This window comes from Streptomyces capillispiralis, assembly GCF_007829875.1.
In the GTDB taxonomy this organism is placed as follows: Bacteria; Actinomycetota; Actinomycetes; order Streptomycetales; family Streptomycetaceae; genus Streptomyces; species Streptomyces capillispiralis.
Window position 1 is genome coordinate 4,879,712 of record NZ_VIWV01000001.1, and the last position, 54,692, is coordinate 4,934,403.

A 54,692-nucleotide genomic window follows, 5' to 3' on the forward strand; every position below is an offset into this window, starting at 1 on the left:
GGACCGTGAGAAGGACAACTCCACGGCCTGGCAGGAGGACTACGACCAGCAGCACTTCGAGGACCTGTACTTCGGCTCCGGCAAGGGCGTCGACTCGGTCAAGACGTACTACGAGAAGCAGTCCTCCGGCCGTTACTCGGTCGAGGGCGAGGTCTCCGACTGGGTCAAGGTCCCCTACAACGAGGCCCGCTACGGCAACAACGCCTGCGGCGCGACCAACTGCCCCAGCGTGTGGAACGTGGTCAGCGACGGTCTGAACGCGTGGGTCGACCAGCAGAAGGCAGCTGGGAGGACCGACGCCCAGATCAAGGCGGACGCGGCCCGCTTCGACGAGTGGGACCGCTACGACTTCGACGGCGACGGCGACTTCAACGAGCCCGACGGCTACATCGACCACTTCCAGGTCGTGCACGCCGGCGAGGACGAGTCCGCGGGCGGCGGCGCCCAGGGCGAGGACGCGATCTGGGCCCACCGCTGGTACGCCTTCGGCACCGACGCCGGCGCCACCGGCCCCGAGCAGAACAAGCTCGGCGGCGCGCAGATCGGCTCCACCGGCATCTGGGTCGGCGACTACACCGTCCAGCCGGAGAACGGCGGACTCGGCGTCTACGCCCACGAGTACGGTCACGACCTCGGTCTGCCGGACCACTACGACACCGCGGGCGGCGAGAACTCCACCGGCTTCTGGACGCTGATGTCGTCCGGTTCCTGGCTGGGCACCGGCAAGAACGAGATCGGTGACCTGCCCGGCGACATGACCGCCTGGGACAAGCTCCAGCTCGGCTGGCTCAACTACGACACGGCCAAGGCGGGTGTCGACTCCTGGCACAAGCTGGGCGTCGCCGAGTACAACACCAAGCACAAGCAGGCGCTGGTCGTCGAGCTGCCGAAGAAGGCCGTCACCACCGAGATCGTCCAGCCGGCCGAGGGCGCCACCCAGTGGTGGAGCGGCAGCGGCGACAACCTCAAGAACACGCTGACGCGTTCGGTCGACCTCACCGGCGCGTCGAAGGCCGAGCTGACCTTCGACGGCTGGTACGACATCGAGGCCAACTACGACTACCTCTACACCGAGGTGTCCACCGACGGCGGCGCCAACTGGACCGCCGTGGACGGCACGGTCGACGGACAGCCGATCCCGCGCGACGCCGCCGACAAGCCGGCCCTGCACGGCACGGCCGACGGCCACAAGAAGCTCGCGTACTCCCTGGACGCCTACGCCGGCCAGAAGGTCGACCTGCGCTTCCGCTACCAGACCGACGGCGGCGTGGCCCAGAAGGGCTTCACGGCCGACGCGATCACGGTGACGGCGGACGGCGCGCCGGTCTTCTCCGACAACGCCGAGAGCGCCGACGCCGCCTGGACGGCGACCGGCTTCTCCCGCGTGGGCGCGTCCTTCACCAAGGACTACGCGCAGTACTACCTCGCCGAGAACCGGCAGTACGTGTCGTACGACAAGACGCTGAAGACCGGCCCGTACAACTTCGGCTTCGCCAACAGCCGTCCGGACTGGGTGGAGCACTACGCCTACCAGAACGGCCTGCTGATCTGGAAGTGGGACACCTCCCAGGCGGACAACAACACCAGCCAGCACCCGGGCACCGGTCTGGTCCTGCCGGTCGACTCCCACCCGACCGCGCTGAAGTGGTCCGACGGCACGCTGATGCGCAACCGCGTCCAGTCCTACGACTCGCCGTTCAGCCTCTACCGCACCGACGGCATGACGCTGCACAAGGCGGACGCGGCGACCTGGATCCCGTCGTCGAAGGGCGTGTCGGTCTTCAACGACCGCACCAGCACCTACTACGACCCGTCGAACCCGACCGCCGGTGTCAAGATCACTGACACCAACACGAAGATCAAGATCCTCAAGGAGGCCAAGGACGGCTCGACGATCGAGCTCGAGGTCGGCCCCGCGGGCAGGTAAATCGCATCTTCGCAGGTCAGCACATGATCGGCGGTGACCCCCTGGCGGGTCACCGCCGATCCGTGTTTAGGTGCCTCCTGTGGCTCTCTTATTGACACCTGTCACGACACCGGCTGACACGGGGGTATGACCGCATGGCCGCAGGAGGTTTCTGCAAGCTGCCGAACGGCACGGTGGTGGTGGCACTGAACCTGCCCAGCCCGGCCGCCGACCGGCCCGCCGGAGTGCGGGTGCTGGTCCACGCCCAGAACCGGGCGCGCGCCCTGACCAGGCTGCGCAACCTGGGGCTGCGGGCGGTCTACCTGCGGGGCAACGCGGCCCCGCCGACCCCCGACGAGATCACCGCGGTGCTGCACCACCCCGACGGCCTGATATGGCGCACGGCGCCCGGGACCGGTGTCCTGGGCACCGACCTGACGGTGGAGCTCTGGCACCCGATCCGGGCGCTCCTCAGACGCCCCACGCCGATGTGAGCGGTCACTGCACGACCGGCTTGCCCGACAGCTCCACCCCCGCCGCCCGCAGCTCCTCCAGCGCCCGCTCCGTGGTCTCCTGCGCCACCCCGGCCGTGAGGTCGAGCAGCACCTGCGTGCGGAAGCCCTCGCGGGCGGCGTCCAGGGCGGTGGCCCGTACGCAGTGGTCGGTGGCGATGCCCACCACGTCCACCTCGTCGATCTCCCGGGTCCGCAGCCAGTCGGCCAGACCCGTGCCGTTCTCGTCGGCCCCCTCGAACCCGCTGTACGCGGCCGCGTAGGCGCCCTTGTCGAAGACGGCGTCTACGGCGCCGGAGGTGACGGCGGGCGCGAAGTTCGGGTGGAAGCCGACGCCCTCGGTCCCGGCGACGCAGTGCGCGGGCCAGGAGCGGACGTAGTCGGGGTTGTCGGCGAAGTGTCCGCCGGGGGCGATGTGGTGGTCCCGGGTGGCCACCACATGGCGGTAGCCGGCCGGGGCCTGGCCGATCAGCTCGGTGATGGCGGCGGCCACGTCGGCACCGCCGGCCACGGCGAGGCTGCCCCCCTCGCAGAAGTCGTTCTGTACGTCGACGACGATCAGTGCGCGGCGCATGGTGGGTGTCCTTCGACTATGGGGTCGGGGTCGGGGTGGGGGCGGGCCCGGCCGGGTGAACCTCCGAGCCTATGGAACGGCGGGCGGTACGGACAGGGGCACGGCACGGCGGGCGGGAGCCCCGGCCCGCGTACGGGGAGCCCGGACCGTCGTACGGGGAGCCCCGGCCCGCGTACGACAGGGGCACACCCCCGAGGGGGCACGCACCGCACCGGGGCCACGCCTTCTCAGCTGCCCGCCGGCCCGTGCGCGTACTCCGTCGGAAGGACGGGTTCCCCGCGGGAGAGCTGTGTAGCCGACAGCGGCAGACCCGCGCGGGCCGCCGCGTGCCGGTCGCGGACCACGTCCAGCGGCTCGCGGGCGATCACCTCGCCGCCCTCGACCAGCGGCACCAGCAGCTGCCGCCCGGCCAGCTCGGCCGGGACCGGCCCGGTGCCGACCACCTCGGCCTCGGCGACGCCGTACTCGTCCAGCCGCCGCGCCGCCCACTTGCGGCCGCCGACGGAGGTCTTGCCGCCGGACGACTTCTTCGCCACCGGCACCAGCGGCGCCTTCGGGTCGTCGGAGGCGGCCCGGGCGACCAGCTTGTAGACCATGGAGGCCGTCGGGTGCCCGGAGCCGGTCACCAGCTGCGTCCCCACCCCGTACGCGTCCACGGGCGCCGCGGCCAGCGAGGCGATCGCGTACTCGTCCAGGTCCGAGGTCACGATGATCCTCGTGCCGGTGGCGCCCAGCTCGTCCAGCTGCTGCCGCACCCGGTGCGCCACCAGCAGCAGGTCACCGGAGTCGATGCGCACGGCGCCCAGTTCCGGCCCGGCGATCTCGACCGCCGTACGGACCGCCTCGGACACGTCGTAGGTGTCCACCAGCAGGGTCGTGCCGCCGCCGAGGGAGTCCACCTGGGCCCGGAAGGCGTCCCGCTCGCTGTCGTGGAGCAGGGTGAAGGCGTGGGCGGAGGTGCCCACGGTCGGGATGTTGTAGCGGAAGCCGGCCGCGAGGTCGGAGGTGGAGGTGAAGCCGCCGACGTAGGCGGCCCGTGAGGCGGCCACCGCGGCCAGCTCGTGGGTGCGCCGGGCACCCATCTCGATCAGCGGCCGGTCGCCGGCGGCGGACGACATCCGCGAGGCCGCGGCGGCGATGGCCGAGTCGTGGTTGAGGATCGACAGGATCACCGTCTCCAGCAGCACGCACTCCGCGAAGGTGCCCTCGACCCGCATGATCGGCGAGCCCGGGAAGTACACCTCGCCCTCGGGGTAGCCCCAGATGTCGCCGGAGAAGCGGTAGCCGGCCAGCCAGTCCAGGGTCTCGCCGTCCACGATGTTCTTCTCCCGCAGGAAGCCCAGGACGCCCGGGTCGAAACGGAAGTTCTCCACCGCGTCCAGCACCCGCCCGGTGCCGGCCACCACGCCGTAGCGGCGGCCGTCCGGCAGCCGCCGGGTGAAGACCTCGAACACGCTGCGCCGCCCGGCCGTACCGGCCTTCAGCGCGGCGCGCAGCATCGTCAGCTCGTACTGGTCCGTGAAGAGCGCCGTCGAGGGGACGTCCACCGGCAGCCCAAGGTCCGCTGTGTTCATGCGAGGATGCTACCCCCATTTCGTCACAGTGACGAAATGGGGTCCGCATGCCGGACGGCGGGCCGTCCCAGCGGGCCGGTTTGTGCCAACACCCCCCTGCGGTGGCAGCATGGGCTGTGTGACGTCACCCGCACCCCTGGAGATCGAACGCACCGAGTCGGCGGAGGAGGTCTTCGCCGTACCCGAGCCCGACGTCCCGTGGGTCACGATCGTCCACAACGACCCGGTCAACCTCATGAGCTACGTGACGTACGTCTTCCAGACGTACTTCGGCTACTCCAAGGACAAGGCCACCAAGCTCATGCTCGACGTCCACCACAAGGGCCGGGCGGTCGTCTCCAGCGGCAGCCGCGAGGAGATGGAACGCGACGTCCAGGCCATGCACGGCTACGGACTGTGGGCCACCCTCCAGCAGGACCGGAAGTGACCGAGCCGGACATGACCCGCCCCCGCCCGCAGGACCGGAAGTAGCGAATCGCCTCCATGCCAGGACACTTCGAACCGCTCCCCGGCGGCGGCGCGGCCGTCGCCCTCGACGACGTCGAGATCTCCATCATCCGGTCCCTGGCCGTGCAGCTGCTGGAGCTCATCGGCCCCGGCCCCGCCGAGGACGCCTCCGCCGACCCGCTCGCCGAGCTCTTCGCCGAGGGTCCGAGCGAACCGCCCTCCGACCCCGTGCTGCGCCGGCTCTTCCCGGACGCCTACGGCGACCCCGGGGCGGCCCCGCAGGCCAAGGAGGCCGAGGAGCAGCGGGCGTACTCCGCCGAGTTCCGCCGCTACACCGAGAACGACCTGCGGGCCGGCAAGCGCGACAACGCCCTCGCGGTCATCCGCTCCCTGGACGCGCTCACCTCGGCCGGCGAGGGCGGGGCGGTGCTCAAGCTGTCCGCCGACGAGTCCCGGCGGTGGCTCGGTGCCCTGAACGACCTGCGGCTGGCGATCGGCTCCCGGCTGGAGATCAGCGACGAGGACGACAGCGACCTCCTCTTCCACCTCCCCGACGAGGACCCGCGCAAGCCGATGGTGATGGCGTACCTCTGGCTCGGCGGACTCCAGGAGACGCTCGTCTCGACACTCATGCCGTGAATCCGAGCAGGATGTCCGGAAAAGTCCGCTGATCGGTTCGCTCAGAGGAACCTCAAGTCCGCATAACGATCCCGTCACCGCCCCTGCGCCTTGTGTCGCGGGGGCGGTTTTTTGTGACCTGCGTCACTCAACGGGACGTAAACAGCATGGTAAGAATCGGCAACTCGCTTGCGGTCGACCGGTCGGCCTGAGCAAGTCGACCGGTCACCCACCGGTGTGCAGGACCCGTACGACACGAGGGTCGCGGTCCCGGTTCCCGGGGCCTCGCCCCACCGCCGTCGCCGAACGGGACATGGCGCCCGCCGTGCCGTCCCCGCTCCGCTGCGCCCCAGCCAGCATGTCCCCGCATCACCGAGGAAGTTCGATGTCACTCGACTCCATCACCCAGTCCATCGACGACGCCGTCAGCGATTTCTTCGATCCCGTCGCCACCACGGTCGGCGACATCGTCTTCTACACCGTCCCCGTCGGCGGCACCGACCTGCCGCTCATCGTCGCCTGGCTCGTGATAGCGGGTCTCGTCTTCACCACGTGGTTCGGCTTCCTACAGGCCCGCAAGCTCAAACTCGCCCTCGACGTCGTACGCGGCAAGTACGACGAGGACGGCTCGCCCGGCGAGGTCAACCACTTCCAGGCGCTGACCGCCGCCGTCTCGGGCACCGTGGGCCTCGGCAACATCGCCGGTGTCGCCGTCGCCGTGTCCATCGGCGGCCCGGGCGCCACCTTCTGGATGATCCTCTGCGGTCTGCTCGGCATGGCCACCAAGTTCGTCGAGGTCACCCTCGGTGTGAAGTACCGCGAGGAGCACCCGGACGGCACCGTCTCCGGCGGACCCATGCACTACCTGCCCAAGGGGCTGGCCGAGCGCTTCGGCAGCGGCGGCGCCAAGTTCGGCAAGGTGCTGGCCGTGCTGGCCTCGGTCATGATCCTCTTCTTCGGTCTGTTCGGCGGCAACCTGTTCCAGACCAACCAGAGCTACGCGCAGATCTCCTCGACCTTCGGCGGCGAGGACGGCTTCCTGGCCTCCTCGGCCGGTGCCGTGCTGTTCGGCCTGGTCGTCGCCGCGCTGGTGGGCCTGGTCCTGCTCGGCGGCATCCGGTCCATCGCCTCGGTGACCAGCCGGCTGGTCCCGGCCATGGCGGTCATGTACATCGTGGCCTGCCTGATCGTCATCCTGACCAACGTCACCGCCGTGCCCGACGCCATCGGCGCCGTGTTCGAGGGCGCCTTCGAGGCCGACGGCGTCGCGGGCGGTGTGATCGGCGCCCTGATCGTCGGCTTCCAGCGCGCGGCCTTCTCCAACGAGGCCGGCCTCGGCTCCGCGCCCATCGCCCACTCCGCGGTGAAGACCAAGCACCCCGCCAGCGAGGGCCTGGTCGCGCTGCTGGAGCCGTTCATCGACACCGTCGTCATCTGCACCATGACCGCGCTGACCATCGTCATCGCCGCCCCCGCGAGCTGGGACGAGGCCCGCGCCGGCGAGAGCATCGGCGGCGTCACCATCACCTCCGACGCCTTCGCCACCGTGCTGCCCTGGTTCCCGAACCTGCTGACCGTCGCGGTGCTGCTGTTCGCCTTCTCCACGATCCTGACCTGGGGCTACTACGGCCTCAAGGCGTGGACGTACCTCTTCGGCCGCAGCCGGGCCAGCGAGACGGCGTTCAAGGTGATCTGGAGCGTGTTCGTCGTCGCGGGCTCGCTGCTCTCCCTCGACTCGCTGATCAGCCTCGCCGACTCGGCCCTGTTCCTGCTCTCGGTCTTCAACATCATCGGCCTCTACCTGCTGGCCCCGGTGGTGAAGCGGGAGCTGGACTCCTTCCTGGAGTTCGTCCGCCGCCGCCGGTCGGGCGGGGACGCCGGGACCGAGGCGAGCGCCGCGGAGGCCGCCAAGAGCCTGTGAGCCTCCCCAGGGGGCCGTTCCGCGCAGCCAGGGGCCTGCCCGTACCATCACCGGTGCGGGCAGGCCCCGCGCGTTCCCCGGGCGCCGCCCCCGAGAGGTAAGTGTTCGCTCAACGGACGCTCAAATCCGGATAACGATCCTGTCACCGCGTGTGCCATCTATGGCAGCCCAGGTGTGTTTTGTCCGCTTCTTCGTGTGGCGTGCGCCACAATCGGGCCGTTCGATCAGTGTGGCCGCCGTGATAAATCTTCACGACCGCCCGGCGAACACCACCCGTATGTTCCGCCGGGTGCGCCACCGAGCCGGTGACCGCCGGCCAGGCACGAGCGGCCTCCACGAGTCCGCTCAACTCCATCAGTCCGGGGGGATCGAGACCCGGTCCGGGGCCGACAGCGGCCCGGGTCGGCATGGAGAAAGGCGCACGACACATGGCCTCACCGCAGGTCGACACGGAGTCCGTACCCGAGGAGGGGTACGAGCGCGGCCTCAACAGCCGCCAGGTCCAGATGATCGCGATCGGCGGCGCCATCGGCGTCGGACTGTTCCTGGGAGCCGGCGCGAACATCGCCAAGGCCGGGCCCAGCCTGATCGTCATGTACGCCCTCGCCGGCGTCATCATCTTCTTCATCATGCGGGCCCTCGGTGAGCTCCTGCTCTACCGCCCCGTCTCGGGCTCCTTCGCCGAGTACTCGCGCGAGTTCCTCGGCCCGTTCTTCGGCTACTTCACCGGCTGGACGTACTGGCTGATGTGGGTGGTCACCGGCATGGCGGAACTCACCGCCGCCGCCATCTACATCAACTACTGGTTCCCGGCCATCCCGCAGTGGACCTCGGCGCTGGTCTTCCTGATCATCCTGTTCGGCGCCAACCTGATCTCGGTGAAGCTGTTCGGCGAGATCGAGTTCTGGTTCTCCATGGTCAAGGTCACCGCCATCATCGGCATGATCGTGATCGGCCTCGGCGTGCTCACCCTCGGCTTCAGCCAGGCCGGTGACACCGCCGCCGTCTCCAACCTGTGGGCCTTCGACGGCTTCTTCCCCAAGGGCATCGGCTCCTCCCTGATGACCCTCCAGGGCGTCATGTTCGCCTACCTCGCCGTCGAGCTCGTCGGCGTCACCGCGGGCGAGTCCGAGAACCCCGAGAAGACCCTGCCCAAGGCGATCAACACCCTGCCCTGGCGCATCGCCCTCTTCTACGTCGGTGCCCTCACCGTCATCCTGTGCGTGGTCAAGTGGACCGAGTTCTCCGAGGGGGTCAGCCCCTTCGTGAAGGCGTTCGCGGTCATCGGCATCCCGGCCGGCGCCGGCATCGTCAACTTCGTCGTCCTCACCGCCGCCCTGTCGTCCTGCAACTCCGGCATGTACTCCACCGGCCGCATGCTGCGCAATCTGGCCGACAACGGCGAGGCCCCGCAGGTCTTCAAGAAGCTGTCCTCCACCAAGACCCCGGCGCTCGGCATCTTCACCTCGGTGATCTTCATGGGCATCGGCGTCGTCCTGAACTACACCGTCCCGGAGAAGGCCTTCGGCTACGTCACCTCCGTCGCCACCGCGGCCGGCATCTGGACCTGGCTGATGATCCTGATCAGCCACGTCCTCTACCGCCGCCAGGTCGTCGCCGGCCGGCTGCCCGCCTCCTCCTTCCCGGCGCCGGGCGGCTCCGTCTGCTCCTACATCGCCATCGCGTTCCTGCTCTTCGTCACCGGCCTGATCGCCTACGACGCCGACTCCAGGATCTGCCTCTACGTGATGGCCGGCTGGGCCGTCGCCCTCGGCATCGGCTGGGCGGTCCTGAAGAACCGCAACCCGCAGGTCACCGGACGCGGCGAGGACGAGTTCGAGAAGGTCGGCGGCTAGTCCCCGACCTCACCGCGGACGCCGTGCCGCGGGGGAGCGCTCGTGGCGCCCCACCGCGGCCACCGCTCACGGCGTCCGGCATACGGGCTGTTCCGTACCACTCCTCGGTACGGAACAGCCCGTCTGCTTATCCTGAGCCCCATGCTGACCATCACCCAGGCCCTGTACGACCAGATCGTCGCCCACGCGCGCGAGGACCACCCCGACGAGGCGTGCGGCGTGGTGGCGGGCCCCGTGGGAGCCGGCCGTCCCGAGCGCTTCATCCCCATGCTCAACGCGGCCCGCTCGCCCACCTTCTACGAGTTCGACTCCCAGGACCTGCTGAAGCTCTACCGCGAGATGGACGACAACGACGAGGAGCCGGTGGTCATCTACCACTCCCACACCGCCACCGAGGCCTACCCCTCGCGCACCGACATCTCCTACGCCAACGAGCCCGGCGCCCACTACGTCCTGGTCTCCACCGCCGACACCGACGGCGCCGGCGACTTCCAGTTCCGCTCCTTCCGCATCCTCGACGGCGAGGTCACCGAGGAGGAGGTCAAGGTCGTCGAGGCGTACTGACCCCTCGATCCGGCGGGTCATCTCGCATGGCGGAAGAAAGGTGTCCGTAGGGTGAGATCACACTCCGAGGGCCGATCCGGGAATCGATACGATGACCCCATGGTTCTTCTCGACGTGTGCGACAAGGCGCCGGGCATGCTGCTCGTGGCGCGCCTGCACGTCGACCTGTGCAGGCTGAACAGCGCCATCTGTTGATCTTCCGCTGACGCCGTGGGCCGTGAGCCGCGGCGAACTGCCGCGTGCCCGAGCACGCCCACCGAACCCACGACAGACTCTTCCGACAGGAGCCCTCAGCCATGGCCATCGAGGTCCGCATCCCGACCATCCTCCGCCAGTACACCGACGGTCAGAAGGCGGTGGAGGGCACCGGGGACACCCTCGCCGAGCTCTTCGCCGACCTCGAGACCCGGCACGCGGGCATCCACGCCCGCATCGTGGACGGCGAGCAGCTGCGCCGCTTCGTCAACGTCTACCTCAACGACGAGGACGTCCGCTTCCTGGACGGCATCAACACCAAGCTGTCCGACGGCGACAGCATCACGATCCTGCCGGCCGTCGCCGGCGGTATGGCCTGATCGGCGATGCGTTACGACTCCCCGCTGGCCGCGGTGGGCAACACCCCCCTGGTGCGCCTGCCGCGGCTGTCGCCGTCCGCCGACGTCCGCATCTGGGCCAAGCTGGAGGACCGCAACCCCACCGGCTCGATCAAGGACCGCCCCGCCCTGTTCATGATCGAGCAGGCGGAGAAGGACGGCCGCCTCACCCCGGGCTGCACCATCCTGGAGCCGACCTCCGGCAACACCGGCATCTCCCTCGCCATGGCCGCCAAGCTCAAGGGCTACCGCATGGTCTGCGTGATGCCCGAGAACACCTCCCAGGAACGCCGGGACCTGCTCGGCATGTGGGGCGCGGAGATCATCAGCTCCCCGGCCGCCGGCGGCTCCAACACCGCCGTACGCGTCGCCAAGGAACTCTCCGCCGAACACCCCGACTGGGTGATGCTCTACCAGTACGGCAACCCCGACAACGCCGGCGCGCACTACGCCGGCACCGGCCCCGAGATCCTCGCCGACCTCCCCTCGATCACCCACTTCGTGGCCGGACTCGGCACCACCGGCACGCTCATGGGCGTCGGCCGCTACCTGCGCGAACACAAGCCCGACGTGAAGATCGTCGCCGCCGAACCCCGCTACGACGACCTCGTCTACGGCCTGCGCAACCTCGACGAGGGCTTCGTGCCCGAGCTGTACGACGCCTCCGTGCTGACGACCCGGTTCTCCGTCGGCTCCGCGGACGCCGTCACCCGCACCCGTGAACTCCTCCAGCAGGAGGGCATCTTCGCCGGCGTCTCCACCGGCGCCGCCCTCCACGCGGCGATCGGCGTCGCGAAGAAGGCCCAGAAGGCGGGCGAGACCGCCGACGTCGTCTTCGTCGTCGCCGACGGCGGCTGGAAGTACCTCTCCACCGGCGTCTACACCGCCGCGACGACCGAAGAGGCCATCGACACCCTCCAGGGCCAGCTCTGGGCGTAGTACCGCACGCACCGCACGCGAGAAGAGGGGCCGGAGCACGTCTCCGGCCCCTTTCGCGTTCCCGGTGCCGCCCCGGGCCGCGGGATCACTCCCGCCCGCGGTCCCCGCCGGACCCCCGCCGTCCCCGTCCGCGGTGCCCGCGCCCCCATCCGTCGACGAGCGCGGCGACCAGCGCGAGCAGCACCACCGCGACGAGCACGAGCCACCAGGACGTGGTCATGCCCCGACCGTACCGGCGCGGGCCACCCCCACGCGCCCCCTCCCGGCCCCGGCACGCGCCCCTTCCAGCCGAACCGGTGACAGCACAGGTGAGTTCGCCCACAACGGCCCCTGGTGGAGGAGCGACCACAGGTTTTGCGCCTTACGCTCGACAAACCGCACGACCCCCGTCTCTCCACACCCGCCAGCGGAGGTTTCTGCTTCATGAAGCTCACCGTCGTCGGCTGCTCGGGGTCGTTCCCGTCCGCGGAATCGGCCTGCTCGAGCTACCTCGTCGAGGCCGACGGCTTCCGGCTGCTCCTCGACATGGGCAACGGCGCCCTGGGCGAGCTGCAGCGCCACTGCGGTCTCTACGACCTCGACGCGATCTTCCTCAGCCACCTGCACGCCGACCACTGCATCGACATGTGCGCCTACTTCGTCGCGCGCTACTACCGGCACGACGGCGGCCGCTGCGACCCCCTGCCCGTCTACGGACCCGAGGGCACCGAACACCGGCTGACCACCGCCTACGCCGACACCCCCACGGCCTCCTCCATGAGCGAGGTCTTCGACTTCCACACGGTCAAGCCGTCCACCTTCGAGATCGGCCCGTTCCTCGTCCACACCGAGCGCGTCGCGCACCCGGTCGAGGCGTACGGCATCCGCATCGAACACGGCGGGAAGACACTGACCTACTCCGGCGACACGGGCGTCAGCCCCGCGCTCGACGACCTCGCCCGTGACGCCGACCTCTTCCTGTGCGAGGCCGCCTTCACGCACGGCAAGGAGAACATCCCCGACCTGCACCTCAACGGCCGCGAGGCGGGTGAGACCGCGGCCCGCGCCCACGCCCGCCGCCTCGTCCTCACCCACATCCCCCCGTGGACGGACCCGCAGATCAACCTCACCGACGCCCGCGCGGTGTACGACGGCCCGGTGGGGCTGGCGGCGCCCCGGGCGACGTACCAGATCTGACGCGAAACGACCGGGGTCCCCGGAAGCCGTCACGGCTCCCGGGGACCCCGGCGTCATGTCGTACGAGGGCTCGTACGGGGACTCGTACGAGGGCGGCTCACGCCTTCGTGGTGTCCTCGACCTCGTCCTCCGGCTCGCGGCCCGGGGTCGGCAGGTTGAACTTGCTGATCGCGAAGCGGAAGAGCCCGTAGTAGACCGCCGCGAAGACCAGACCGATCGGGATGATCAGCCACGGCTTGGTCGACAGGCTCCAGTTGAGCCCGTAGTCGATGGCACCCGCCGAGAAGGTGAAGCCCGCGTGCACCCCGAGCGCCCAGGTGATCGCCATGGACAGGGCGGTCAGCACCGCGTGGATCGCGTACAGCACCGGGGCGATGAACATGAACGAGAACTCGATCGGCTCGGTCACACCGGTCACGAAGGACGTCAGCGCGAGCGAGACCATCATGCCCATCACGGCCTTGCGGCGCTCCGGACGGGCGGCGTGCGCGATGGCGATGGCGGCGGCCGGCAGACCGAACATCATGATCGGGAAGAAGCCCGACATGAACTGGCCCGCGTCCGGGTCACCGGCGAAGAAGCGGTTCAGGTCGCCGTGGACGATCTCGCCCGCCGCGTTGGTGAAGTCACCGATCTGGAACCAGGAGACGGTGTTGACGAACTGGTGCATGCCGATCGGGATCAGCGCGCGGTTGATCAGACCGAACAGACCGGCACCCGCGGCGCCCAGACCCGTGATCCACTCACCGGCGTCGGAGATGACCTCGCCGATCGGCTCCCAGACCAGACCGAAGAAGACGCCCATGGCGGTGCCGACGAAGGCCATGATGATCGGCACGAGCCGGCGGCCGTTGAAGAAGCCCAGCCAGTCCACCAGCTTCTTGCGGTGGTAGCGCTGCCACAGGACCGCGGCCAGCAGACCCATCAGGATGCCGCCGAGGACACCGGGGTTGTTGTAGGTCGCGGCTATGTCCGCGCCGTCCTGCACCTTCGCCTCGGTGACCGGGAAGGCCTTCAGGACGTTGCTGTAGACCAGGAAACCGACGAGGGCGGCGAGGGCGGTGGAGCCGTCGGCCTTCTTGGCGAAGCCGATCGCCACACCGATGCAGAACAGCATCGGCAGGTTGTCGAAGATCGCGCCGCCCGCCGTGGCGAACACCGCGGTGACCTTGTCGGGCAGGTTCAGCTTGTCCTGGACGTCCGCCTGGCCGAGCCGGAGCAGGATGCCCGCCGCCGGCAGGACGGCGATCGGGAGCTGAAGGCTGCGGCCGACCTTCTGCAGGCCCTGGAACAGGCCGGATCCCCGCTTCTTCGCGGGGGCCGCCGAGTCGGTGGCGGTGCTCATACTTCCTCCATCGGTGGTGGTCTACACCACTACTGGTGTAGACCTGTTGTAGCACGATGAAGGCCGCGTAAGGAACCCGCGATTCCGCGACCGCCGGGCTACGCACCGTGCCCGCTCGACACCCCGAAACGGAACCTCCGCCGGGCACGCCGAAGAGCCCCCGGACCACCGGATCCGAGGGCTCGAACAGCCACCCCCACCTTAAGAGATCACGCCTTCGTCGCGTCCTCCACCTCCTCCTCCGGCTCCCGCCCCGGAGTCCTCAGATCGAACCGCGTGATCGCGAACCGGAACAGTACGTAGTACACCGCCGCGAAGCACAGCCCGATCGGCACGATCGCCCAGGGCCGCGTCGCCAGGTTCCAGTTGATGACGTAGTCGATCAGCCCCGCCGAGAAACTGAACCCGTCGCGCACCCCCAGCCCCCACGTCACCGCCATCGACACCCCCGTCAGCACCGCGTGCACCACGTACAGCAACGGCGCGACGAACAGGAACGAGTACTCGATCGGCTCCGTGATCCCCGTGACGAACGACGTCAGCGCCACCGACAGCATCAGCCCGCCGACCTCCTTGCGCCGGGCCGGCCGCGCACAGTGCGTGATCGCCAGCGCCGCCGCCGGCAGCGCGAACATCATGATCGGGAAGAACCCCGACAGGAACTGCCCGGCCTCCGGATCACCCGCGAGGAACATGTTGATGTCACCGTGCACCACCGAACCGTCCGGCCTCGTGTAGCTGCCGAACTGGAACCAGATGGGCACGTTCAGGAACTGGTGCAGCCCCACCACCAGCAACGCCCGGTTCGCGATCCCGAACACACCCGCGCCCCACGCGCCCAGACCGCTCATCCAGTCACTGAAACTCTCCAGCCCGTCACCGACCGGCGGCCACACCCACAGACACAGCGCCGCGAACACGATCGCCGCGAACGCCATGATGATCGGCACCAGCCGGCGGCCGTTGAAGAAACCCAGCCAGTCCACCAGCCGCGTCCGGTGGAACCGCTGCCAGAGGTACGCCGCCATCAGCCCGATCACGATCCCGCCGAACACCCCCGGGTTCTGATACGTGAAAGCCGTCACCGTCCCGTCCGCCACCCGGCAGCCGACGTTCGGCACCGCCCGCGCCCCCTCCGGACAGTCCTCCGGGAACTGGCGCAGCACGGTGAAGTAGACGAGGAACCCCGCCACCGCCGCCAGCGCCGTCGAACCGTCCGACTTCCTCGCCATCCCGATGGCCACCCCCACACAGAACAGCAGCGGCAGCCCCAGCGAACCGTCCAGCAGCGCCCCGCCCGCGCCCACCATCACCTTGGAGACGTTCGTCCAGCCCAGACCCTCGTCCCCGAACACATCCGGCTGCCCCAGCCGGTTCAGGATGCCCGCCGCCGGCAGCACCGCGATCGGCAGCTGCAGACCGCGCCCCATCTTCTGCATCCCCTGGAACAACCGGTTCCAGCGCTCACGCGCCGGACCCACCGCACCCCCGGCGCCGACGGGACTCTCGGTACTCATCCGGTCCCCTTCGCAGAAGGCGGTCGCCAGCGGTTTTGCCACCACCCACCCGGTGGTGTAGACCAGTCACGCAGGACGGTTCCGCTGTCGTGACGCCATCATTCGGCACCCACGACACGACCGCTCGCAAAGATGGGCCAACTGTGGGTTACTGCGACAAAGCGGTTCGGATCAGGGAGAGCGAACATGGCCACGAAGGCTGAGAAGATCGTTGCCGGGCTCGGCGGCATCGACAACATCGAAGAGGTCGAGGGCTGCATCACCCGCCTCCGCACCGAGGTCGTGGACCCCTCCAAGGTCGACGAAGCCGTCCTCAAGGCCGCCGGCGCCCACGGCGTCGTCAAGATGGGCAGCGCCATCCAGGTCGTCATCGGCACCGACGCCGACCCCGTCGCCGCCGAAATCGAAGACATGATGTGAACCGCGGCCACACCTTCGGGGCCCCTCCCGCACCTGCGGAAGGGGCCCCTTCCCCTGTACGGCTAGGCTCGACACCATGTCTCGAATCGACGGCCGCACCCCCGAACAACTCCGCCCGGTCACCATCGAACGCGGCTGGAGCAAGCACGCCGAAGGCTCCGTCCTCGTCTCCTTCGGCGACACCAAGGTCCTCTGCACCGCCTCCGTCACCGAAGGCGTCCCCCGCTGGCGCAAGGGCAGCGGCGAGGGCTGGGTCACCGCCGAATACGCCATGCTCCCCCGCGCCACCAACACCCGCGGCGACCGCGAGTCCGTCCGCGGCCGCATCGGCGGCCGCACCCACGAGATCAGCCGGCTCATCGGCCGCTCCCTGCGCGCCGTCATCGACTACAAGGCCCTCGGCGAGAACACCGTCGTCCTCGACTGCGACGTCCTCCAGGCCGACGGCGGCACCCGCACCGCCGCCATCACCGGCTCCTACGTCGCCCTCGCCGACGCCATCACCTGGGCCCAGGGCAAGAAGCTCATCCGCCCCGGCCGCCAACCCCTCACCGGCACCGTCAGCGCCGTCTCCGTCGGCATCGTCGGCGGAGTCCCCCTCCTCGACCTCTGCTACGAGGAGGACGTCAAGGCCGACACCGACATGAACGTCGTCTGCACCGGCGACGGCCGCTTCGTCGAGGTCCAGGGCACCGCCGAAGCCGAACCCTTCGCCCGCGACGAACTCGACGCCCTCCTCGACCTCGCCGTCAGCGGCTGCACCGAACTCGCCGCCGCACAGCGCGCGGCACTTGATACCGTCCTCGAAAGGTAAAGGACGCACCAAGACAGGTGGCCGACGCGGAGCAACCGCGCCGGCCGCCCCCGCGTCTGAACAAGTACGGGCGCACGGCTCACCCCCGGGCGCCCGGCCAGCTGACCGGGCCGAACGGCCCGATGAGGGAGGGACCGTTCCATGGCCGCGAGCCGCCGACGCCGCACCACAGCCGTCGCCGCCACCCTGGCGGCCGTCGCGCTGACCGCCGGACTCACCACCGGCTGCGCCGCCGTCGACAAGGCACTGGACTGCGTCCAGACCGCCGACGCCATCGCCGACAGCGTCACGGACATGCAGCAGGCCGTCGAAAACGCCGGCAACGACGTCACCCAGCTCGAGGAATCCCTCGACTCGATAGACAAGAACCTCGGCGAGATCGGCGACAAGACCGACAACGCCGACGTCGGCAACGCCGTCGACAACCTCGAGAAGGCCGTCGAGAACGTCCGCACCTCCATCGAGAACGGCGACCGGACCCCCGACATCAGCCCCGTCACCGACGCGGCCGGCGAACTCACCAAGGTCTGCACCCCGTGACACACGAGTGAGCCATGGGCCCGGGATACTGGGCCCATGACCCGCCTGATCCTCGCCACCCGCAACGCCGGAAAGATCACCGAACTCCGGTCGATCCTCGCCGACGCGGGACTCCCGCACGAACTCGTCGGCGCCGACGCCTACCCCGACGTCCCCGACGTCAAGGAAACCGGTGTCACCTTCGCCGAGAACGCGCTGCTCAAGGCCCACGCCCTCGCCCGGGCCACCGGCCTGCCCGCCGTCGCCGACGACTCCGGCCTCTGCGTCGACGTCCTGGGCGGCGCCCCCGGCATCTTCTCCGCCCGCTGGGCCGGCCGCCACGGCGACGACAAGGCCAACCTGGACCTGCTCCTGGCCCAGCTCGCGGACATCGCCGACGAACACAGGGACGCCCACTTCGCCTGCGCGGCGGCCCTCGCCCTCCCCGACGGCACGGAGCGAGTCGTCGAGGGCCGGCTGAGGGGCACCCTGCGCAGGGAACCGTCCGGCACGAACGGCTTCGGCTACGACCCGATCCTCCAGCCGGAGCACGAAACCCGCACCTGCGCCGAACTCACCCCGGCCGAGAAGAACGCCATCAGCCACCGCGGAAAGGCGTTCCGAGCCCTCGTACCAGTGGTCCGGGACCTGCTGGGCTGACTCATGAAGACGCCCCCCGCCCTTGCTTCAAAGGTGGGGGGCGGTGCGGCCGGTGGGATTCGAACCCACACGGGCTTTCGCCCACTGCGATCTAAACGCAGCTCGGCTGCCAATTACGACACGGCCGCTCAAAAACGGTCATCACGCCTGACCGGCGACGCTCAGTGTACGGGGGAATGGGTCACCCTGCGAAGGTCACCCTCCCCTTCTGGCGACACCACGTCTCTGTCAGCGCGTGGCAGTTGGGGCACAAGTACCGCAGATTATCCCGGCGGTTGTCGCGCCAGTCTCCGTTGACGTGGTCGATCTGCAAGGTGATCGGTCGTCCCAGCCACTCTCCGGTGTTGCCGCAGCTCTCGCACGCGTAGGTCACTCCGAGCTCGGTCAGTGCCCGGTGGAGCTGATTCCTGTTGGTTCGTCCCGCGTGGTCGGGTAGGACGACCAGCACCCGGTGGGCTACGGGCGCGGGTGCCGGTCGCTCCGGCCGTCCCCAGCTCCGGCGTCTGAAGTGGCTCGTGTCGAGGCCGAGGCGGGCTGTCGTACGTCGGACGCGTCGATGGTTGGTGTCGTTCACATCCAGGCCGAGACCACGCATCACATCGGCGTAGCTCGCAGAGGTCCCTACCAGCTCCCGGAGTTTGTCCTCGGGGATGGGCGGACGGCGGTAAGTGAAATGGCTTACGTCAATCTGCCGAGCCTGAAGCATGCGGCTCAGCGTTGCTCGCGAACGGCTGTCGTCCGGCACGCCGAGGGTGCGCGCTACCCCGCGCGTGCTGGTCGCTGACGCTGCGGCTTCTCTCAGCTCCTCGGTTGTGAAGGGCAGCTCCAACTCGGCGCGATCCATGCCGGGGAAGTGGCTGATGTCGATGTGTGCCGCGTCAATCCGGCGTCGGATGTGGGACAGGGTTCCGGTGGCGGGGGTCGCCCCCAGCTTCAGGGCCACTTCGCGCAGCGACGACGATGACGCAGCGGCCTTGGCGATGGCGGCATCCGGGTACTTGCGCCACGGGCTGCGTTTCGCGAAGTGGCTCGTATCCAATCCGTGTACGGCGACTTTCTCCTGAAGCACGCGCCGCTGCCCCCCACTTGTGGTGAGCCCGAGACGTCGCATCAGGTCAGCCCAGTTGCGGGCTTCGGCGACGGCCGACGTCAGTCGTTCCTTGCCGTACGGGTCAGACGCGTGCTGAGCAGTCATGCACCTCTCCATCTCCCGGCCACCCGTTCGTGGCCTCGTACGGAGTAACGATCCGGATATCGGACGGTTGCGCACGGAAAGCGGAACGGCCCGTACCGGGGATCCGGTACGGGCCGTTCCGTGGGCTCGCTGGCTCAGACGCCCAGGTCCTTGATGATCTTGGCTACGTGGCCCGTCGCGCGGACGTTGTAGAGGGCGCGTTCGACCTTGCCCTGTTCGTCGACGACGATCGTGGAGCGGATGACGCCCATGTAGGTCTTGCCGTAGTTCTTCTTCTCGCCGAAGGCGCCGTAGGCGTCCAGGACCTTCTTGTCGGGGTCGGCGAGGAGGGTGACCTTCAGGGACTCCGCCTCGCGGAACTTGGCGAGCTTCTCGGGCTTGTCGGGGGAGATGCCGATCACGTCGTACCCGGCGCCTGCGAGGAGGTCGAGGTTGTCGGTGAAGTCGCAGGCCTGCTTGGTGCAGCCGGGGGTGAGGGCGGCCGGGTAGAAGTAGACGATGACCTTGCGGCCCTTGTGGTCGGCCAGGGACACCTCGTTGCCGTCGGCGTCGGGCAGGGTGAAGGCGGGGGCCTCGTCCCCGGGCTGGAGGCGTTCGCTCATCGGTCTGGTCTCCTCGTACGTACGCGCTGCGTGGATCGGGTGCCGGGATCGAGGGTAACCGGGGGTCCTGACAGTGCGTGGCGGTGTGAAGCTGACAGACTGTGCGGCACAGGTATCAGCGGATTTCGGAGGCGGCACGGTGGCGGACACGGCGGACACCAGGACCCCGGCGGAGATCGAGGCGGACATCAGGCGCCGTCGCGCGGTGCTGGCCGAGACCCTGGACGAGATCGGTGTGCGGGTGCACCCGAAGACGATCGTGGGGGACGCGAAGGCCCGGGTGGCGTCGCATGTGGACCACACGCTCGGGCGGGCGTACGTCGGCGTCAATCGTGTGGTGAGCGACGTCAAGGCGCAGTTCGTGGACGAGGAGGGTTCGCCCCGGCTGGAGCGGGTCGTGCCGGTGGCGGTGCTGGTGGTGGGGGTCGTGGGGCTGGTGGCCCTGGGGTCCCGTCGGCGCCGGCGCTGACCCGCGCGTCCACGGTCGTGGCGATTGCGGGTAGGTTTCAGGGCGTGAGCGCGAAGAGACACGAGCAGGGTTCCCAGGACGACAAGCTGCCCATTCGGATGCTGCACGATCGTGTGCTGGTGCGGCAGGACACGAGTGAGGGTGAGCGGCGTTCCGGGGGCGGGATCCTGATTCCCGCGACGGCGGCGGTGGGCCGTCGGCTGGCCTGGGCCGAGGTGGTCGCGGTGGGGCAGAACGTGCGGACCGTGGAGCCGGGTGACCGGGTGCTGTTCGACCCGGAGGACCGGGCGGAGGTCGAGGTGCGGGGCACGGCGTACGTGCTGATGCGGGAGCGGGATCTGCACGCGGTGGCCGCGGACCGGTTCGAGGGTTCCGAGGATTCGACCGGCTTGTACCTGTAGGTGGACGGGGGAAGGGGCCGGTGACCATGGTCACCGGCCCCTTCTCGTGTGTGCGGGCTAGGGTGGGAGGACCCTGTAGGGGTCCCGACGAGACGCGCCGTACCGGGATGAAGGCAAAGACGACGCACCCCCGTTTCCGTTCGTGTCCCGGAGGTGCCTGTCATGGCGTGGGTTCTGCTTGTCGTCGCCGGTCTGCTCGAGGTGGGGTGGGCGGTCGGTATGAAGTACACCGATGGTTTCACCCGTCTCGTGCCCAGTGTCCTCACGGGCGCGGGCATCGTGGCCAGCATGGTGTTGCTGTCGTACGCGGCTCGTACGCTGCCGATCGGTACGGCGTACGGCGTGTGGGTGGGGATCGGTGCGGCCGGGGCGGCGGTGCTGGGGATGGTGGTGCTGGGGGAGCCGGTGACGGCCGCCCGGATCTTCTTCATCTGTCTGCTGCTGGTGGCCGTGGTGGGGCTGAAGGCGACGGCCGGCGGGCACTGACGGGGGTCACCACCAGTCCCGGCGCTGGTTCTGGGTGAGAGTGCCGGTCAGGCCGTCGGGGTCGGCGGGGTCGTCGCCGTTGGCGTCGCCCTCGCCGGTGTCGTCGCCGGTGGTCTGTTCGTCGGTGGTGCCGTCCTCGGTGGTGGTGCCGTCGTCCTGGCCGTCTTCGCCGGTGGTGTCGCCGGTGATGCCGCCGCCCGTCTGTTCCTCGGTGTCGTCGGGGGTCCGGTCGCCGGTGCCGGTGTCCTCGGGTGTTCCGCTGCCGGTGTCGTCGGCGGGGGTGTCGGGGGTGCCGCTGCCGGTCTCGTCGGCGGGTGGCTGGGTGCGCCAGGCGCCGGGCTGGAGGCGGAGGTCGAAGGCCTGGACGGGCTGTCCTCGGAGGGCGTCGCGGGTGTACTGGCCCCAGATCTCGGCGGGGGCGCCGCCGCCGTTGACGCGGGGCAGGCCCATGGCGCCGTAGAGGGACTTGTGTCCGGCGGTGACGGGGTCCTGGCCCATGACGGCGACGACGGTGGCGAGGTCGGGGGTGTAGCCGGCGAACCAGGCGGCGGTGTCCTCCTCGGCGGTGCCGGTCTTGCCGGCGGCGGGGCGGCCTGCGGTCTGGGCGGCGGTGGCGGTGCCCTTGTCGACGACGCCGCGCAGGACGGAGGTGGTGGTGTCGGCGGCCTGGCGGCTGACGGCCTGGCGGGTGTGGCGGGCGGGCAGTTCGACGGTGCGGGTGCCGTGGGTGATCTTCTCGATCATGGTGTAGGCGCCGTGCCGGCCGTGGTTGGCGAGGGTGGCGTAGGCCTCGGCCATGTCGAGGACGCTGGCGGTGGCGACGCCGAGGGCGATGGAGGGGCCGGCGTCGTCGAGGCTGGGGGTGTTCTTGGACAGGCCCAGGTCGATGGCGGTGCGGCGGACCTCGTCGGGGCCGACGTCGACGGCCATCTGCGCGTAGACGGCGTTGACGGATTTGTCGGTGGCCTCGCGGACGGTGATCCTGCCGTAGTCGCGGTGGTCCTCGTTCTCGGGTGCGTAGTGGCCGCTCCAGCCCTGGACGGGGCGTTCGCTGGTGCCGTCGTAGACGGTGTTGGGGGTGATGGGGCGGCCGTCCTGGGTGCGGGAGCCGTTCTCGACGGCGGCGGTGAAGACGAACGGCTTGAAGGAGGAGCCGACCTGGAAGTCGCGGCGGGTGGCGTTGGGTGTGTACTGCTTGACGTAGTCGATGCCGTTGTACATGGCGACGACCTTGCCGGTCTTCGGGTCGATGGAGGCGCCGCCGGCGCGGACGTAGGTGTCGACCTTGCGGGCGTCGTGGTCGAGGCGGTCCATCAGGTTGTCGTTGACGGCGTCGACGAAGGCGTCCTGTTTGTCCTTGTGGAGGGTGGTGGTGATGCGGTAGCCGCCGGCGTCGAGGGCGGTCTCGTCGACGATGTCGTTCTCGGTGAGGTGGTTCTTGACGATGTCGACGATGTAGCCGCGCTGTCCGGAGAGGCCGGTGGGCAGGGTGGTCTTCTTCGGGACGGGGAATTCCATCGCGGCGCGGCGGGACCGGTCGAGCCAGCCTTCGTCGACCATGCCGTCGAGGACGTAGTTCCAGCGGCGTTCGACGGCGTCGCGGTTCTCGGGGTGGGTGATGACGTCGTACTGGCTGGGGGCGTTGACGAGGGCGGCGAGGTAGGCGGCGCGGCCGGCGTCGAGCCGGGAGGCGTCGATGCCGTAGTAGGCGTGGGCGGCGGCCTGGATGCCGTAGGCGCCGCGGCCGAAGAAGCTGGTGTTGAGGTAGCCCTCGAGGATCTGGTCCTTGCTCTGTTCGCGGTCGAGCTTGATGGAGATGAAGAACTCCTTCACCTTGCGGGTGATGGTCTGTTCCTGGCGCAGGTAGTAGTTCTTCACGTACTGCTGGGTGATGGTGGATCCGGACTGTTTGCCCTTGCCGGTGGCGGTGTTCCAGGCGGCGCGGATCATGGCCTGCGGGTCGATGGCGGACTCGGTGTAGAAGTCGCGGTCCTCGGCGGCGAGGACGGCGTGCTGGGCGTCCTTCGAGATCTGGGCGAGGGTGACGTTCTCCCGGTTGACCTCGCCGTCGCGGGCGATGACGGAGCCGTCGGCGTAGAGGTAGACGTTGGCCTGCTGGGTGGCGAGGGCGTTGGCGGCGGGGATCCGTACGAGGTGGTAGCCGAGGAAGAAGCCGCCGATGACGAGCAGGGAGGCGATGAGGAGGCTGCCGAGTGCGGTCCGCCAGGTGGGGACGAGGCGGCGCCATCCGGTGCGCCGGGGGGTGCGTCCCGTGGTGCCCCGGCGGGGGGCGGCCGCTCGGGGCTGTCTGGGTGCCCAGCCCCGGTGGGGCTGCTGCGGCTGCGGCTCGTCGCTCATGTCGTGCACGGACTCCTGTTCCGCCTCGTTCGCCTGGTTCGTGGCGTTCGTCGTTGTACGCGTGGTCTGTTCCCCTTATTCAAGACTGTCCCATCCGGTGGTGCGTTCTTCGGTGACGGCGCGCGTCGCGCACCCGTCCGGCTTCTCACACGCATGGCCCCGCGGGGCTGCTCGCGCGGCGGGGGCGGGGAGGTAATTGCGTGGCAGTGGGTGCGGGGGACGCACTAGGCTCCTGCGCTTCGGTGCCGGTGCGGAGGAGGGTGGTGGGCGTGGGCTCGGCGCGGCTGTATCTGGCCGTCGCGGTGGGGGGTTTCCGGCGGTACGCGTCGTACCGGGCGGCCACCGCGGCCGGGGTGTTCACCAACACGGTGTTCGGGCTGATCCTCGTGTACACGTATCTGGCGCTGTGGGAGGAGCGGCCGGGGCTCGGCGGGTACGACCAGGCGCAGGCGGTGACGTACGTGTGGCTGGGGCAGTGCCTGTACGCGACGCTGGCCATTCAGGGGGGCGGTGCGGAGAAGGATCTGATGGGGCGGATCCGCACCGGTGAGATCGCGGTCGACCTGTACCGGCCGGTCGATCTGCAACTGTGGTGGCTGGCCGGTGATCTGGGGCGGGCGCTGTTCCAGATGCTGGGGCGGGGGGTGGTCCCGTTCCTGTTCGGCTGGCTGTTCTTCCCGATGGCGTTGCCGTCGGAGGTGTCCGTGTGGGGGGCGTTCACGGTCGCGCTGCTGCTGGCGGCGGTGGTGAGCTTCGCGATCCGTTATCTGGCGGCCCTGTGTGCGTTCTGGCTGATGGACGGCATGGGCATCAGTCAGGTGGTGATGATCACGGGGGTGTTCTTCTCGGGGATGGTGCTGCCGCTGAACGCGTTCCCGGGGGTGTACGGCGATGTGGTGCGGGTGCTGCCGTGGGCGGCGCAGATCCAGGTGCCGGCGGATGTGCTGATGGGGGAGACGGAGCCGTGGGGGGCGTTCGCGTTCCAGGCGGCGTGGGCGGTGGCGCTGCTGGCGCTGGGGCGGTTGGTGCAGTCGGCGGCGACGCGTCGGGTGGTGGTGCAGGGTGGGTGAGCGGAGCGCCGTCGTCGAGGGGGTGCGGGCGTACGGGCTGATCGCGGGGATGTGGGTGCGGGCGGGGATGACCTACCGTGCGTCGTTCGTCGCGACGCTGGTCGGCAACCTGGTGATGACCGGCATGGACTTCGTGGGGATCCTGCTGATGTTCTCGCAGGTCGATTCGCTGGGCGGCTGGTCGTTGCCCGAGGTCGCCCTGTTGTACGGGTTGTCGGTGACGTCGTTCGGGATCGCCGATCTGCTGCTGGGGTCGATGGACGTGCTGGGGGCCCGGATGCGGGACGGCTCGTTCGACACGCTGCTGGTGCGTCCGGTGCCGGTGCTCGCGCAGGTCGGCGCGGACCGTTTCGCGCTGCGCCGGCTGGGCCGGGTGGTGCAGGGGTCGGTGGTGCTGGGCTGGGCGCTGGTGGCGGTGGAGGCCGACTGGAGCGTGTCGAAGGTGCTGCTGGTGCCGGTGATGGTGCTCAGCGGTGCGGCCATCTTCTCGGCGGTCTTCGTGGCGGGGGCGGCCTTCCAGATCTTCGCGCAGGACGCGGCCGAGGTGCAGAACGCGTTCACGTACGGCGGGACGACGCTGTTGCAGTATCCGCCGAGCGTGTTCGGGAAGGACCTGGTGCGCGGGGCGACGTTCGTGCTGCCGCTGGCGTTCGTGAACTGGGTGCCGGCCGCCCACATCCTGGGGCGGCCGTATCCGGTCGGTCTGCCGTCGTGGGCGGCGTTCGTGTCGCCGCTGGTGGCGGTGGTGTGCTGTGCGCTGGCGGCTCTGGCGTGGCGGGTGGGGCTCAGGTCGTACCGGAGTACGGGGAGTTAGTGGGCGGATGATGGATCCTGGGCGGACGATGGACCCCTTCATTGAACTGGACGGCGTCGAGAAGGTCTTCGACGTGCGCAGGAAGACCGGCTTCCTGAAGCGGGAGCGGCACCGGGTGCGGGCGGTGGACTCGATCTCGTTCTCGGTGGCGCGGGGTGAGATGGTCGGCTACATCGGGCCGAACGGTGCCGGGAAGTCGACGACGATCAAGATGCTGACCGGGATCCTGACGCCGAGCGGTGGCCGGCTGCGGGTCGCCGGGATCGATCCCTCGCGTGAGCGGACGCGGCTGGCGCACCGGATCGGGGTGGTGTTCGGGCAGCGGACGACGCTGTGGTGGGACCTGCCGCTGATCGACTCGTACCGGCTGGTGCACCGCATGTACCGCATTCCGGCCGCGCGCTACCGCGAGAACCTGGACCGGATGGTGGAACTCCTGGATCTGGGCGAGCTGTTGGACGTGCCGGTGCGTCAGCTGTCGCTGGGTCAGCGGATGCGCGGGGACATCGCGGCGGCGCTGCTGCACGATCCGGAGGTGCTGTACCTGGACGAGCCGACGATCGGCCTGGACGTCATCTCCAAGACCAGGGTGCGGGAGTTCCTGCGGGGGTTGAACGCCGAGCGGGCCACGACGGTGCTGCTGACCACGCACGACCTTCAGGACATCGAGCAGTTGTGTTCGCGGGTGATGGTCATCGACCACGGCCGGCTGGTGTACGACGGTGCGCTCGCCGGGCTGCACGAGGCGGGGGAGAGCGAGCGGATCCTGGTGGTGGACCTGGAGCGGGAGCTTCCGCCGATTGCGGCGCCGTCGCCGGCGCGGGTGGTGCGGGTGGAGGGGCCGCGGCAGTGGCTGGCGTTCCCGGCGTCGGCGTCGGCGGCGGGCCTCGTGGCGCGGATCGCGGCGGAGTATCCGCTGGTCGACCTGTCGGTGCGGGAGCCGGACATCGAGGCGGTCATCGCGAAGATGTACGCGGAGCGGCGGGCGGGGCGGCCCGTCGCGTAGGCGTCGTTGTGCGTAGCCGGGCGGCGGGGGCAACTCGTAGGCTGCTGGGTATGACCGACGACGCTGCCGCCCGGGACCTCCGCGCCTCCGACGCCGACCGTGAACGGGTCGCCGAGATCCTGCGGGACGCCCTCGCGGAGGGCCGTCTCGACATGGAGGAGTTCGAGGAGCGGCTGGACGCGACGTACAGGGCGCGGACGTACGGGGAGCTGACGCCGATCACGCGCGATCTGCCGGGTCACGGCACGGCGGCGGTGCCCGCGGTGTCCCTGACGAAGGACCCGCAGGGGGGCGGTGACTGGGGGGAGCGGATCGTCGGCGGTGACGAGGGCACGTCGACGTGGGCCGTGGCCGTGATGTCGGGCTTCCAGCGCAAGGGGCGGTGGACGGCGCCGCGGCGGTTCAACTGCTTCGCGTTCTGGGGCGGCGGGGAGATCGATCTGCGCGAGGCGTACTTCGCGGACCGGGAGATCGTCGTCAACGCCGTCGCGATCATGGGCGGGGTGGATGTCGTGGTGCCGCCGGGGGTCGAGGTCGTGGTGCGCGGCGTGGGCATCATGGGCGGCTTCGACCACCGTGAGGAGGGGGTGCCGGGCGAGCCCGGCGCGCCCCGGGTGATCGTGACGGGCCTGGCCTTCTGGGGCGGCGTCGGCGTGCAGCGCAAGCTGCCGCGCTCGGAGAAGCAGCGGCTGCGCGAGGAGCGCCGGCGGGAGAAGCTGGAGCGCAAGGAGAACCGGCGCCGGGAGCTGGAGGGTTCCCGCCGCGACGGGCACGGCCTCCACGACCCGCTGGGCCTGGACCTGCACGGCCGGCCCGAGCGGCAGCCGGAGGAACGAGGGGAACGCGGCCGGGACGGGGACCGCTGAGCGACGGCTCGCGCCGGGGCGGCCCCGGCACGTGCTCCGGCCGCACGGGCCGCATGGGCCGCATGGGCCGCACGGGCTGTACGGGCCGCACGGGCCGCACGGGCTGTACGGGCTGTACGGGCCGCACGGGCCGCACGGGCTGTACGGCCCTGCTCGGCCGGTGAGCCGACGTGGGCGCGGCGCGCGTGCCGCCGTGGCCGGGGCCGCCCGGCGCGGGTCGAGGACCGACGCGCGGCACGCCGACCGTTCACGCGGTCGTCGCGGTCGTCGCGGTCGTCGCGGTGGTCGGGCCGGAGTCCGTGGGGGGCGTCGCGCGCTTGCTGCCGGTGCGGGACCCGCCCGGCGCGGGTGGGGACCGGCGTGCGTGGGGCCCGCCGCCACGGAGGGGCATGGCGCCGATGCCGGGCCCGCCCCCCCGGGACCCGGCGGGCCCCGGGGCCGCTACAGCCGGGCCGGTGCGCTGCCCTTGAGGGTGTCCAGGTCGAAGGTCTCCGCCATCCGTGTGTAGCCCTTGTCGCTCGGGTGGAGGTGGTCGCCGGAGTCGTAGTCCGCGCGGAAGCGGCGCGGGTCGTACGGGTCGCGCAGTGCCTTGTCGAAGTCGGCGACCGCGTCGAACACGTGCCCCGCGCGGATCTCCTCGTTGATCCGCTGCCGTACCGCCTCGCGCGCGTCGGTGTAGCCGCGGTGGCCGCCGAACGGCATCAGGGTCGCGCCGACGACCTTCAGGCCCCGGGCGTGGGCCCGTTCGACCAGGGTGGTCAGGCCCGCCAGGATCCGGTCCGGGTCGGCGGTGCCGGGGTGGCGCAGGATGTCGTTGATGCCGAGGACGACGACGACGGCCTTGACGTTGGTGCGGCCCAGGACGTCGCGGTCGAAGCGGTTCAGGCCACTGGGGTTCTCGGCCGGGCGGCCCAGGCCGTCGGCGAGGACCTGGTTGCCGCTGATGCCCTCGTTGACGACGCTGTGGCGCGGCACGTCCCGCCCGGCCGCGAGCGCGGCGCGCAGCCGGTCGGACAGCACGTCCGGCCAGCGGTTGTTCGCGCCGGTCGTGGAGGTGATCCCGTCGGTCAGCGAGTCGCCGAGGACGACGACGGTGCCGTCCGACTCGTTGCTCAGCACGTCCAGCGCGGTCAGGTACCGCCAGAACGTGCTCTGCCCGGTGTACGCGGCCCCGGTCGTGTCCCGGGTGTGCTCGCCCTCCGCGACGTAGGAGATCTGGCGGGCGTGCGGGTGGTAGGTGACCGGCCCGGACGGGGTGGGGGAGTACGTGGTGACCAGGACGTCGCCGTCGTGCGGCACGGTGATGCGCACGACGTCGCTGATCACCTGCCCGCCGGCCGGGACGACGACCGTCGGACTGCCGGTGAAGGTGAGCTGCCGCATGGTCCGCGCGAGGGCCGCCGCCGTGCCCGGGGACGCGGAGACGGCGATCGAGGCGTGGGTGATGGTCAGCGCGGACTGGCCGTAGAGGTTGGACAGCGTGACGCGGGCAGCGGTGCCGCCGGCGCTCGTGTGGACGACGTTGCGCACCGAGCGGCCCGCGAGGCCGGCCAGCTCCGTGCCGGGCTCGCCGCCGACCGGGGAGGTCGCCCAGGAGGCGACCCAGGTGCCGGTGGAGGCGGGTGCGGCCGGGCCGGGCCGCTCGCCGCGGCCACCGGCGAGGGCGTTGCGGTACGTCGTACCGTCGTCGGCCGCCACACCGACGTAGATGGCGGCGGAAACCGCCACGATCGCGGCGACGATCGCGGCGAGCAGGGCGCGCTGCCTGGCGGGAGGCGCTCCCGCGCCCCCGTCACGACCCCGGGTCATGCTGTTCTGTTCTCCTCGAAAGATGGGAGCCCGAGGCTCCGATCCGGTGATCCCATGATGGGTCATGGGTGGTGGGGAGACCGACCGGACCCCCTGGGTGGCCCCCGGCCCCTAGGTGATGTCCCCGGACATTCCCCCTCCGGACAGACGCCGGGAACTCCTGTGCCGTTCCGGGAGTCGGTCAGGAAGGGACAATGTGTGAGGGATCACCGAGCGGGTGGAGCGGATGGAACAGACCAAAACGGCTGAAACCGGAGACCGGGGCGCCGAAGGGCAGCATGCCCGCACCGGCGCGTTCTCGAACCGCGCCATGACGGCCTTCAGTCCCGCGGACGAGGAGAAGCAGCGCGGGGTGCGCCGGATGAAGCTCACCGCCACCGGACTGCTGCTGTTCGTCGCCCTGGTCTACGTCCTCACCAAGTGGGCCTCCCACCAGGGCGCGGGCCCCTGGGCGGGCTACGTGGCCGCCGCGGCCGAGGCCGGCATGGTCGGCGCGCTCGCCGACTGGTTCGCCGTCACCGCCCTCTTCCGCCGCCCCCTCGGCCTGCCCATCCCGCACACCGCGATCATCCCCACCAAGAAGGACCAGCTCGGCGTCTCCCTCGGCGAGTTCGTCGGTGAGAACTTCCTCTCCGAGGACGTCGTCCGGCTCAGGCTGCGCGCCGTCGGCATCGGCAGCCGGCTCGGCGCCTGGCTCGCCGTCCCGGAACACGCCGACCGGGTCACCGCCGAGCTGTCGGCGGCCCTGCGCGGCGCGCTGACCGTGCTGCGCGACTCCGACGTGCAGGCGGTGGTCGGCGAGGCCATCACCCGTCGCGCCGACGCCCAGGAGATCGCGCCCGGCATGGGCAAGATGCTGGAGAAGATCGTCGCCGACGGCGGGCACAAACGCGCCGTCGACCTCATCGTCACCCGGGCCCACGACTGGCTGGTGCTGCACGGCGACTCCGTGATGGACGCCGTGCAGGGCGGCGCGCCCGGCTGGACCCCCCGGTTCGTGGACCGCAAGGTCGGCGAGCGCGTCTACCGCGAACTGCTGCGCTTCGTCACCGAGATGCGCGACATGCCCGCCCACCCCGCGCGCGGCGCCCTCGACCGCTTCCTCACCGACTTCGCCTCCGACCTGCAGTCCGACACCGACACCCGGGCCCGGATAGAGCGTCTCAAGGGCGAGGTCCTCGGCCGCGACGAGGTGCAGGACCTGATCGCCTCCGCCTGGACCGCCGTACGCTCCATGATCGTCTCCGCGGCGGAGGACGAGCGCAGCGAGCTGCGGCTGCGCGTGCGGGCCTCGCTGCTCTCGCTGGGCGCCCGCATGGCCGCCGACCCCAAGGTGCAGGGCAAGGTCGACGGCTGGGTGGAGGGCGCCGCGGTGTACGTGGTGACCACTTACCGCAAGGAGATCACCTCGCTGATCACGGACACGGTGGCGAGCTGGGACGCCGAGCACACCACGAAGAAGATCGAGGCGAACATCGGCCGCGACCTTCAGTTCATCCGGATCAACGGCACAGTGGTCGGCTCCCTGGCCGGCCTGCTCATCTACACGGTGTCGCGGGCGCTGGGGGCATAGCGCGCGGCGGGACCAGCGGGACCAGCGGGGCGAGCGGGGCGACGGGCCGCTCCGCGCGGCGGAGCGGGACGCCGGCGCGGGGCATGGCACGCCCGGTGTGAGGGGGCGGGCGGCGCGCCCGAAGGGACGGGGCGGGCGGGCGTCGGGGAGGCGGGCGGCCGGGCGGGCGTGAAAGCGCCGGCCCGGGGCATCCGACGGAGGTCGCTTCGCCAGGGAGGGAGCCCATGACCACCGCGCAGTCCGGGACCGGACGCACCATCACCACCAGCATCCCCGCCCGTCTGGACCGCCTGCCGTGGTCCCGCTGGCACTGGACCGTCGTCATCGGTCTCGGCACCGTGTGGATCCTCGACGGCCTGGAGGTCACGGTCGTCGGCAACATCGCCGGCCGCCTGTCCGAGCCGGGCAGCGGACTGCCCATCACCTCGGGCGAGGTCACCGGCATCGCCGCCGCCCTCTACGTGGCCGGTGCCTGCGCGGGCGCCCTGTTCTGGGGCCGCCTGACCGACATCTGGGGCCGCAAGAAGCTCTTCATGATCACCCTCGCGGTCTACCTCGGCGCCACCGCCCTCACCGCGATTGCCTTCGACACCTGGTGGTTCTTCCTCTTCCGCTTCCTCACCGGCTTCGGCATCGGCGGCGAGTACGCGGCCATCAACTCCGCGGTCGACGAGCTGATCCCGGCCCGGTACCGGGGCCGCGTCGACCTGATGATCAACGGCAGCTTCTGGCTGGGCGCGGTGGGCGGTTCCCTGCTGTCGATCCTCGCGCTGGACACGTCGATCTTCCCGGCGGACGTCGGCTGGCGCCTGACCTTCGCCCTCGGCGCCGTCCTCTCCCTGGTCATCCTCCTCGTACGGCGCCACGTCCCGGAAAGCCCCCGCTGGCTGCTGATCCACGGCCGTGACGAGGAAGCGGAACGCATCGTCGGCGAGATCGAGCAGCGGGTCGAGGCCGAGCGGAAGGAGCCGCTGCCCCGCGCGGAGGGCGAACTGACCATCCACCAGCGCAAGAACGTCACGTTCACCGAGATCGCCCGCACCGTCTTCGCCAAGTACCGCAGGCGCTCCGTCCTCGGCTTCTCCCTCTTCATCGGTCAGGCGTTCCTCTACAACGCCATCACCTTCGGCTTCGGCGCGATCCTGACCACGTTCTACGACGTGCCGTCAGGCAGCACCGGCTACTACTTCGCCGTGATCGCGGTCGGCAACTTCCTGGGCCCGCTGCTGCTCGGCAAGCTCTTCGACACGGTCGGCCGCCGGGTGATGATCTCCGGCACGTACCTGCTCTCGGGCATCCTGCTGTTCGGCACGGCCTGGCTCTTCGACCGGGGCTCGCTCGGCGCGACGACCCTCACCGCCTGCTGGTGCGCGGTCCTGTTCTTCGCCTCCGCCGGTGCGAGCAGCGCGTACCTGACGGTCTCCGAGGTCTTCCCCATGGAGACCCGCGCGATGTCCATCGCCTTCTTCTACGCCCTCGGCACCGCCGCGGGCGGCATCAGCGGCCCCCTGCTCTTCGCCGACCTCACCGGCACGGGCAAGGTCGGCGACACGGTCCTCGCCTTCCAGATCGGCGCCGGCCTGATGTGCGCGGCGGGCCTGGTGGCCGCGTTCCTCGCGGTGAAGGCGGAGCGCCGCTCCCTGGAGGACATCGCCACGCCGCTCACGGCGGCGGCGTCCCAGGCGAAGGCGGGGACCCGCCCGGACCTGGACGCGGACGCGGGCCCGGGCTCGCAGCCGGTGACGCCGTGAGCCGGGCGCGACACTTGGCCCCCTCCGTGAGCGGGGTACGGCACCTCGCCCTCTCCGTGAGCCGGGCGCGGCACCTCGCCCCCTCCGTGAGCGGGGTACGGCACCTCGCCCCCTCCGTGAGCCGGGCGCGGCACATCGGTCCCGCCGTCCAGCCGGGCCGGCTCAGCCGTGCCGGTTCAGCCCCGCCGGTCCGCCACCGCCCACGAAGCGAGCGCCACGGCCCCCGCGGCGCCGAACACGGCGGGCCAGGCGCCCACCTTCCTGGCCAGCGGATGCGACCCGGCGAACGCGGCGACGTAGGCCACGGACAGCGCGCCCGCCGCCCTGCCCCCGGCCCGCTCCCGCCACTGCTGCGCCGCAGCGGCCCCGGCGACGGCGAGGACGACCCCGCCCAGCTGCCGCTTCCGGGTCCAGCGGGCCACGCCGTACCCCCCGACGAGTCCGCTCGCGGCCACCACCGAGCTGGGAACCTTCGCCATGCCTGCCTGCCTTCTGCCACGACGCCCGAGGGGGGCGGTCTCTCACCGGCTTCCGAGGCTAACGCCCGGACGGCGTACGGACCGCACGGGGGCGGCCCGGCTCGACTTGAGTCGGAGGTTGTCAAGTTTCCTCCTCCGAGCTATATAAGAAGACGTAGACGAGGGCATCGCACAGATGACACCGCAGAAGGGAGTGGACTGTGATGCTCATGCGTACCGACCCGTTCCGCGAGTTCGACCGGCTCGCGCAGCAGGTCCTCGGTTCGGCCGCCCGTCCCTCGGTGATGCCGATGGACGCCTACCGGGCGGGGGACGACTTCATCGTCCACTTCGACCTCCCCGGCATCGACCCGGAGAGCATCGAACTGGACGTCGAGCGCAACGTCCTCAACGTGCGCGCCGAACGCCGCTCCCCGGCCCCCGAGGACGCGGAGCCGGTGGTCGCCGAACGCCCCACCGGCACCTTCACCCGTCAGCTCTTCCTCGGTGAAACCCTGGACACGGAACGCATCGACGCCTCCTACGACGCCGGCGTGCTGACCCTGCGCATCCCGGTGGCGGAGCAGGCCAAGCCGCGCCGCATCCAGATCACCGGCGGCGGCGGCCGCAGGCAGATCAGCAGCTGACGCAGCACCACGCACCGCGTCCCGCGGACCCCGGCCGTCCACCGGCCGCCCGCGGGGCGCGCCCCCATGCCCGCCCGTCCCGGTGCAGCGGGGCGGACGGCCGAGGCCCCGGAAGAAGGAGAGGAGCCGCACATGACCACGCTGACCACCCCGCGCACGCCCGCACCCGCGAGCCCGCGGCCGGTGATCCCGGCCCCGGAGCGCAGCGACGGCTGGCGCCAACTGATCGACACGGTGAAGGAGTCGGGCCAGTACCCGACGCGGGCGGAGGCGGAAAGCGTCACCCGTGTCGTCCTCTCCGCCCTCGGCGGCCACGTCGTCGGTGACGAACGCGTCGAACTCGCCCGCGCCCTGCCCGAGGAGGCGGCGAGAGTCGTCGCCTCGCAGATCCCGGCGACCCGCAGCCTTACGGCGGCGGAGTTCGTCGACTCGGTCGCGGCCCGCATCGAGGGCGCGACCCCGGCCACGGCCCGCTGGGACGTCAGCTCCGTCCTGAGCGTCCTGCCGGCCCTGGTGGGCGACGCCCTGGTGACCCGCGTGCTGGCCCACCTGCCCCCGGGCTACGCCCTCCTCTTCGGCCGGGCGGAGCTGGCCCCGGCGCAGTGACCACCCGGGGACCTGACCGCCGGACCCCCGGCCGGTCCGTCGTTCAGGTCCCCGGAAAACCGCTCGCCCCGCACCCTCCCCGCGCGGGAAGCTGCCGCACCGACCCCCGACCGCCGGGGGCCGGAACAGGACCCCGCCCCGGGAGGGCAGTTGACCCACCACCCCGTCATTCGCCACATCACCTTCGACTGCACCGGCGACCCCTACGACCTCGCCCTGTTCTGGAGCGGGATGCTCGGCAACCCGCTCGCCGACGACGACAAGCCGGGCGACCCCGAGGCCCTGATCGAGGACCCGTCCGGCGGCCCGGGCCTGCTGTTCGTCCGGGTGGAGGAGGGCAAGACCGCGAAGAACCGCCTCCACTTCGACCTGCGGCCCCGGGGCCGCACCCGCGCCGACGAGGTGGCCCGCGCCCTCGCGCTCGGCGCCCGCCTGCTCGCCGACCACACCCGCCCCGACGGCGGCGGCTGGGTCACCCTGGCCGACCCGGAAGGCAACGAGTTCTGTATGGAACGGGGCGAACTGGACTGACCGTGTCGTCCTGTTCCGGTGGGTGCCCCGGCGCTCCGCCGAGCGTACGATCGTACGCATGCCGACGGACCACTTCGCGGGTGACCCGCGCACCAACCTCGAACGGATGCTCGCGGGCGACCTCTACATCGCCGACGACCCGGAGATCGCCCGCCGGCTGCGGCACGCGATGCGGCTGACGGCCCGCTACCAGAGCGCGTACCTGGAGGACCCCGCCGAGGCGAGGAAGATCCTCACCGAGCTCCTCGCCTCCGCCGGGGAGGACGTCGACGTACGCCCGCCCCTGTACGTCGACTACGGCAGCAACATCACCATCGGCGCCCGCACCTTCGTCAACTACCACCTGACCGCGCTGGACGTCGCCCCCATCACCATCGGCGAGGACTGCCAGATCGGACCCAACGTCCAGCTCCTCACGCCCACCCACCCGGTGGAACCGGGGCCCCGCCGCGACAAGCTGGAGGCCGCGCTGCCCATCACCATCGGGGACAACGTCTGGCTCGGCGGCGGGGTCGTCGTGTGTCCCGGAGTGACCATCGGGGACAACTCCGTCATCGGCGCCGGCGCGGTGGTCACCAAGGACGTCCCCGCCGATGTCGTCGCCGTCGGCAACCCGGCCCGCCCGGTCCGCACGATCTGACCCCCAGCACCGAGCACCCCGCCATGGCCACCGGACACACGGACCCGCACCGCCGCGCCCGCATCCTCGCCGCCACGCTCGACCTGATCGTCGAGGAGGGCGTGGCCGGCGTCTCCCACCGCAAGATCGCCGCGCGCGCCCAGGTCCCCCTGGGCTCGATGACGTACCACTTCACCGGCATCGACGACCTGCTGCGCGAGGCCTTCACCGGCCACGCCGACCACTACGTGACCCTCTTCGAACAGCACCTCGGCGGAGCCACCACCCCCGACGAGGCCCGGGAGGCGGTCACCGACCTCATCCACACCCTCTCCGAGGGCCCCAACCGCGATCTGGTCCTCACCCAGGAGCTCTACACCCTGGCCGCCCGCCACGAGCAGTACCGGGTCCTCTGCCGCACGTGGATGCGCCGCAGCCGCGACCTCCTGGAACAGCACTTCTCCCCGCCCACGGCCCGTCAGCTGGACGCCCTCATCGAGGGCCTGACCCTGCACCGGGCCATGGACGACCACCCGCCCGACCGCGCACTGACCCGCGAGGCGGTGGCCCGCATCACCCGCGCGGTCCCGTGAGCGAGCGGCAGAACCCCTTGGCAGGGTGCGCCGATGCCGTCGATCAGGCAGTCCCAGGTCACCTTCGACTGCGCGGAACCCGGTGAAGAGCGCCTCGCCGCACCCGAGGCCGGGTGCTGAGGTCGGACACCCGTACCCGGGACCGACTCCCGGAGCGTCATGGCGCGGCGGGTGATACGGGATCACGCAGCGAGCGGGCGAAGAACGCGGCCAGGTGGTCGCGCTGGGTGACGACGGCCCGGGCGGGGCTGATCGTTCCGATGACGGCGGTGACCACGCCGCGCGGAAGGTCCAGGGCGCGGGCGATCCGGGGGAGCACCGCCACAGCGTCGGAGTACGTGCCGTGCGCGGAGCCGGGCAGCGTCACGCAGCGGTGCCACGCGCCGCTGTTGCGGGCGAGTGCGCCCCAGGAGGGCACGGTGGCGAGGTCGTTGCCGTCCTTGCCCATCAGGAGGAACGGGCGGTCCAGGCCGTTTCGCGCCACGGTCGAGTAGTGGCCGGGGTCGCCGGGCTCCTGGACGTACGCGAGCACACCGTCGAGGTCGGCGGCTGCCCGGAGCCGGCGGTCGTCGTGCATCGTCTGCAGGGCGGCGAACCCGCCGGCCGAGTGGCCGAACATCCCCGTACGGGACAGGTCCGCCACACGGCGAAGCTCCTTCGGCAGGGCGGAGGGCAGCGCGTCGAGCACGAAGCGGAGATCCGCCACCCGCGCCTGCACGGTCTGTTCGAGCAGCGCCCTGATCCGTTCCTCGTCCCCGCCCGTCGCCTCCAAGCGCGCCGGGAGAACGGTGTGCTCCACGCGGTCACCGGGGAACTCCACGGCTGTCGCGTCGTACGTGTGGTCCACGGTGACGACCATGTGTCCGCGCGAGGCGAGATCGTCGGTCAGGGTGGTGCCGAAGGTGCGCGGGTCGAGGACGCCGGGCGAGTACAGCACGACCGGGTACGGCCCCCCGCGCAGGTCCGCGGGGGCGCCCTCGTGGGCGTGGGTCAGGGTGGCGGCCCAGTCGACCCGGTCCGCCGGCACCTCGCCGAGGTTGTTCAGCGCGGCGAACGCCGCTGCCGCGCCGGACCGCATGTGCGGGGCGCGCGGGTGTGCGCGGGTGACGCCGGGCCGTGCCGGGTAGCGCACGTCGACCATCAGCTCCCGGTACGGGCGGCCGGGCACCCATGGATCAGGGCGTGACGTGTCGACCAGCCGCAGCGACACCGTGCCCAGGACATGGGGTCCGCCCGGGGCGGGGAGCGTCAGCCGGACGGATGGTGCGCCCGCCTCCCGTGAGCCCGGCGTTGCCGACCGGGACGCGGCGGAGCCGGTGCCCCGCCCCGCGGCGTGCGCCGGCGTGGCGGCGGCCAGGGCGGCGGCGACCGCGGCGAGCAGGGTGGCGCGACGGGTGGGCACGATGATTACCCCGTTTCCGATGCTGGTTCGGGCGCGATGCGGGCGCATGCGGGCGCTGTCGGCAGCAGGATCTCGGACGAGGATGCCGGTCGCCATCCGCGTGGCCCGTGGGGCGCGGGGGGATACCCCGTCGAGGTGACGTACCGCCCGATCAGTCTCCCTGTCCCGCGGAATGTCCCATGGAATGTCCCATGGAATGTCCCATGGAATGTCCCACGAAAGGTCCCACGAAAGGGTCCGGACCGGGGCCTCGGGGTCCCGCCACCACGTTCTCCGCCCGTCCGCTCAGGAACGCCTCGACGTTGCCGACGCAGATGTCGCCCTTCCGGGCCAGCGCGGTGTCCGTGTAGAAGCCGATGTGGGGCGTGGCCACCACGTTGTCCAGAGCCGTGATGTCGCCGCGCTCGGGGTCCAGGTCGTCGAGGCCCGCGCCCGCCAGCCGGCCGTTCGTCAGCGCGTCGTGGAGAGCGTCCTGGTCGACGAGGGCGGCGCGGGCGGTGTTGATCAGGAACGCTCCCGGCTTCATCATCGACAGCTCCTTCTCGCCGAGCAGCCCGTGGGTCCCCGGGGTGAGCGGCAGGTGCAGGGAGACGAAGTCGGCCTCGCGCAGCAGGTCGGGCATCGGCCGGAACTCGACTCCGAGCCGCCCCGCCCGCTCGTCCGACATGTTCCTGGCGTACGCGAGCACGCGCATGCCCAGCGCGGCGCCGAGCCCGGCGAGACGGCTGCCGATGTCCCCGACACCGATGATCCCCAGCGTGCGGCCGCCGAGTTCGGTGCCGCCGAGGCCCTGCCAGGACAGGGTGCCGCCGCGCACTCTCCGACTGCCGCGGGCGATGTTGCGGCAGAGCGCCAGCATCAGGCCGAGGGCGAGCTCGGACACCGCCGACCCGGCGTAGGCGGGGACGTTCGTCACGGTGATGCCGAGCCGGGCGGCGGCGCGCACGTCCACGTAGTCGTGCCCGGTGGCCCAGACCGAGATCATCCGCAGCTCCGGGAGCTGCCGCAGGAGCGCGGCGTCCAGGGAGGTCCAGCCGAGCACGGCGACCTCGGCACCGCTCAGGCGACGCCTGATCTCCTCCGCCCCGGCGGGAGCGGTCGTGTGCACCTCGACCTCTCCCATGCGCCGCAGCCTGGCGATCTGGGCGTCACTGAGGTCGCAGTCGTCCAGCAGCACGATCCTGGTCACTCGGGTCTCCCGTGGGGGGTGAAGTGGTGTCGGACCTCCAGGAGGTGCTGTGCTTCCGAGGTCGCGATCATCGACGAGGGGATGGCGCGGATCACGTCGTCCGCCCATGAGGCGAGCAGCGGACTGCGGTGCTCCGCCGGAACGTCCCGCAGGACCGACCCGACGAGGCGGCAGCCCTCCTCGACATCGACACGGCGCACGAGGAGCGCGGCCTGGTTGAGCCGCACCAGCTGGGGATCGAGCCACTCGGACGGGTCGAACAGCGCGAGCGCCGCTGCCTGCGCGGACAGGGCCGGGCCGGTCAGCCCGAGGGTGGTCAGGGCGACACCGCGGCTGAGGGCGGCCTGCTGGACGGTCCAGTCGAACAGGCCGAGGTGCTCGTGCGGTGGTGCGGTGTCGTGAGCCTGCTCCGCCAGGTCCAACGACCGCAGTACGCCCCGCTGGTCGCCGAGGGCGGCGCGGGCGCGGGACTTCACCGTGTGGCCCATGACGGTCGCCGCCGGCGATCGGCGGGGAGCGGTGTCGACGGCGGCCTGCGCCAGCCGGGACGCTTCCTGGAGGGAGGCCGCGTAGTGCAGGGCGATGAAGCCCGCACGCGCGAACGTCCAGGCGCGCAGCTCACGGTCGCGGATCTCCAGGGCCAGCCGCCGGGCGAGGTGCATCCACTTCCTGGACTCGGCCGGACGCCCGAGGTCGTCCACGACCACCGCCACCATGGCGCTCAGTCTCCCCATGAGCCGCAGCGCCCTCTTCTGCGCGTCGGGCAGGCGGCAGGCCTCGAGCAACTCCTGGAGGTCGATGAAGTCGGACAGCAGCTCCCGCAGATAGGCGAGCGGGGGAGCGGACGCGTACCGCAGGGCGTGGCCGTGGACGGCCTCCTCCCACGCGTCGAAGACCCCCCGGGCCGGACCGCCGGCCGACAAGTACTGTTCCGTGCGGCTACGGGTGAGTGCGACCGCCTCGATGGTGCCGTCGGTGAGCGGGATCCCCACGCCCGCCCCAATGGCTCGTAGAAAAGACCGTCGCTCCATCGTGTCCCTGACGTCTCCGAAAGCCAGCGAATCGCGTCTGTCGTGCGTACGTCCGCCGGGGCCTTCTTCAAGAGTTACGGAGCCGTATACCGAACCAATGACCGTGACTTTTTCGATGTTCGCTTCCCCGCTCACGGCCACGTGCTGTGCCGGGGGAAGTCCAGCCGGTGGCTCGGCCTTCCTCATATGACTCGCCTCAGAAACTCACATCGCCCTTGACCGAGCCGAAAGTGGCCACTTTACCGATGGAAGCATGGTCCTGGACCGTCATCACGACGCGCTGGGCCTCTGGATCGTCTTTCGTGGTGTCCAGTACGTCCTGCAAGGCCTTGGCGAATGCGCCGTCCGACTGCAGATGGCGTTCGAGGTGAGAGGCCAACGTGGTCACCTCGCGTGGATCCTCGGGATGCCGGCGGGCCGCATCCAGTGCCCGGGAAGCATCGGGGTCACCGGTGAACCGCTTCCCCACCAGCGTCATCAGCCTGCCGACCACGTTGTAGATCGCTCCACCGGCGAGGGCACCGGTGTGCTCGACGGCGCCCTTGGCGAGCAGGACGGCAATGGTCAGAGCCAGCGGTTCCACGGCGCCCCCTCTTGTCCTGTTGCCCGGCCGAGCCAGTTTGGCAGAGGGGCCCTTTACTGAGAAGGGCTTGTTTCGGACTGTTCCTCCGGAAGAGGTACGCCTACCGAGAGGCCGGCTTTTCTGTGGCGTACGGGTAATCCCGGGCGAGGCCATTCGAGGAACTGCGTACAAGCATCTACGTAGGATGTCGTACGGCCGATTATGTGGATATCGGGTGGACACCGTGCATCGGGTGGCGTCCATCCGATCATCATTGAGCTTCTTCAGTGAGCGGGTCGGGGCAGTACGGCGAGGGCTGTCCGCGCTATATCGGTCAGCGTCTCCTCGCTCGCTCCGGCCTTGCCCAGCGCTTCGATGCCGCGCAGTACGGCGAGCATCAGTGCGGCCAGCTTTCCCGGATCCGCGTCCGCGGCGATATCGCCATTGCGCCGGCAGGCTGCGATGTCGTCCTCCAGCAGCGCCTGCAGTGCGTCGATGGTCGCGCGCGCCCGCTTGGCCACCGTCTCGTCGTGTTCGGCCAGCTCGGCGGCACCCTTGGCCAACAGGCATCCGCGGCGGGCGGTGTCCGCGGCAGTCGCCGCCGCCATCGCGTACACGTGGGCGGACAGTCGTGCGTAGGCGTCCGCGTCGTCGCCGCGCAGCTGCCGGCTCACGGCATCGACGACGGAGCCGCAGTAGTCGTCGAACACACGGTGGAACAGCTCCTGCTTGCAGCCGAACGCGCCGTACAGGCTGCCTTTGCCGAGTCCCGTTGCCTCGGCGATGTCGTCCATGCGCGTGGCGGCGTACCCACCCGACCAGAACCGCTCCCGGGCAGTGTCCAGTACCTGCTGCTCGTCGAACTTCCTGGGTCGTGCCATGGGCACAGCCTACCGTTCTTGACTGGTTCGTCCATAACGGTTTAGCGTTACGGACGAACCAGTCAAGAATTGAGGAGTGGACGCGTCATGACGGAAGTACTCGCAGGCAAGGTGGCGGTGGTCACCGGAGCGGGCAGCGGCATTGGGCTCGCCATCGCCAGGCGGTTCGCCGCGGAGGGGGCGCGGGTGTTCCTGGCCGGTCGCCGTCAGGAGCCGCTCGACGCGGCCGTCGCTGAGATCGGGCCGGCGGCCACCGCTGTGAGAGCCGACGTCTCGGTACAGGCGGACCTCGACGACCTCTACTCGGTCGTGCGCGAGGAGGCGGGCCGCATCGACGTGCTGGTGGCCAACGCCGGCAGCGGTGTCCCTCAGCGTCTCGGTGACATCACAGAAGAAGCCGTCGACGCCACCTTCGGCACGAACGTGAAGGGCACGATCTTCACCGTGCAGAAGGCGCTGCCCCTGCTGTCGGACGGCGCCTCGATCATGGTGACAGGATCGACCAGCACCCTCCGCCCCGGACCGAGCCTGGAGGTCTACGGGGCGTCGAAGGCAGCGCTGCGCAACCTGGTGCGCAGCTGGGCGCTCAGCGCGCGGGAGCGGAACTTCCGGGTGAACGTGCTGAGCCCCGGCCCGACGGAGACCCCGGGCCTGATCGGCATCGTAGGCCCGGACCTCCACCAGTTCGCCTCGGAGGTGCCGCTCGGCAGGATCGGCCGCCCGGAGGAGATCGCCGCCGTGGCGACGTTCCTGGCCTCGGACGCTTCCAGCTTCGTCAACGGCGTCGACTGGTTCGTCGACGGAGGCCAGGCGCAGGTCTGACCGCGCCCCTCATTCGGTGTCGCCAAAGCCGTACTCACCCTGGAGCGGCACCGCTGAAGAAGCGCGTTGAAGGGATGTACGGAAGGGATGTACGGCAGGGCTCGACTCGGTGTCAGCCGTCGGTTCCACGCGGCGGCGGGAATTCCCGTACGACGTCTCCGCCCCGGGGTGCGTAGCACGACATCCCCACGTTCCACCCGAACCCGTTGAGCAGGGCGTGCAGTTCCTCCCACCGCTCCGGCTCCACCTGACCGGAGAAGCGGATGAGGTGGGGGTCGGAGAGCGTGCCGAGCCGGGCCCAGTCGGTGGAGAAGGCGAGCTCTCCGCGGAAACGGTCGTCCGGCCGCGTGTCCCACCCCGCTTCGGCCAGCGTGTCGGCGACCTCGCCCAGCGAGGGCGTGGGGCCGCCGTCGCCGCCCGCGTCGAAGCGCCGGTACACGGCCCCGTAGACGTTGGGCAGGCCGTCCAGCTTCCGCCGTAGCCAGTCGGGGACGTGCTCCTCCGCGCGGGGGAAGTACGTCAGGTCCCGGGCGTAGTGTTCGGGCGTGAAGGACGGTGCCTCCGGCTCGTGGTCGTAGTCGTAGTCGGCCGAGTACCGCTCCGGGACCAGGGTGTAGGTCAGCGTGTACCAGGTGCCGAGGGCCTCGCTGTACATCCCCGCCCGCAGCCGGCGGCACAGGTCGTCGATGCCCTTCGGGATGCCCGCGGCGGTGAGACTGCCGCCGTCCGCGTCCATGACCGCCAGGGAGGCCATCGAGCCGCTGGAGACCAGATCCGACCACCGGAGCGTCGCCTTCGCCCAGCCTTCGGGGAGCCCGCCGGCCAGGACACCGCCGATCTCGGCGCAGACGTCGGCCTGTTCAGTGGGATCCAGGGGAGTGGGCGGCACGGTGTCACCTTTCCTCGGTCGAGGGCATGCGGTCGGGGTGTCGGTCGGGGTACTCGGTCGTCGGTCCCACCACGACCGGACGCGCCGCGTGGTCGTCCGGTTGCGGCGGTACCGTGAACCCTCCGTGCGGAGACGGGCCCCGACGCCGCACCGTCCGGCGTACTGGCCGCTGCCGCACGCATACGTGGATGCCGGCACCGGAGCGGATGAAAGCGGCGAAGCCCGCCGAGATGCCGGTCCAGCCGGTGGAACGCTCGGGCTGGGGCCGGCTGGTGCGCCGGCCCTGCTGGTGAACGGACGGGAGCGGCCCGAGAGGACGTCGGACGACGCCGGCCGGGTCAGGGCATATCGGCGGTGTCCCGGCGGTCGATGCGGCGGACAGCGACCTGGTACACGACGGTGAACACCACGACCGGCACGAAGCCGATCCCCTGGAACAGCACGGGAACCCCCTTGTCGTCCCAGTCCCACACGTCCCCCAGGACGAACCCGACCAGCAACAGCCCAAGGAACGAGCCGACGGTCAGGAAGACGGCCGACACCATCGCCGAGGCGCGAGCCGAGGCGCGGCGCCGGGCCGCCGACACGAACCCTTCGGCCGGGGCCGTCCAGCCTTCGCCACGGGACCGCACCCATACGTCCTTGATGGCGCGCACCTCGGCGGGCTGTGCCCCGACTCCTCCCGGCAGGGCGAACATCCGGCCCTCGCGGTCGAGCAGCATCGTCCTGGACGAGACGGATCGTCCTCGATACCGATGCCCAGCACGTCGGACCACGCGGTCCTGCGGGTCCGGAACAATCGCCGTACGGCGATGTGGTCCTCGTGGACGATGGTCGCCGCCCGCCAGAACCGGACGATGCCGAGATACACCCAGCCCATCAGCACGAGCATCCCCGCCCTGAACGTCACCGGCAGGTCGTCCTCCGGCACGATCGTCCCCGCCAGAGGCAGACCGGGCAGCCCGAGCACGAGGGTCACGAACAGCAACTGCGCGAGCGGCAGCCGGTACGTACGGATCACCCGACCACTGCCGCTGCCGCTCCCAGCCCCCACATGCCCCTCCCACCGGAGATCGGCGTTCGCCCCACCCACGGTATCGCCGAGTCCCCGCCCCGGATCCTGCCGCTCGACGACAAACAAGGATCCGAACCGATGCTCCCGACGTCGGTGAAATGCCCGCGCGGCCACCGCTGTTGACCGGGTCATGAGTCAGCGACCGGCTCCGCGCCCCCGGTCCGACGAAGCCCTCTTGCCTGGGAGTCCGCGAGTGCGACCTGTGTCCGGCGGGGGACACGTCGGCTCCGGAGAGAAACGGGGAGCTACGGATCCCGGGTGAGCTCGCCATCGCCGCGGCCCTCATATGCCACCGCAGACTGGCCAAGTGAAATGACGTCTAAGCGGCTCGGGATCGTTACGCGGACACGGTCGGATGTGCCTGCCTCAATCCCTCCACGAAGAAACGCCAAGCACCGGTTTTGACGGAGACGACAGAGCCGTCCGCGTCCTTGGAATCACGTATGAGCACGCCGTGCGTGACGTGCGCGCACTCCACGCACTCGGTCGTGTTCGCGCCGCTGTAAGACGACTTGAACCATGCGAGCTCGGGAGGGGCGGGAAGACAGGCGGGCATCTACAGCTCCTTGCGTGCGCGGTGGATCAGGGCGGAGGAAGCCTCCATGTCCAACGCTTGTGCGCGAAGGTACTCGAACGCAAGTCTGTATCGCTCCAGCTCTTCGTCCTTCTCCAGGAAGAGCGAGCCGGTGTGGAAGTCCACATAGACCACGTCAAGGGCTGACTCCGTACCGCCGATGATCACAAAGCTGCCAAGGGCGGCGCCATGAGCGCCGTTTGAGAACGGCAGCACCTGGAGTGTGATGTGCGGTGACTCGTTGACTTCGAGAAGTCGCCCGAGCTGCTCCCTCATGGTCCCCGGCGATCCCACGACCCGGCGGATCACGGACTCGTCGAGGATCGCCCACAGGCGGGGCGGCTTCGGGCGCGCGAGGATCTCCTGCCGCTTCATACGGATGTCCACCAGCCGCTCGATCTCGGCCGGCTCCAGCGGGATCTCGTTGGCCCTCTGCAGAGCGGTGCTGTAGGCGCGCGTCTGGAGAAGGCCAGGGACGTAGACGCAGGAGAAGTGGTCCTCGCGTACGGCCTCGTCCTCAAGGGTGAGCAAGAGGTTCATGCTCTCCGGGATGGAGTCGGCGAAGGAGCTCCACCAGCCCTGCTGCCTGGCGTCCTTGGCCAGGCGCACCACGGCCTCCCGTTCGGCGTCCGTGGCGCCGTACTCACGGCACAGCGCGTCCACGACGATCCACTTCACCGGTCCCGCCTGCGTCTCATACCGGCTGACCGTGGCCTTCGACACGCCGACCAACGCCCCGGCTTCCTCGAGGGTCATCCCCTTCCGGGCACGCAACTTGCGCAACATCGCGCCCAGTTGGCGACGGCGTGTGGTGGTCCTTACGGGCATGGGACTCCTCTGGCACGTGGCCCGGACGGCCGCTCGGGCCTGAACAGGCTAGGCAGCGTCGACCTGGCTCGGTGCGGGATTCACCCGTTCGAGGCTGGTGAGAAGTTACACCGTGAGATTTCTCTGTGTCATTCTCAGTAGCGGACAGCTACGCAATGCAGCCGTTCGGACACGGCGTGGCGCAGCATGCGCGTGGCGCGGGAGGGAGCATCCTCATGCCCGGTATCGACACCAGGGATATTCAGCACCGCTGCGTTCTGCCCTTTGAGGCGCTGCCGGCGGAGGTACGGCTGCTGCGGAGAAGCGCCGTCGCGCAGCTCGGCCAGTGGGGTGTGCCCTCGATCGGCGATGAGGCCCAACTCGTTGTCACGGAGCTGGCGACGAACGTCATCAAGCACGTTGGTGAGGGCACATCGGCGACGCTGATCCTGGAGTGGAAGGGCGAGCGGCTACGCGTCGAGATGCATGACAAGAGCCGATCACTTCCCGCGCCGCGCGCTGCCGACTTGAGCGCGGAGTGCGGCCGAGGCCTCCACATGCTCGCAGCGATGACTGTGGACTGGGGGACCGTCGTCACAGCGCTCGGCAAGGTGGTGTGGTGTGAGATCGAGCTGGGGGCCGAGACCGCGTGCCGTCGTGTGGGTCGTGCGGTGGCGGCGCTGGAGAACTACCAGGGCTGCGGCGGGGCGGGCGCGGGAGGGCGGCAGCGCGAGGCGGCGCTGGAGGAGTCGGCGATCGAGCTGATCGCCGACTTGCTGCACTGGACATCCGCACGCGGCCTGGACCCGGATGACGTGCTGGACCGGGCGCAGATGCACTACGAGGCGGAGGCGGCTTACTGCTCGTTTCAGAATGAGGTCCGAAGGCGGCGGAGGCATATGAGGCTGCAGGCCAGTTCGAGCAGGCCCTGATGTAGATCGGCGCGCCGTTCGTAGCGGGTGCGGAGCCGTTTGAACTGGTGCAGCCAGGCGAAGGCGCGCTCGACGACCCAGCGCACCTTGCCCAGTCCGGAGCCATGAGCGACACCCCGTCGGGCGATCAGGGGCCTGATGCCACGTTTCCACAGCAGGCGGCGGTACTTGTCGAAGTCGTAGCCCCGGTCCGCGTACAGGCGTCGAGGTTTGTGGCGCGGGCGTCCCCGCAGTCCCCGGATCGGCGGGACGGCGTCGAGCAGGGGCAGGAGCTGGGTGACGTCGTGTCGGTTGCCACCAGTGAGCTTCACGGCGAGTGGGGTTCCGTGGCGGTCGACAATCAGGTGGTGTTTGGAGCCGGGGCGGGCGCGGTCGACGGGTGAGGGGCCGACGTGGTCCCCCCTTTGAGGGCGCGGACGTGTGATCCGTCCGCGGAGCAGTCGTCCAGGTCCAGCAGGTCGGCGCGGCGAAGCTCAGTCAGCAGGGCGGCGTGCAGGCGTGGCCAGACCCCTGCCTCGGTCCAGTCCCGCAGCCGGCGCCAGGCCGTCACGCCGGAACAGCCGACAGTCTCCGCCGGGACGTCTCGCCAGGCGACGCCGGTCCGCAGCACGAACAGGACGCCGGCGAGTGCTGTCCGGTCAGGAACACGCAACCGCCCGGGATGCCGGTGGCGTCGTTCGGGAGGGGGTGGCAGCAACGGGGCCACCCGATTCCACAGGTCGTCCGGAACAAGATCAGCACGCACCCGGACACCTTGCCGACCGAGATCGTCGAGTACAAGACCCGCGGCATCTCCTCGCGACTTGCACGGAGGGTCTGGCGTCAGTTCGCCAGGTCGAGCGCTCAGCCTGAGGCGCCCTCCAGCGGAAGGTGGTCTCGGAAGTACTGCGACTCCAGCCACTCCTCCTTCACGAAGAGCGGACGGGTCAGGCGTGCTGCCCCGACCTGCTGCGAGCGCAGAAGAACCCCGAGATCGGTCAGGGAAAGCGAGTCATCAGGCGTGTAGAGCAGACAGTTCCCATGCTCAGCAGCGTGGTCCAGCAGGAACTGCTGGCCCTGCTCTGGATCGCTTCCCGCCAGTGGGAAGCCAGACAGGAAGACCTGCGGACCGGTGACCGCATCCAGTGCAACACAGGCGAGCTTGCCCGCGTCGTAGAACGCTTTCACCCCATCCGGGAAGTCCTCCTGTGCATACCGACCGCCAACCCTCTCCTGCGGTCCAGGGACCAAAAGTGCCTGGGCGACCTCGGCTGGAGACATCCCGAACCGCAACGGACCCACACCGGCTCCCGACCGCAGCTCCCAGCACTCCCGCTCCGCATCCACGCCCATTCACCCACTCCTACGTTCCGACCGGTCCGGACCAAGCCGTATGCACAAGACCATGGGCCAAGGTGCCAACTCAGCTGTACAAGTGCCAACAGGATTGCTGCTCTCGGCGGCAGTCATTCTGAAACGATCAGTAAGACGGTACGCCGGTGTTTCCGCCCGCCGCGCGCCGGCGATCATTCCAGCGCCGCGTGGAGTATCGCGCCGGCATCGTCGGGCGAGCCCTGCTCGTGCAGGGTCAGGGCCACCTGCAGCACGTCCTGGTCGCCCTGGTCGCGGCCGTAGACGTGGATCAGGTTGTCAGCGAGCTCGTCGTGCTGCTGCTGACGCAGAAGCAACAGCACTCCCGCCGTCTCAAGCGGGTTGAGGACTTCCGTGGAACGCCGCAGCAGCATGAGTGCGGCCTCTGCCCGGCCGTCGGCGTCGAGCCTTCCCGCTTGCGTCACCAGACCGCGTACGGCAGAAACATCTGTTCGCATCCGCTGCCGGTCCCCCTTGCGGCGGGGGACCGGCAGCGGACCTGATGGCGTCCGCGCCGCAAGACGGGCTTGCAAGCCGGCTCTGGTGGTCTTGAGTTCCTTGACCGCCTCTTTCAGAACGGCTACCTCGTCGCGCAGTGCCGCACGCTCCGACTCCACGGTCCGCAGTTGTTCAGTCAGGGCGTCGACCTCGGCCGCCAGGGCCCCGTTTCCGCGACGTCCCCGTTCCGCTTCCGCCTGCTTGTGGAGCAGTCTCAGCGTCTCCAAGGTCACGCCGACAGCATGGTCACCGCCAGCGTCGCGGCATGCTGCTCCGTACAGTGCTTCCACTATGGCCAGGTCTGGCATGGACTGTCCGCTCAGGAACCTGGACAAGGAGCTCTCGCAGCAGGGGATTCGGGCGGCCGCTTTCGCCTGAGTCAGCCGTGTTCCTGTGTGTCCGGCTGTTTTGTCCGGCAGTAAGTGTCGGCAGAGTTGTTGCAGGGCCTCAGCGAGATTCCGCATGTGCGGGCCCACTTCGCTGCGGAATCGCTTGTCTATCCAGGTGGGTCCGCCCGCGATAACCCCGTCACGTGCCATGCCGTCTCCGTCTCGCTGTGCCGATAAGTCGCCCAACCATCTCTGGTGCTCCCGCCATTGTCCCCGGGGCGGCGGCTGTGGCCCTTGCTAATTGCTGAGCAAGCGTTCTAGGGATGGACGTCCATTCGGTTCGTAGTGGAAGACTGGAGACCGCTGGGAACCGCCAGATAGTGGGGGGCGTATTCCACTTGCATGCCGTTTGTTCTTGATGTGTGCATTCAAGGCGGTATGTGACGTGAGCGATCCGGAGGCGCTAGATGACGCTGCCGTCGTGGCAGATGAAGACGGACGGTAACCGGAAGGTCGGAAGCATGGCGCGTGCCGCGCTGTGGCTTCTGACCGAGGTGGGGGAGGGCAACATCTTCACGAAGGCCGAGCTGCGCTCCGCCTTTTCTGACGTCGCGCAGATCGACCGGCGCATCAGGCAGCTGCGTGACTACGGCTGGCGTATTGACGTCAGCCGCGAGGATCCGTCGCTGAAGCAGGACGAGCAGAGGTTCGTCTCCAGGGGGGCTGACGTCTGGATCCGTGGCCAGGCGAAGACTCCCAAGCACAAGAACAGCCTTACGGCGGCACAGCGGCAGAAGGTGTTTCAGGCGGACAGCTACCTGTGCCGGTCATGTGGCATCGCGGCCGGTGAGGAGTACGGAGACGACGACGTCACGCAGTCCGTGCTGAACATCGCGCGTCGCAAGGTGGTGCTGGCTGACGGGTCGGAGGAGTACCAGTTCGTCACCGAGTGCAAGCGGTGCGGCTCGGGAAGCGCCGACCGCGAGGTGAACCTGGGGGCGCTGCTTGAGCTCGTCGAGGACCTGTCCCCGATGGAGCGGCGGATTCTGGCCGGCTGGGTCGCTGCTGACCAGCGGTCACCGGAGCCGATCGAGCGGCTGTGGGGCCTTTACCGGACCTTGCCTGAGGAGGCCCGGAAGGCCGTTGCCGATGCGCTCGGCGACGCTGACGCGGCTGACGGCAAGAACGACTGAGCGCAGAACAGAGAAGACGGAGGGACGGGGAAAAATGCTGCGGGAGTTTCCGCCGCCGCCGCGCGCGGCGGAGTTCAGCGAACTGATCAGAAAGAAGGTCCAGGAGGCCAAGGCCGCCGGCGGGACCAGGGAGACGGTCAAGGTCGACTGGAACGAACAGCAGGCCCACGTCGAAGTGATCGACCTCCCGCTCAGCGGGCTGTACCTCAATCCGGGCACGCACAGGATCCGTGCTCAGCGGAGCCACAACGCGGCCTCCGACGAGGCACTCGACAAGGACCCCTGGACCAAGGAGAGCCAGGACTACCTCACGTTTCTCCTCAAGGCCTCGCCCACTGACCCCAACCTGCGCGATCCCGACTTCGACAAGCTGAAGGAAAGCCTGCACCAGTTCGGACAGAACGATCCCGGGCTCGTCACGCACCAGGGTGTGCTGGTGAACGGCAATACGCGCGCGGTAGCGCTGCGGGACCTCCGTGTGCAGACGATGCGCGTGGGCGTACTCCCTGAGTCGTTCACCTGGGCGGACATCAACGCGGTGGAGCTTTCGCTCCAGCTGCGGATGGACCACCGCCGGGACTACACCTACATCAACCGGCTGCTCGCTATGGAAGAACAGGCATCGCTGGGCAGGACGCCTGAGCAGATCGCCAAGGACTTCCGGATCCAGGTGAAGACCTACCACCAGGAGCGGTGGATCCTCAGCACCATCAAGGAGCTGATCGACCGGAGCAGGAGCGGCGGAGGCGTAGCGCTGCGGCTCGTTGACTGGGAGGGCGCCCAGGAGCGGCTCAAGGAGCTGCACCGGCTGTACGTGAAGCTGGAGGGCGTCGACCGGGACCAGGCGGAGGTCCTCAAGGAGTGGCGGCTGGCGGCGATCCTGCTCGACTTCTCCAAGACGGACGTCAGGCACATCGACGAGGACTTCCTGAAGGAGGATTACCTGGCGCACGCGCTGCCCGCTCCGCTCAGGACTGAGGGGTCCGCCACGGGAGAGGACTCCGTGTCGATCCCCGGGCTGGGACTGGCGGTTCCGGGTGCTTCCTCAGCGGTCTCGGAAGCGCGGGCGCTCAACGACCAGCTTCTCAGGGCGGCTGCCGCCGTGCGTACTACGGGAGCCGGCCTGGCCGACAGCGACAAGGAGAAGGGGCAGGCCGTACTCGACGACGCCAAGAAGGCGTTCGACGAGGCGATCGAGGTCGCGGGACGCAGCGCACGGCTGCGCAAGCGCAAGCAGCTCGCGCCAGCCCGGCTTGCTGAGGCGAGCGCGAGCATCGACCAGTGCGTGATGGACCTGGTGCAGGCCCGCACGTCCCGCAGCCTCGACGAAGAGGCCTTCGACGAAGCCGTACTGAAGTTGCGGAGCAGCCTGCGCAAGCTCGCGCAGCAGGCCGGCCGAGGACTGCCCACCCCTGGGGACGGGGTGTCCTGGCTGCTCAAGGCTGTGTCCTCGGAGGAGCCGCGGTGACGGATCTGACCGGAACCTCCCTGCGTCTCGGGTTCGACGAGACGCGGACCCGGGTCACCTTGAGGACCACCGACGAATACCGTCAGGACCTCGTGGAGCTGGCCGCCCGCTTCCGTACGGGCGGCCAGCTGGACCCGCTGAGCGCGTCAGTCGCGCTCGACGAGCTGCTCGCCAATCTCGGGGCTCTCAGTGGATGGCCTCATCACGCCGGTGTCGAGTGGGCTCCGGAACTGCGGGACCTCGTGGCCGGCGTCGTACAGGACGCCAACACCGTCAAGGCACGGCTCGCGGGGACGGAGCCGCGTGGTGAGGTCTCCCCGGACCAGGTGCCGCGCTTGCTGGGGGACACCTGGCAGGCGGAACTCAGTGAATTCCAGCGCAGGGACATAGCCAAGCTGCTGTCCCTGCAGCACGGGGCGAACTTCAGCGTGCCGGGTGCGGGCAAGACACGGGTGGGTTTGGCCGTGTACGCCGCGCAGAAGGAGCAGGGGAAGGTGAGCCGGCTCCTCGTGGTCTGCCCGAAGTCGGCCTACGAGTCCTGGCGGTACGAGACAGCGGTGTGCCTCAGGTACCCACTGCGCACACACGTGCTCGACGGGTCGATGGACCAGTGGGCCGAGGTCCTGATCGTGAACTACGAGCGGCTGGACCGGTCGCTGCCCAGGCTTGCCAGCTGGCTGAAGGCCGCATCCTCAATGATCATCCTCGACGAGGCGCACCGGATGAAGCTCGGTGCACGGGGCACGTACGGTGCCGCGTGCATGGCCCTGGGGCCACTGGCGGCACGACGGATGATCCTCACCGGTACGCCGGCCCCCAACGGCTCCAAGGACCTGGAGAACCTGCTGGGCTTCGTGTGGCCCGGACACGGGCAGCGCTCGGTGGTCCAGGCTGTGGCGGGGGGTGATCTCGCGTACGCCAGCTCTGTGCTTCGTCCCCTGTTCACCAGAACGACCAAGCAGGAGCTGGGCCTGCCGCCGATGCGGCTGAGGATGCGGTACGTCGATATGCCGCCGCTGCACCAGGAGATCTACGCCTCACTCGTAGGCGGTATGAGCAACGGCACAGCGAGGGACGATCTCAGCGCGCTGGGCAAGACGGCGCTTCGGCTGCTGATGGCGGCGACGAGCCCCGCACTGCTTCTGGAGGGTGGCAGCAGGTATGAGCCTCTGGCGTACCAGCTGCCGCCGCTGGACATCCCCCAGGGCAGCTCGCTGTACTCGTTGATGCAGAACCTCCCGGACTACGAGGTGTCGCCGAAGTACAAAGAAGCGGTGGCGATCGTGGCCGAGAACGCCGGGCGGGGCCGCAAGACGCTGGTCTGGACGACGTTCGTCCGAAGCCTGACGACCCTGGAACGGATGCTGGAGAAGTACGGTCCGGCCGTGGTCTACGGAGGCACCGCGGACCGGGACGAACAGCTGCGCCGCTTCCGCGAGGACCCCAGCTGCATGGTGCTGATCTCCAATCCGGCGACGCTGGGCGAAGGGATCAGCCTTCACCATGTCTGTCACGACGCCGTGTACGTTGACCGGGACTTCATGGCGGGACGTTTTCTGCAGAGCCTTGACCGCATTCATCGCCTCGGTCTGGCACCGGACACGGACACGCGGGTCACCGTTCTTGCCGCACGGGACACCGTCGACGAGGTGGTGGAAGCGCGTCTCGACCAGAAGCTGGAGTTCATGGGGCGCATCCTGGACGACCCTACGGTGCAGCAGCTCGCTGACTTGGAGGAAGAACCCTCGGTCGCGGCAGGTCTCGCCCCCAGCGACATCGAAGCCTTGCTCCGGCACATGGGGACTAGGTAGGTTCAATACTTTGGTTTCCCGGCTCGGCTTGATCTTGCTGGGCCGGGTTTGACCCGGCCCCGTCTGCAGGTTTGGCTCCCGCGAGCAAGCGGAGTGGGAGACTCTTGGTGTCAAGAGACCGGTGATTGATCACGGCCACTTGACGGAACGACCCGTGAGCCAGACCAGGAGGAGCGCCCATGCGCGCCAGCGGCCGTAAGCGTCCGCAGTTCGCCTCGCCACTGACCTCGATCGAGATCTGTGCGGGGGCCGGTGGGCAAGCCGTTGGTCTGCACGACGCCGGCTTTGATCACCGGGCCCTGGTGGAGTGGGACCCCCACGCTGTTCAGACGCTGAGCGCGAACGTGGCTGGCTGGCCCGGGTGGGATGCCGAGCGCGCCAACCGTCTCAGGCCGATGGACGTCAAGGAATTCCTGAAGACCCAGGAGTACAGGGACCTCGGACTGAAGCCCAAGCAGCTTGACCTGCTGGCGGGGGGTGTCCCATGCCCTCCCTTCTCGCTGGCCGGCAAGCAGCTCGGCAGGGAGGACGAGCGTGACCTGTTCCCCGCCGCGCTCGACATCATCGCCGAACTGCTTCCCAAAGCGGTGATGATTGAGAATGTCCGGGGCATTCTGGAGCCTCCGGAGGTCTTCATTGAATATCGTGCGGAAATTCTGAGAGATCTCAAGGATCTCGGTTACTCGGTTCCGCAGATGAAGAGGGGATGGACTCCTGCGCGTCAGGATGTGGAGATGCGGAAGGTTTGGCGTCGGCTGGACGCCAAAAACTTCGGTGTGCCGCAACTCCGCCCCAGAGCGATCCTCGTTGCCATTCACGAGGACTGGCTGCCCGGCGATGGCTCGGAATTCTCTTGGCCGATTCGTCTGGACGACGACGAGGCGACCGTGGCGCGGGCGCTTGAGGAAACAATGAGAGAGCGCTGCGCGGACTTCTGGGACAAGAACAAGTGGGGCAGGCCGGCCGCGCCGGGGGACCGTACCGGGGAAGACGTCTTCAACGACTGGCTGGAAGACGCGGAGAAGGCCGCGGCCGCGGGCCGGGGCGTGGCGCCGACGCTCGTGGGCGGATCCAGGAAGCACGGCGGAGCCGACCTCGGACCCACCCGGGCCAAGCGGGCGTGGGAGGCCCTCGGCGTGAACGCCCTGGGTGTCGCTAACGACCGGGGCGCATGCGATCCGGAACGCGATCTCTTCCGGGACACCGGACCGATGCTGACCGTGGAGCAGGCAGCCATCATCCAGGGGTTCCCTCGTGGCTGGCAGTTCCAGGGCAGGAAGACGGCGCGCTACCGGCAGGTCGGCAATGCCTTCCCGCCGCCGGTGGCCGAAGCCGTGGGCCGCGCGATCGCGGCCGTCCTGCGTCCGGCGCACCGGGAAGAGCTGCTGAACGGCTACGTGATGGACTCGGGCCAAGGCATGGCCGAGCAGAGCCCAGTCGGGCAGCTCGAAATTCCCGTGTCAGGAAGCGGGCGGCCTCGTGCGGCGCGCAAGAACGGTGTCAGTGATCTGCTGAGCACAGGCAACTGAGGGTTCGTGCTCCCAGAAACGGAGCACGAGCCAACCGGCTTCTCGGAGCCTTTGGTCCGTGTCGCGATCCCGTGTGACGTTGCGCAGGACTTTGTCCGACCAATAGCCAGAGTTGGTTTTCGGGGGCACGTAGTGCTCGGGGCATCCGTGCCAGTAGCAGCCGTCTATGAAGACGGCGACCTTCGTTGGGCGGAAGACCAAGTCTGCTGTACGGCGGAGGTCGGGCAGAGGACGAGCTGCCACGCGGTAGCGCAGTCCCTGGGCATGTACTAGCCGCCGGATGAGCTTTTCGGGCTTTGTGTCTCGGCTGCGGATGGCCTGCATATTGCGGCGTCGGGCCGCAGACGAAGCCCAGGAACCCTCTGGGGCTTCCCACGCGGAATCATCGGACACACCGCAGAGGGTAGTCCACCGCCTCGCGGAGTTCATCGGACCGGCCTTGCCGTGCAGGCGTGGGCGCCGGCGGTCCGGCCCCGCGACCGTGCCCCGGGCCCCGCTGCACCACAGGCACGGATACCGGCCAGGTGGCTGTCCGCAAAGC

At 69.8% G+C, this 54,692-nt stretch carries 58 protein-coding genes, 1 tRNA gene, 1 pseudogene and 1 riboswitch (1 of these 61 cut by a window edge); of the genes and pseudogenes, 35 read left to right on the top strand and 25 right to left on the bottom strand.

From position 1 onward, the window contains the following. Together FHX78_RS21150 and FHX78_RS21155 are read left to right on the top strand one after the other, a co-directional pair. Positions 1-1,927, top strand: partial view of an immune inhibitor A domain-containing protein gene (locus FHX78_RS21150; RefSeq protein WP_145868991.1) — the 3' portion only. The gene continues 434 nt to the left of window position 1, outside the view; only the last 1,927 of its 2,361 coding nucleotides appear in the window; the start codon falls outside the window, past its left edge; the stop codon is at positions 1,925-1,927. A gap of 134 nt (positions 1,928-2,061) precedes the next feature. Then, a complete protein-coding gene (locus tag FHX78_RS21155; protein ID WP_145868992.1) occupies positions 2,062-2,400 on the top strand; it encodes a hypothetical protein in 339 nt (112 codons plus the stop codon). Positions 2,401-2,404: 4 nt separating this feature from the next. On the opposite strand, the gene FHX78_RS21160 is transcribed toward FHX78_RS21155, so the two are convergent. After that, positions 2,405-2,992 carry a nicotinamidase gene (locus tag FHX78_RS21160; protein WP_145868993.1) on the bottom strand — a complete coding sequence of 196 codons (588 nt, stop codon included), beginning with the start codon at positions 2,990-2,992 and terminating at the stop codon, positions 2,405-2,407. Between the two features lie 227 nt (positions 2,993-3,219). Then, positions 3,220-4,566 (bottom strand): nicotinate phosphoribosyltransferase, encoded by a 1,347-nt coding sequence (locus tag FHX78_RS21165; RefSeq protein ID WP_145868994.1) that lies wholly within the window; start codon positions 4,564-4,566, stop codon positions 3,220-3,222. Positions 4,567-4,675: 109 nt separating this feature from the next. Here FHX78_RS21165 and clpS point away from each other — a divergent pair, with 109 nt between their 5' ends. The 8 genes from clpS (at position 4,676) to FHX78_RS21205 (ending at position 11,504) form a co-directional block, all read left to right on the top strand. Next, entirely contained in the window at positions 4,676-4,993 is a 318-nt protein-coding gene (gene clpS / locus FHX78_RS21170; protein ID WP_003990557.1) for an ATP-dependent Clp protease adapter ClpS, read from the top strand. A 56-nt stretch (positions 4,994-5,049) separates the two neighbouring features. After that, positions 5,050-5,652, top strand: coding sequence for a DUF2017 domain-containing protein (locus FHX78_RS21175; protein ID WP_145868995.1), 603 nt, complete (start codon positions 5,050-5,052; stop codon positions 5,650-5,652). A gap of 364 nt (positions 5,653-6,016) precedes the next feature. After that, a complete protein-coding gene (locus FHX78_RS21180; protein ID WP_145868996.1) occupies positions 6,017-7,552 on the top strand; it encodes an alanine/glycine:cation symporter family protein in 1,536 nt (511 codons plus the stop codon). Between the two features lie 428 nt (positions 7,553-7,980). Continuing rightward, entirely contained in the window at positions 7,981-9,408 is a 1,428-nt protein-coding gene (locus FHX78_RS21185; protein WP_145868997.1) for an amino acid permease, read from the top strand. Positions 9,409-9,549: 141 nt separating this feature from the next. Next, complete coding sequence (locus tag FHX78_RS21190) at positions 9,550-9,972, top strand: M67 family metallopeptidase (RefSeq protein ID WP_145868998.1); 423 nt, start codon at positions 9,550-9,552, stop codon at positions 9,970-9,972. Between the two features lie 99 nt (positions 9,973-10,071). Beyond that, positions 10,072-10,167 (top strand): putative leader peptide, encoded by a 96-nt coding sequence (locus FHX78_RS38065; RefSeq protein WP_341874751.1) that lies wholly within the window; start codon positions 10,072-10,074, stop codon positions 10,165-10,167. Positions 10,168-10,268: 101 nt separating this feature from the next. After that, a complete protein-coding gene (locus FHX78_RS21200) occupies positions 10,269-10,547 on the top strand; it encodes a MoaD/ThiS family protein (RefSeq protein ID WP_145869000.1) in 279 nt (92 codons plus the stop codon). A gap of 6 nt (positions 10,548-10,553) precedes the next feature. Continuing rightward, positions 10,554-11,504: a PLP-dependent cysteine synthase family protein gene (locus FHX78_RS21205; protein ID WP_145869001.1), complete on the top strand. Its 951-nt coding sequence runs from the start codon at positions 10,554-10,556 to the stop codon at positions 11,502-11,504. Positions 11,505-11,589: 85 nt separating this feature from the next. Here FHX78_RS21205 and FHX78_RS37545 read toward each other — a convergent pair whose 3' ends face one another. Further along, the gene (locus FHX78_RS37545; protein ID WP_373313130.1) at positions 11,590-11,724 is read right to left on the bottom strand and encodes a hypothetical protein; all 135 of its coding nucleotides are present in this window, start codon (positions 11,722-11,724) and stop codon (positions 11,590-11,592) included. A gap of 203 nt (positions 11,725-11,927) precedes the next feature. Here FHX78_RS37545 and FHX78_RS21210 point away from each other — a divergent pair, with 203 nt between their 5' ends. Then, a complete protein-coding gene (locus tag FHX78_RS21210; protein ID WP_145869002.1) occupies positions 11,928-12,680 on the top strand; it encodes an MBL fold metallo-hydrolase in 753 nt (250 codons plus the stop codon). Between the two features lie 97 nt (positions 12,681-12,777). Here the strand turns inward: FHX78_RS21210 and FHX78_RS21215 are convergent, their stop codons facing one another. Both FHX78_RS21215 and FHX78_RS21220 read right to left on the bottom strand, forming a co-directional pair. Continuing rightward, positions 12,778-14,025 carry a PTS transporter subunit EIIC gene (locus FHX78_RS21215; protein ID WP_145869003.1) on the bottom strand — a complete coding sequence of 416 codons (1,248 nt, stop codon included), beginning with the start codon at positions 14,023-14,025 and terminating at the stop codon, positions 12,778-12,780. A gap of 209 nt (positions 14,026-14,234) precedes the next feature. After that, positions 14,235-15,542, bottom strand: a complete 1,308-nt coding sequence (locus tag FHX78_RS21220) for a PTS transporter subunit EIIC (RefSeq protein ID WP_145869004.1) — start codon at positions 15,540-15,542, stop codon at positions 14,235-14,237. 186 nt (positions 15,543-15,728) lie between these two features. Here FHX78_RS21220 and FHX78_RS21225 point away from each other — a divergent pair, with 186 nt between their 5' ends. The 4 genes from FHX78_RS21225 to rdgB all read left to right on the top strand — a co-directional run bounded on the left by FHX78_RS21225 (position 15,729) and on the right by rdgB (position 17,955). Further along, positions 15,729-15,962, top strand: a complete 234-nt coding sequence (locus FHX78_RS21225) for a PTS sugar transporter subunit IIB (RefSeq protein ID WP_145869005.1) — start codon at positions 15,729-15,731, stop codon at positions 15,960-15,962. 76 nt (positions 15,963-16,038) lie between these two features. Further along, the gene (gene rph, locus FHX78_RS21230; protein ID WP_145869006.1) at positions 16,039-16,776 is read left to right on the top strand and encodes a ribonuclease PH; all 738 of its coding nucleotides are present in this window, start codon (positions 16,039-16,041) and stop codon (positions 16,774-16,776) included. 141 nt (positions 16,777-16,917) lie between these two features. Next, positions 16,918-17,316 (top strand): hypothetical protein, encoded by a 399-nt coding sequence (locus tag FHX78_RS21235; RefSeq protein WP_145869007.1) that lies wholly within the window; start codon positions 16,918-16,920, stop codon positions 17,314-17,316. Between the two features lie 36 nt (positions 17,317-17,352). Next, on the top strand, positions 17,353-17,955 hold the full coding sequence (rdgB, locus tag FHX78_RS21240; protein WP_145869008.1) for an RdgB/HAM1 family non-canonical purine NTP pyrophosphatase: 603 nt from the start codon (positions 17,353-17,355) through the stop codon (positions 17,953-17,955). Between the two features lie 44 nt (positions 17,956-17,999). Here the strand turns inward: rdgB and FHX78_RS21245 are convergent. From FHX78_RS21245 to bcp, 3 genes are all read right to left on the bottom strand, one after another. After that, positions 18,000-18,083 (bottom strand) — tRNA-Leu (locus FHX78_RS21245). A 53-nt stretch (positions 18,084-18,136) separates the two neighbouring features. Next, positions 18,137-19,150, bottom strand: coding sequence for an HNH endonuclease signature motif containing protein (locus tag FHX78_RS21250; protein WP_145869009.1), 1,014 nt, complete (start codon positions 19,148-19,150; stop codon positions 18,137-18,139). Between the two features lie 134 nt (positions 19,151-19,284). Beyond that, on the bottom strand, positions 19,285-19,752 hold the full coding sequence (gene bcp, locus FHX78_RS21255; RefSeq protein WP_145869010.1) for a thioredoxin-dependent thiol peroxidase: 468 nt from the start codon (positions 19,750-19,752) through the stop codon (positions 19,285-19,287). A 139-nt stretch (positions 19,753-19,891) separates the two neighbouring features. On the opposite strand from bcp, the gene FHX78_RS21260 reads away from it, so the two are divergent. The 3 genes from FHX78_RS21260 (at position 19,892) to FHX78_RS21270 (ending at position 21,108) form a co-directional block, all read left to right on the top strand. After that, on the top strand, positions 19,892-20,221 hold the full coding sequence (locus FHX78_RS21260) for a DUF3618 domain-containing protein (protein ID WP_145869011.1): 330 nt from the start codon (positions 19,892-19,894) through the stop codon (positions 20,219-20,221). A 98-nt stretch (positions 20,222-20,319) separates the two neighbouring features. Beyond that, positions 20,320-20,622, top strand: coding sequence for a GroES family chaperonin (locus FHX78_RS21265; RefSeq protein ID WP_199293027.1), 303 nt, complete (start codon positions 20,320-20,322; stop codon positions 20,620-20,622). A 65-nt stretch (positions 20,623-20,687) separates the two neighbouring features. After that, a riboswitch (guanidine-III (ykkC-III) riboswitch) is annotated at positions 20,688-20,751 on the top strand. 33 nt (positions 20,752-20,784) lie between these two features. After that, positions 20,785-21,108: a DMT family transporter gene (locus tag FHX78_RS21270; RefSeq protein WP_145869013.1), complete on the top strand. Its 324-nt coding sequence runs from the start codon at positions 20,785-20,787 to the stop codon at positions 21,106-21,108. A gap of 6 nt (positions 21,109-21,114) precedes the next feature. On the opposite strand, the gene FHX78_RS21275 is transcribed toward FHX78_RS21270, so the two are convergent. After that, positions 21,115-23,466: a transglycosylase domain-containing protein gene (locus FHX78_RS21275; protein WP_145869014.1), complete on the bottom strand. Its 2,352-nt coding sequence runs from the start codon at positions 23,464-23,466 to the stop codon at positions 21,115-21,117. 269 nt (positions 23,467-23,735) lie between these two features. Between FHX78_RS21275 and FHX78_RS21280 the strand changes: the two genes are divergently transcribed. From FHX78_RS21280 to FHX78_RS21295, 4 genes are read left to right on the top strand one after another with little or no spacing between them, the layout of a single operon-like run. After that, the gene (locus FHX78_RS21280) at positions 23,736-24,536 is read left to right on the top strand and encodes an ABC transporter permease (protein WP_167531813.1); all 801 of its coding nucleotides are present in this window, start codon (positions 23,736-23,738) and stop codon (positions 24,534-24,536) included. Then, entirely contained in the window at positions 24,529-25,350 is an 822-nt protein-coding gene (locus FHX78_RS21285) for an ABC transporter permease (RefSeq protein WP_145869016.1), read from the top strand. Before FHX78_RS21280 ends, FHX78_RS21285 begins: the two co-directional genes overlap by 8 nt. A gap of 28 nt (positions 25,351-25,378) precedes the next feature. Continuing rightward, entirely contained in the window at positions 25,379-26,356 is a 978-nt protein-coding gene (locus tag FHX78_RS21290) for an ABC transporter ATP-binding protein (RefSeq protein WP_145869017.1), read from the top strand. 50 nt (positions 26,357-26,406) lie between these two features. After that, complete coding sequence (locus tag FHX78_RS21295) at positions 26,407-27,222, top strand: DUF1707 SHOCT-like domain-containing protein (RefSeq protein WP_145869018.1); 816 nt, start codon at positions 26,407-26,409, stop codon at positions 27,220-27,222. A 441-nt stretch (positions 27,223-27,663) separates the two neighbouring features. On the opposite strand, the gene FHX78_RS21300 is transcribed toward FHX78_RS21295, so the two are convergent. Further along, complete coding sequence (locus tag FHX78_RS21300) at positions 27,664-29,031, bottom strand: SGNH/GDSL hydrolase family protein (RefSeq protein WP_145869019.1); 1,368 nt, start codon at positions 29,029-29,031, stop codon at positions 27,664-27,666. A gap of 226 nt (positions 29,032-29,257) precedes the next feature. Between FHX78_RS21300 and FHX78_RS21305 the strand changes: the two genes are divergently transcribed. Together FHX78_RS21305 and FHX78_RS21310 are read left to right on the top strand one after the other, a co-directional pair. Next, entirely contained in the window at positions 29,258-30,604 is a 1,347-nt protein-coding gene (locus tag FHX78_RS21305) for a DUF445 domain-containing protein (RefSeq protein ID WP_145869020.1), read from the top strand. A 224-nt stretch (positions 30,605-30,828) separates the two neighbouring features. Then, entirely contained in the window at positions 30,829-32,355 is a 1,527-nt protein-coding gene (locus FHX78_RS21310; RefSeq protein ID WP_145869021.1) for an MFS transporter, read from the top strand. Positions 32,356-32,531: 176 nt separating this feature from the next. Here FHX78_RS21310 and FHX78_RS21315 read toward each other — a convergent pair whose 3' ends face one another. Beyond that, positions 32,532-32,834 carry a hypothetical protein gene (locus FHX78_RS21315; RefSeq protein ID WP_145869022.1) on the bottom strand — a complete coding sequence of 101 codons (303 nt, stop codon included), beginning with the start codon at positions 32,832-32,834 and terminating at the stop codon, positions 32,532-32,534. Between the two features lie 203 nt (positions 32,835-33,037). Between FHX78_RS21315 and FHX78_RS21320 the strand changes: the two genes are divergently transcribed. The 5 genes from FHX78_RS21320 to FHX78_RS21340 all read left to right on the top strand — a co-directional run bounded on the left by FHX78_RS21320 (position 33,038) and on the right by FHX78_RS21340 (position 35,809). Further along, positions 33,038-33,460, top strand: coding sequence for an Hsp20/alpha crystallin family protein (locus FHX78_RS21320; protein WP_189908735.1), 423 nt, complete (start codon positions 33,038-33,040; stop codon positions 33,458-33,460). Between the two features lie 132 nt (positions 33,461-33,592). Then, positions 33,593-34,066: a DUF2267 domain-containing protein gene (locus FHX78_RS21325; RefSeq protein WP_145869024.1), complete on the top strand. Its 474-nt coding sequence runs from the start codon at positions 33,593-33,595 to the stop codon at positions 34,064-34,066. A 150-nt stretch (positions 34,067-34,216) separates the two neighbouring features. Next, entirely contained in the window at positions 34,217-34,597 is a 381-nt protein-coding gene (locus FHX78_RS21330; RefSeq protein ID WP_145869025.1) for a VOC family protein, read from the top strand. Between the two features lie 58 nt (positions 34,598-34,655). After that, a complete protein-coding gene (locus tag FHX78_RS21335; RefSeq protein WP_145869026.1) occupies positions 34,656-35,237 on the top strand; it encodes a sugar O-acetyltransferase in 582 nt (193 codons plus the stop codon). Between the two features lie 23 nt (positions 35,238-35,260). Continuing rightward, the gene (locus tag FHX78_RS21340; protein WP_145869027.1) at positions 35,261-35,809 is read left to right on the top strand and encodes a TetR/AcrR family transcriptional regulator; all 549 of its coding nucleotides are present in this window, start codon (positions 35,261-35,263) and stop codon (positions 35,807-35,809) included. 157 nt (positions 35,810-35,966) lie between these two features. Here FHX78_RS21340 and FHX78_RS21345 read toward each other — a convergent pair whose 3' ends face one another. The 5 genes from FHX78_RS21345 to FHX78_RS21365 form a co-directional block, all read right to left on the bottom strand. Beyond that, positions 35,967-37,211, bottom strand: a complete 1,245-nt coding sequence (locus tag FHX78_RS21345) for an alpha/beta hydrolase (RefSeq protein ID WP_145869028.1) — start codon at positions 37,209-37,211, stop codon at positions 35,967-35,969. A 151-nt stretch (positions 37,212-37,362) separates the two neighbouring features. After that, positions 37,363-38,400 carry a 2-hydroxyacid dehydrogenase gene (locus tag FHX78_RS21350; protein ID WP_167531814.1) on the bottom strand — a complete coding sequence of 346 codons (1,038 nt, stop codon included), beginning with the start codon at positions 38,398-38,400 and terminating at the stop codon, positions 37,363-37,365. Further along, positions 38,397-39,617 carry an NsdA family TPR-like regulatory protein gene (locus FHX78_RS21355; protein ID WP_483025208.1) on the bottom strand — a complete coding sequence of 407 codons (1,221 nt, stop codon included), beginning with the start codon at positions 39,615-39,617 and terminating at the stop codon, positions 38,397-38,399. Before FHX78_RS21355 ends, FHX78_RS21350 begins: the two co-directional genes overlap by 4 nt. Before the next feature lie 10 nt (positions 39,618-39,627). Next, positions 39,628-40,014 carry a hypothetical protein gene (locus FHX78_RS21360; RefSeq protein WP_145869031.1) on the bottom strand — a complete coding sequence of 129 codons (387 nt, stop codon included), beginning with the start codon at positions 40,012-40,014 and terminating at the stop codon, positions 39,628-39,630. A 263-nt stretch (positions 40,015-40,277) separates the two neighbouring features. Next, on the bottom strand, positions 40,278-40,874 hold the full coding sequence (locus FHX78_RS21365; RefSeq protein ID WP_145869032.1) for a TetR/AcrR family transcriptional regulator: 597 nt from the start codon (positions 40,872-40,874) through the stop codon (positions 40,278-40,280). A gap of 87 nt (positions 40,875-40,961) precedes the next feature. Between FHX78_RS21365 and FHX78_RS21370 the strand changes: the two genes are divergently transcribed. Next, positions 40,962-41,696: an SDR family NAD(P)-dependent oxidoreductase gene (locus tag FHX78_RS21370; protein WP_145869033.1), complete on the top strand. Its 735-nt coding sequence runs from the start codon at positions 40,962-40,964 to the stop codon at positions 41,694-41,696. Positions 41,697-41,808: 112 nt separating this feature from the next. Here the strand turns inward: FHX78_RS21370 and FHX78_RS21375 are convergent, their stop codons facing one another. The 5 genes and pseudogenes from FHX78_RS21375 to FHX78_RS21395 all read right to left on the bottom strand — a co-directional run bounded on the left by FHX78_RS21375 (position 41,809) and on the right by FHX78_RS21395 (position 45,062). Further along, the gene (locus FHX78_RS21375; RefSeq protein WP_145869034.1) at positions 41,809-42,585 is read right to left on the bottom strand and encodes a hypothetical protein; all 777 of its coding nucleotides are present in this window, start codon (positions 42,583-42,585) and stop codon (positions 41,809-41,811) included. 338 nt (positions 42,586-42,923) lie between these two features. Next, positions 42,924-43,307 (bottom strand): hypothetical protein, encoded by a 384-nt coding sequence (locus tag FHX78_RS37550; protein ID WP_229924175.1) that lies wholly within the window; start codon positions 43,305-43,307, stop codon positions 42,924-42,926. Positions 43,308-43,342: 35 nt separating this feature from the next. Beyond that, a pseudogene (locus FHX78_RS38180) lies at positions 43,343-43,792 on the bottom strand (PH domain-containing protein); the annotation flags it as partial. 205 nt (positions 43,793-43,997) lie between these two features. After that, positions 43,998-44,216, bottom strand: a complete 219-nt coding sequence (locus tag FHX78_RS21390; RefSeq protein WP_145869037.1) for a DUF397 domain-containing protein — start codon at positions 44,214-44,216, stop codon at positions 43,998-44,000. Then, positions 44,217-45,062, bottom strand: a complete 846-nt coding sequence (locus tag FHX78_RS21395) for a helix-turn-helix domain-containing protein (RefSeq protein ID WP_145869038.1) — start codon at positions 45,060-45,062, stop codon at positions 44,217-44,219. Between the two features lie 215 nt (positions 45,063-45,277). On the opposite strand from FHX78_RS21395, the gene FHX78_RS21400 reads away from it, so the two are divergent. Further along, positions 45,278-45,973, top strand: a complete 696-nt coding sequence (locus tag FHX78_RS21400) for an ATP-binding protein (RefSeq protein WP_145869039.1) — start codon at positions 45,278-45,280, stop codon at positions 45,971-45,973. Here the strand turns inward: FHX78_RS21400 and FHX78_RS21405 are convergent. The 3 genes from FHX78_RS21405 to FHX78_RS21415 form a co-directional block, all read right to left on the bottom strand. After that, a protein-coding gene (locus FHX78_RS21405) for an IS5 family transposase (RefSeq protein WP_145869040.1) occupies positions 45,910-46,718 on the bottom strand; the annotation gives its coding sequence in 2 pieces (ribosomal slippage) (positions 45,910-46,379 and positions 46,379-46,718; 810 coding nt in all). The genes FHX78_RS21400 and FHX78_RS21405 overlap by 64 nt on opposite strands. A 98-nt stretch (positions 46,719-46,816) precedes the next feature. Then, entirely contained in the window at positions 46,817-47,140 is a 324-nt protein-coding gene (locus FHX78_RS21410; RefSeq protein WP_229924249.1) for a hypothetical protein, read from the bottom strand. 338 nt (positions 47,141-47,478) lie between these two features. Further along, on the bottom strand, positions 47,479-48,054 hold the full coding sequence (locus tag FHX78_RS21415) for a hypothetical protein (protein ID WP_145869041.1): 576 nt from the start codon (positions 48,052-48,054) through the stop codon (positions 47,479-47,481). A gap of 563 nt (positions 48,055-48,617) precedes the next feature. Here FHX78_RS21415 and FHX78_RS21420 point away from each other — a divergent pair. The 4 genes from FHX78_RS21420 (at position 48,618) to FHX78_RS21435 (ending at position 54,151) form a co-directional block, all read left to right on the top strand. After that, the gene (locus FHX78_RS21420) at positions 48,618-49,343 is read left to right on the top strand and encodes a hypothetical protein (protein ID WP_145869042.1); all 726 of its coding nucleotides are present in this window, start codon (positions 48,618-48,620) and stop codon (positions 49,341-49,343) included. Positions 49,344-49,377: 34 nt separating this feature from the next. Further along, positions 49,378-50,811: a ParB N-terminal domain-containing protein gene (locus tag FHX78_RS21425; RefSeq protein ID WP_145869043.1), complete on the top strand. Its 1,434-nt coding sequence runs from the start codon at positions 49,378-49,380 to the stop codon at positions 50,809-50,811. Beyond that, positions 50,808-52,622 carry a DEAD/DEAH box helicase gene (locus FHX78_RS21430; protein ID WP_373313043.1) on the top strand — a complete coding sequence of 605 codons (1,815 nt, stop codon included), beginning with the start codon at positions 50,808-50,810 and terminating at the stop codon, positions 52,620-52,622. Before FHX78_RS21425 ends, FHX78_RS21430 begins: the two co-directional genes overlap by 4 nt. Positions 52,623-52,801: 179 nt before the next feature. Next, on the top strand, positions 52,802-54,151 hold the full coding sequence (locus tag FHX78_RS21435) for a DNA cytosine methyltransferase (RefSeq protein ID WP_145869044.1): 1,350 nt from the start codon (positions 52,802-52,804) through the stop codon (positions 54,149-54,151). Here FHX78_RS21435 and FHX78_RS21440 read toward each other — a convergent pair. Further along, positions 54,083-54,580: a very short patch repair endonuclease gene (locus FHX78_RS21440; RefSeq protein ID WP_268257206.1), complete on the bottom strand. Its 498-nt coding sequence runs from the start codon at positions 54,578-54,580 to the stop codon at positions 54,083-54,085. The two genes, FHX78_RS21435 and FHX78_RS21440, sit on opposite strands and share 69 nt — an antisense overlap. Positions 54,581-54,692: the final 112 nt, after the last annotated feature.

Coding starts and splice junctions, on each gene's coding strand:
- FHX78_RS21155 (WP_145868992.1), top strand. CDS start 2,062: ATGGCCGCAGGAGGTTTCTGCAAGCTGCCGAACGGCACGGTGGTGGTG.
- FHX78_RS21160 (WP_145868993.1), bottom strand. CDS start 2,992: ATGCGCCGCGCACTGATCGTCGTCGACGTACAGAACGACTTCTGCGAG.
- FHX78_RS21165 (WP_145868994.1), bottom strand. CDS start 4,566: ATGAACACAGCGGACCTTGGGCTGCCGGTGGACGTCCCCTCGACGGCG.
- clpS (WP_003990557.1), top strand. CDS start 4,676: ATGGGCTGTGTGACGTCACCCGCACCCCTGGAGATCGAACGCACCGAG.
- FHX78_RS21175 (WP_145868995.1), top strand. CDS start 5,050: ATGCCAGGACACTTCGAACCGCTCCCCGGCGGCGGCGCGGCCGTCGCC.
- FHX78_RS21180 (WP_145868996.1), top strand. CDS start 6,017: ATGTCACTCGACTCCATCACCCAGTCCATCGACGACGCCGTCAGCGAT.
- FHX78_RS21185 (WP_145868997.1), top strand. CDS start 7,981: ATGGCCTCACCGCAGGTCGACACGGAGTCCGTACCCGAGGAGGGGTAC.
- FHX78_RS21190 (WP_145868998.1), top strand. CDS start 9,550: ATGCTGACCATCACCCAGGCCCTGTACGACCAGATCGTCGCCCACGCG.
- FHX78_RS38065 (WP_341874751.1), top strand. CDS start 10,072: ATGGTTCTTCTCGACGTGTGCGACAAGGCGCCGGGCATGCTGCTCGTG.
- FHX78_RS21200 (WP_145869000.1), top strand. CDS start 10,269: ATGGCCATCGAGGTCCGCATCCCGACCATCCTCCGCCAGTACACCGAC.
- FHX78_RS21205 (WP_145869001.1), top strand. CDS start 10,554: ATGCGTTACGACTCCCCGCTGGCCGCGGTGGGCAACACCCCCCTGGTG.
- FHX78_RS37545 (WP_373313130.1), bottom strand. CDS start 11,724: ATGACCACGTCCTGGTGGCTCGTGCTCGTCGCGGTGGTGCTGCTCGCG.
- FHX78_RS21210 (WP_145869002.1), top strand. CDS start 11,928: ATGAAGCTCACCGTCGTCGGCTGCTCGGGGTCGTTCCCGTCCGCGGAA.
- FHX78_RS21215 (WP_145869003.1), bottom strand. CDS start 14,025: ATGAGCACCGCCACCGACTCGGCGGCCCCCGCGAAGAAGCGGGGATCC.
- FHX78_RS21220 (WP_145869004.1), bottom strand. CDS start 15,542: ATGAGTACCGAGAGTCCCGTCGGCGCCGGGGGTGCGGTGGGTCCGGCG.
- FHX78_RS21225 (WP_145869005.1), top strand. CDS start 15,729: ATGGCCACGAAGGCTGAGAAGATCGTTGCCGGGCTCGGCGGCATCGAC.
- rph (WP_145869006.1), top strand. CDS start 16,039: ATGTCTCGAATCGACGGCCGCACCCCCGAACAACTCCGCCCGGTCACC.
- FHX78_RS21235 (WP_145869007.1), top strand. CDS start 16,918: ATGGCCGCGAGCCGCCGACGCCGCACCACAGCCGTCGCCGCCACCCTG.
- rdgB (WP_145869008.1), top strand. CDS start 17,353: ATGACCCGCCTGATCCTCGCCACCCGCAACGCCGGAAAGATCACCGAA.
- FHX78_RS21250 (WP_145869009.1), bottom strand. CDS start 19,150: ATGACTGCTCAGCACGCGTCTGACCCGTACGGCAAGGAACGACTGACG.
- bcp (WP_145869010.1), bottom strand. CDS start 19,752: ATGAGCGAACGCCTCCAGCCCGGGGACGAGGCCCCCGCCTTCACCCTG.
- FHX78_RS21265 (WP_199293027.1), top strand. CDS start 20,320: ATGCTGCACGATCGTGTGCTGGTGCGGCAGGACACGAGTGAGGGTGAG.
- FHX78_RS21270 (WP_145869013.1), top strand. CDS start 20,785: ATGGCGTGGGTTCTGCTTGTCGTCGCCGGTCTGCTCGAGGTGGGGTGG.
- FHX78_RS21275 (WP_145869014.1), bottom strand. CDS start 23,466: ATGAGCGACGAGCCGCAGCCGCAGCAGCCCCACCGGGGCTGGGCACCC.
- FHX78_RS21290 (WP_145869017.1), top strand. CDS start 25,379: ATGGACCCCTTCATTGAACTGGACGGCGTCGAGAAGGTCTTCGACGTG.
- FHX78_RS21295 (WP_145869018.1), top strand. CDS start 26,407: ATGACCGACGACGCTGCCGCCCGGGACCTCCGCGCCTCCGACGCCGAC.
- FHX78_RS21300 (WP_145869019.1), bottom strand. CDS start 29,031: ATGACCCGGGGTCGTGACGGGGGCGCGGGAGCGCCTCCCGCCAGGCAG.
- FHX78_RS21305 (WP_145869020.1), top strand. CDS start 29,258: ATGGAACAGACCAAAACGGCTGAAACCGGAGACCGGGGCGCCGAAGGG.
- FHX78_RS21310 (WP_145869021.1), top strand. CDS start 30,829: ATGACCACCGCGCAGTCCGGGACCGGACGCACCATCACCACCAGCATC.
- FHX78_RS21315 (WP_145869022.1), bottom strand. CDS start 32,834: ATGGCGAAGGTTCCCAGCTCGGTGGTGGCCGCGAGCGGACTCGTCGGG.
- FHX78_RS21320 (WP_189908735.1), top strand. CDS start 33,038: ATGCTCATGCGTACCGACCCGTTCCGCGAGTTCGACCGGCTCGCGCAG.
- FHX78_RS21325 (WP_145869024.1), top strand. CDS start 33,593: ATGACCACGCTGACCACCCCGCGCACGCCCGCACCCGCGAGCCCGCGG.
- FHX78_RS21335 (WP_145869026.1), top strand. CDS start 34,656: ATGCCGACGGACCACTTCGCGGGTGACCCGCGCACCAACCTCGAACGG.
- FHX78_RS21340 (WP_145869027.1), top strand. CDS start 35,261: ATGGCCACCGGACACACGGACCCGCACCGCCGCGCCCGCATCCTCGCC.
- FHX78_RS21355 (WP_483025208.1), bottom strand. CDS start 39,617: ATGAGGAAGGCCGAGCCACCGGCTGGACTTCCCCCGGCACAGCACGTG.
- FHX78_RS21365 (WP_145869032.1), bottom strand. CDS start 40,874: ATGGCACGACCCAGGAAGTTCGACGAGCAGCAGGTACTGGACACTGCC.
- FHX78_RS21370 (WP_145869033.1), top strand. CDS start 40,962: ATGACGGAAGTACTCGCAGGCAAGGTGGCGGTGGTCACCGGAGCGGGC.
- FHX78_RS37550 (WP_229924175.1), bottom strand. CDS start 43,307: ATGCTGCTCGACCGCGAGGGCCGGATGTTCGCCCTGCCGGGAGGAGTC.
- FHX78_RS21390 (WP_145869037.1), bottom strand. CDS start 44,216: ATGCCCGCCTGTCTTCCCGCCCCTCCCGAGCTCGCATGGTTCAAGTCG.
- FHX78_RS21395 (WP_145869038.1), bottom strand. CDS start 45,062: ATGCCCGTAAGGACCACCACACGCCGTCGCCAACTGGGCGCGATGTTG.
- FHX78_RS21400 (WP_145869039.1), top strand. CDS start 45,278: ATGCCCGGTATCGACACCAGGGATATTCAGCACCGCTGCGTTCTGCCC.
- FHX78_RS21420 (WP_145869042.1), top strand. CDS start 48,618: ATGACGCTGCCGTCGTGGCAGATGAAGACGGACGGTAACCGGAAGGTC.
- FHX78_RS21425 (WP_145869043.1), top strand. CDS start 49,378: ATGCTGCGGGAGTTTCCGCCGCCGCCGCGCGCGGCGGAGTTCAGCGAA.
- FHX78_RS21435 (WP_145869044.1), top strand. CDS start 52,802: ATGCGCGCCAGCGGCCGTAAGCGTCCGCAGTTCGCCTCGCCACTGACC.
- FHX78_RS21440 (WP_268257206.1), bottom strand. CDS start 54,580: ATGAACTCCGCGAGGCGGTGGACTACCCTCTGCGGTGTGTCCGATGAT.